This window comes from Bifidobacterium cebidarum, from assembly GCF_009193305.1.
Taxonomy (GTDB): Bacteria; Actinomycetota; Actinomycetes; order Actinomycetales; family Bifidobacteriaceae; genus Bifidobacterium; species Bifidobacterium cebidarum.
In genome coordinates this window covers 57672-98107 of record NZ_WBVS01000008.1, presented here as the reverse complement: position 1 = coordinate 98107, position 40436 = coordinate 57672, and the positions used below count along the sequence as shown (strand labels likewise).

General features: G+C 58.1%; 37 protein-coding genes (1 of these 37 only partly in view). 28 read left to right on the top strand and 9 right to left on the bottom strand.

The genetic code is table 11. The features are described 5' to 3' along the window. The 3 genes from F7D08_RS08095 to F7D08_RS08085 all read left to right on the top strand — a co-directional run. On the top strand, positions 1-680 hold a 680-nt coding region (locus tag F7D08_RS08095), incomplete at its 5' end, for a sugar nucleotidyltransferase (protein WP_152210130.1). Between the two features lie 279 nt (positions 681-959). Further along, complete coding sequence (locus F7D08_RS08090) at positions 960-1301, top strand: nucleotidyltransferase family protein (protein ID WP_226803442.1); 342 nt, start codon at positions 960-962, stop codon at positions 1299-1301. Beyond that, positions 1288-1689, top strand: coding sequence for an HI0074 family nucleotidyltransferase substrate-binding subunit (locus F7D08_RS08085; protein WP_152210129.1), 402 nt, complete (start codon positions 1288-1290; stop codon positions 1687-1689). The genes F7D08_RS08090 and F7D08_RS08085 overlap by 14 nt, the downstream gene beginning before the upstream one ends. On the opposite strand, the gene F7D08_RS08080 is transcribed toward F7D08_RS08085, so the two are convergent. Beyond that, positions 1655-1888, bottom strand: a complete 234-nt coding sequence (locus F7D08_RS08080; protein ID WP_152210128.1) for a HipA N-terminal domain-containing protein — start codon at positions 1886-1888, stop codon at positions 1655-1657. The genes F7D08_RS08085 and F7D08_RS08080 overlap by 35 nt on opposite strands. Next, positions 1881-2384, bottom strand: a complete 504-nt coding sequence (locus tag F7D08_RS08075) for a helix-turn-helix transcriptional regulator (protein WP_152210127.1) — start codon at positions 2382-2384, stop codon at positions 1881-1883. Before F7D08_RS08075 ends, F7D08_RS08080 begins: the two co-directional genes overlap by 8 nt. A 315-nt stretch (positions 2385-2699) precedes the next feature. On the opposite strand from F7D08_RS08075, the gene F7D08_RS08070 reads away from it, so the two are divergent. Then, positions 2700-3149: a hypothetical protein gene (locus F7D08_RS08070; protein ID WP_152210126.1), complete on the top strand. Its 450-nt coding sequence runs from the start codon at positions 2700-2702 to the stop codon at positions 3147-3149. A gap of 210 nt (positions 3150-3359) precedes the next feature. Further along, a complete protein-coding gene (locus F7D08_RS08065) occupies positions 3360-3557 on the top strand; it encodes a hypothetical protein (RefSeq protein WP_152210125.1) in 198 nt (65 codons plus the stop codon). A gap of 157 nt (positions 3558-3714) precedes the next feature. Here F7D08_RS08065 and F7D08_RS08060 read toward each other — a convergent pair whose 3' ends face one another. Next, positions 3715-5100 carry a hypothetical protein gene (locus F7D08_RS08060; protein WP_152210124.1) on the bottom strand — a complete coding sequence of 462 codons (1386 nt, stop codon included), beginning with the start codon at positions 5098-5100 and terminating at the stop codon, positions 3715-3717. Positions 5101-5444: 344 nt separating this feature from the next. On the opposite strand from F7D08_RS08060, the gene F7D08_RS08055 reads away from it, so the two are divergent. Beyond that, a complete protein-coding gene (locus F7D08_RS08055; RefSeq protein WP_152210123.1) occupies positions 5445-5903 on the top strand; it encodes a hypothetical protein in 459 nt (152 codons plus the stop codon). Positions 5904-5987: 84 nt separating this feature from the next. Here the strand turns inward: F7D08_RS08055 and F7D08_RS08050 are convergent, their stop codons facing one another. From F7D08_RS08050 to trxA, 3 genes are all read right to left on the bottom strand, one after another. After that, the gene (locus F7D08_RS08050) at positions 5988-7397 is read right to left on the bottom strand and encodes a polysaccharide biosynthesis tyrosine autokinase (protein WP_152210122.1); all 1410 of its coding nucleotides are present in this window, start codon (positions 7395-7397) and stop codon (positions 5988-5990) included. A 125-nt stretch (positions 7398-7522) separates the two neighbouring features. Then, the gene (locus F7D08_RS08045) at positions 7523-8542 is read right to left on the bottom strand and encodes a G5 domain-containing protein (RefSeq protein ID WP_152210121.1); all 1020 of its coding nucleotides are present in this window, start codon (positions 8540-8542) and stop codon (positions 7523-7525) included. Positions 8543-8786: 244 nt separating this feature from the next. Further along, the gene (gene trxA, locus F7D08_RS08040) at positions 8787-9158 is read right to left on the bottom strand and encodes a thioredoxin (protein ID WP_152210120.1); all 372 of its coding nucleotides are present in this window, start codon (positions 9156-9158) and stop codon (positions 8787-8789) included. A gap of 178 nt (positions 9159-9336) precedes the next feature. On the opposite strand from trxA, the gene F7D08_RS08035 reads away from it, so the two are divergent. The 12 genes from F7D08_RS08035 to F7D08_RS07975 all read left to right on the top strand — a co-directional run bounded on the left by F7D08_RS08035 (position 9337) and on the right by F7D08_RS07975 (position 25952). After that, complete coding sequence (locus F7D08_RS08035) at positions 9337-9969, top strand: NUDIX hydrolase family protein (RefSeq protein WP_152210119.1); 633 nt, start codon at positions 9337-9339, stop codon at positions 9967-9969. Positions 9970-10063: 94 nt separating this feature from the next. Further along, positions 10064-10912 carry an alpha/beta fold hydrolase gene (locus tag F7D08_RS08030; RefSeq protein WP_152210118.1) on the top strand — a complete coding sequence of 283 codons (849 nt, stop codon included), beginning with the start codon at positions 10064-10066 and terminating at the stop codon, positions 10910-10912. Between the two features lie 35 nt (positions 10913-10947). After that, positions 10948-12213 (top strand): NAD(+) diphosphatase, encoded by a 1266-nt coding sequence (nudC, locus tag F7D08_RS08025; RefSeq protein WP_152210117.1) that lies wholly within the window; start codon positions 10948-10950, stop codon positions 12211-12213. A 219-nt stretch (positions 12214-12432) separates the two neighbouring features. Beyond that, positions 12433-14124, top strand: a complete 1692-nt coding sequence (locus F7D08_RS08020) for a DUF4012 domain-containing protein (protein WP_226803439.1) — start codon at positions 12433-12435, stop codon at positions 14122-14124. A gap of 17 nt (positions 14125-14141) precedes the next feature. Beyond that, entirely contained in the window at positions 14142-14552 is a 411-nt protein-coding gene (gene gcvH / locus F7D08_RS08015) for a glycine cleavage system protein GcvH (RefSeq protein WP_152210115.1), read from the top strand. Between the two features lie 209 nt (positions 14553-14761). Continuing rightward, positions 14762-15934: an App1 family protein gene (locus F7D08_RS08010; protein ID WP_404979667.1), complete on the top strand. Its 1173-nt coding sequence runs from the start codon at positions 14762-14764 to the stop codon at positions 15932-15934. A 36-nt stretch (positions 15935-15970) separates the two neighbouring features. Next, the gene (locus tag F7D08_RS08005) at positions 15971-18481 is read left to right on the top strand and encodes a S9 family peptidase (protein ID WP_152210113.1); all 2511 of its coding nucleotides are present in this window, start codon (positions 15971-15973) and stop codon (positions 18479-18481) included. A gap of 128 nt (positions 18482-18609) precedes the next feature. Then, positions 18610-19641, top strand: a complete 1032-nt coding sequence (locus F7D08_RS08000) for a 3-isopropylmalate dehydrogenase (protein ID WP_152210112.1) — start codon at positions 18610-18612, stop codon at positions 19639-19641. A 260-nt stretch (positions 19642-19901) separates the two neighbouring features. After that, on the top strand, positions 19902-21128 hold the full coding sequence (locus tag F7D08_RS09845) for a lipoate--protein ligase family protein (protein WP_226803441.1): 1227 nt from the start codon (positions 19902-19904) through the stop codon (positions 21126-21128). A gap of 157 nt (positions 21129-21285) precedes the next feature. After that, positions 21286-22005 carry a Crp/Fnr family transcriptional regulator gene (locus F7D08_RS07985; protein ID WP_152210138.1) on the top strand — a complete coding sequence of 240 codons (720 nt, stop codon included), beginning with the start codon at positions 21286-21288 and terminating at the stop codon, positions 22003-22005. Between the two features lie 148 nt (positions 22006-22153). Then, a complete protein-coding gene (locus F7D08_RS07980; protein WP_152210111.1) occupies positions 22154-24424 on the top strand; it encodes a transglycosylase domain-containing protein in 2271 nt (756 codons plus the stop codon). Between the two features lie 214 nt (positions 24425-24638). Then, the gene (locus F7D08_RS07975; protein WP_193316251.1) at positions 24639-25952 is read left to right on the top strand and encodes an NADH:flavin oxidoreductase/NADH oxidase; all 1314 of its coding nucleotides are present in this window, start codon (positions 24639-24641) and stop codon (positions 25950-25952) included. A gap of 121 nt (positions 25953-26073) precedes the next feature. Here the strand turns inward: F7D08_RS07975 and F7D08_RS07970 are convergent, their stop codons facing one another. Continuing rightward, a complete protein-coding gene (locus F7D08_RS07970) occupies positions 26074-27225 on the bottom strand; it encodes a quinone-dependent dihydroorotate dehydrogenase (protein ID WP_152210110.1) in 1152 nt (383 codons plus the stop codon). Between the two features lie 30 nt (positions 27226-27255). On the opposite strand from F7D08_RS07970, the gene F7D08_RS07965 reads away from it, so the two are divergent. From F7D08_RS07965 to F7D08_RS07935, 7 genes are all read left to right on the top strand, one after another. Then, the gene (locus tag F7D08_RS07965) at positions 27256-27546 is read left to right on the top strand and encodes a hypothetical protein (protein WP_152210109.1); all 291 of its coding nucleotides are present in this window, start codon (positions 27256-27258) and stop codon (positions 27544-27546) included. Further along, positions 27543-28346 carry a DeoR/GlpR family DNA-binding transcription regulator gene (locus F7D08_RS07960; protein ID WP_033891309.1) on the top strand — a complete coding sequence of 268 codons (804 nt, stop codon included), beginning with the start codon at positions 27543-27545 and terminating at the stop codon, positions 28344-28346. The genes F7D08_RS07965 and F7D08_RS07960 overlap by 4 nt, the downstream gene beginning before the upstream one ends. Before the next feature lie 2 nt (positions 28347-28348). After that, positions 28349-29599, top strand: coding sequence for a galactose-1-phosphate uridylyltransferase (gene galT / locus F7D08_RS07955; protein ID WP_152210108.1), 1251 nt, complete (start codon positions 28349-28351; stop codon positions 29597-29599). 72 nt (positions 29600-29671) lie between these two features. Next, complete coding sequence (gene galK / locus F7D08_RS07950; RefSeq protein ID WP_152210107.1) at positions 29672-30922, top strand: galactokinase; 1251 nt, start codon at positions 29672-29674, stop codon at positions 30920-30922. Positions 30923-31030: 108 nt separating this feature from the next. Beyond that, positions 31031-32638, top strand: a complete 1608-nt coding sequence (locus tag F7D08_RS07945; RefSeq protein WP_404979666.1) for an MFS transporter — start codon at positions 31031-31033, stop codon at positions 32636-32638. 112 nt (positions 32639-32750) lie between these two features. Continuing rightward, positions 32751-33023 (top strand): ACT domain-containing protein, encoded by a 273-nt coding sequence (locus F7D08_RS07940; RefSeq protein WP_152210106.1) that lies wholly within the window; start codon positions 32751-32753, stop codon positions 33021-33023. 36 nt (positions 33024-33059) lie between these two features. After that, a complete protein-coding gene (locus F7D08_RS07935; protein ID WP_152210105.1) occupies positions 33060-34424 on the top strand; it encodes a PFL family protein in 1365 nt (454 codons plus the stop codon). 252 nt (positions 34425-34676) lie between these two features. On the opposite strand, the gene F7D08_RS07930 is transcribed toward F7D08_RS07935, so the two are convergent. Further along, positions 34677-35348, bottom strand: coding sequence for a tRNA (cytidine(34)-2'-O)-methyltransferase (locus tag F7D08_RS07930; protein ID WP_193316250.1), 672 nt, complete (start codon positions 35346-35348; stop codon positions 34677-34679). 20 nt (positions 35349-35368) lie between these two features. Here F7D08_RS07930 and F7D08_RS07925 point away from each other — a divergent pair, with 20 nt between their 5' ends. Then, positions 35369-36256 carry an HhH-GPD family protein gene (locus F7D08_RS07925; RefSeq protein ID WP_152210134.1) on the top strand — a complete coding sequence of 296 codons (888 nt, stop codon included), beginning with the start codon at positions 35369-35371 and terminating at the stop codon, positions 36254-36256. A 67-nt stretch (positions 36257-36323) separates the two neighbouring features. Beyond that, the gene (locus F7D08_RS07920; RefSeq protein WP_193316249.1) at positions 36324-37061 is read left to right on the top strand and encodes a hypothetical protein; all 738 of its coding nucleotides are present in this window, start codon (positions 36324-36326) and stop codon (positions 37059-37061) included. A gap of 153 nt (positions 37062-37214) precedes the next feature. Here F7D08_RS07920 and F7D08_RS07915 read toward each other — a convergent pair whose 3' ends face one another. Further along, complete coding sequence (locus tag F7D08_RS07915) at positions 37215-37955, bottom strand: hypothetical protein (protein ID WP_152210104.1); 741 nt, start codon at positions 37953-37955, stop codon at positions 37215-37217. 558 nt (positions 37956-38513) lie between these two features. On the opposite strand from F7D08_RS07915, the gene rpoB reads away from it, so the two are divergent. Continuing rightward, positions 38514-40436: the 5' portion of a DNA-directed RNA polymerase subunit beta gene (gene rpoB, locus F7D08_RS07910; protein WP_152210103.1), read on the top strand. The gene runs 1641 nt beyond the window's last position; only the first 1923 of its 3564 coding nucleotides appear in the window; its start codon is at positions 38514-38516; its stop codon lies off the right edge, out of view.

The window sequence follows — 40436 nt, the reverse complement described above, 5'->3', positions numbered from 1 at the left end:
TCAGTTATAAGGTGCAGCCCAGTCCGGACGGCCTGGCCCAGGCGTTCATCCTCGGCGAGGAGTTCATCGCCGGCGAGCCCTGCGCCCTCGTGCTCGGCGACAACATCTTCTACGGCAACGGCCTCGGAGCGGCTTTGCGTAAGGCCGTCGCCAAGGCGGAGAACGGCGAGGGTGCTTCCGTGTTCGGCTATTATGTCGATGATCCGGAGCGTTACGGCGTGGTGGAGTTCGACGAGAACAAGAAGGCCGTCTCCATCGAGGAGAAGCCCGCCCAGCCGAAGTCGCACTATGCGGTGACGGGGCTGTATTTCTATGATGAGCGTGTCACCGAGTTCGCCAAGCAGGTCAGGCCCTCCGCCCGTGGCGAGCTGGAGATTACCGACTTGAACAAGATGTACCTCGAGGACGGCTCCCTCAACGTGCGTACGCTTGGCCGTGGTTACGCCTGGCTGGACACCGGCACGATGGACTCCTTGTACGAAGCGGGTGAGTTCGTGCGCACCGTGCAACGCGCCCAGGGCCTGCCCATCGCCATCGTGGAGGAGATCGCATACGAGAACGGCTGGATCAGCAAGGACGAGCTCTTGGAGTCCGCCGAGCGTTACGGCAAGAGTCCCTACGGCAAGCACCTCAAAGACGTCGCCGACGGCAAAGTAGTGCTCATCCCCAACGAATATTGATTCTCAGTGGGTATGTGTATGAGGCCTATGTAAGGCGCGCATAAGACAGTGGGGCGGCGGAACTTCAACGGTTCCGCCGCCCCACTGTCTTATGGCCTTACGGACCTTACGCTGTATGTTCGGTAATGTTTATGGGGGGAGTGCCCAAGATCTTGTGCACTACCAATAATGTCGCCATGTTTAACTATGTCACGATTAAGGTAATCACGAAATGGTTAATCGGTTGCATTCGAGTTTGGACTGTCGATAGGTGCTCAATCATGCCGAATCGGTCGTATGATGGCGATAACGGCAAGTCATATCGCGAGTCATATGTGGTCTGGAGGCGTAATGAGGGTTCCCATTGAGGATGTATATGCCCAGATCCGTCTGTTCGCTGCGGAATTTAACGCGCGCAAGGTATTGCTGTTTGGCTCGCGCGCAAAAGGTACCAATCGGCCGAAAAGCGACATCGACCTTGCCGTGGCTGGGTGTTCCGATTTCGACGGATTGGAAAGGCATCTTCAGGATGATCTTTGGTCGTTGCTGAAAGTGGATGTGATTAACTTAGACGCACCCATTTCCGAATCCCTGAGAGAGCAGATCAAGAGCGAAGGCAAGATACTCTATGAAAAAGTATGAGAATTATGCATCCGCATTGCGTTCGTTACAGCAGGCGCCATCGCAGGACTTGAGTAACGAATTCATCCAAAGCGGCATTATCGATAAGTTCGAGCTGCAATTCGAACTGGGATGGAAGCTATTCAAAACACTGCTGGCTTATGAGGGGGATCCCGTTTCCGCTTCCGGGTCTCCTAGGGATGTGATTAAGACGGCATTCCAGTACTACGATTTCATGGATGAAACTCTGTGGCTCCGTATGCTGCGCGACCGCAATGATTCCGCGCATATCTACGACGAGGAGCGAGCCAGGCACCTTGTAGACACTGTAATTACTGACTATATTCCCGAGTTTGAGCGTGTGCAGCAAGGTCTCATCGCGCGCTACGATGCAAGATTAGACGAGTAAAGCACAGAATGCCATCAATGTAGGCTTCAACGGGCAAACCTTTCCATGGCTGTGCACGCCTGGGCATGGACAGCGAAAGCTGAGCGTTGCTTGGGCTTGTTAGGTCATAGGTAAAAGAGTGCTTGCCTGTGGCGTCTTCCTCGAGTACGCCGATGGGAATTCCTTCCAGGAGGACGGTAAGCGCTTTGACTTTAGTCATGGGTGGCTTCCTCGCTTTCCTTGCTGTCGGTGTTCAGGGCGTCATCGGGGAGTACTTTGGATTCACTAGATAACGAAAAATCGTTTAGCGAGCTAAGATATTTCGACGCCGATGCAAGTATTTGCGGTTGCAGTCCGGGCATGTTCGATTGCACGACCTTCTGAAGAGCGTCAAGTGCATCAGTTGATAATGCAAGACTGTGGGCTAATGATGGTGCTACTTCCTGATTTGCTGACGATTCATTTCCTGCGGAATCTTCCTCGGCTTTGGGAACGTCATAAGAGACTGTAAAAGTAACCTCGAGCACGCGACACATCAGGAGTATTCGGCTGAAGCTGGCGTTCATGATTTTGCCTTGCTCGAATTGATTGATCCAAGGGCGGGTGAGCCCGGTCAGCTCGGCGAGTTCAGCTTGAGTGAGACCTTTGACGATGCGCGCATCTCGCAGACTTGTTGATATCTGGCGCATAGAACGGATGCTGCTGGAGATACGCATAAATTCCTTTTGTTTGGATTATCTAACATTGTCTTCTTTGTTAGAAAATCATAACATAAGTATCGGTAAAAATGTTAGATAAAACTTACATTATGTGAAATGTTAGATAAAGCTAACATTTTTGCATACGAGGCAGTGCCGGATGCCGGTTGGTGGGTAGGTGGCAATGCGGTAATTAGGCGGCTTGACGTATATCTGTCGATATACGCTTGAGACTCATCGACCTATGATGCTGGGTGAACGGTGTAATGGGGGAGAAGTGCCCGTATGCCGCGGATGCCATATAAGCGGAAACCGTTGGAATAGTGCGGGGTGATGAGAGTGCGTAAGAAGAAGATTATTGCGGCAATAGCCGTGGCAGCTGGTGTATTCGGATTTGCGGGAGCGCTTCCAACAAGCGCATTCGCGGACACCACCATTGACATTGAAGGCCAGACCAACATCAGCGGCACGGTACCGGAAGATGTGAGCAACGCCCTGAACCATATTCATCAGACGAACGGTCAGATCAAGCAAGACCTTGACACTGCGAAGCAGCATGCGGAAGATCTGCATCAGCAGGCGCATGATGATGCGAATGACATCCGCCAGCACAACGAACAGGCTTGGCAGGATGCGCAGCAGACGCACGATGATATCAAGGGTGCTGTTGATCATGCGCATGATCGTTTGCAGGACACGCATGACACGTTGCATCAGGATGCTCAGAATACACAGAAGCATCTTGACCAGATTCATCAGAATATCAAGAACGACCATGATTAGCTCAAGCAAGACCATGAGGATTTTCTGTCTTCCCTGCAGAAGTGGAATAACGATATTCTGGGAGTACTCTCCGGCAATTCGAAGAACGACAATAGCTCCTCGAACAGTGGAAACAATAGCGATTCGGGCAATGGCTCCACGGACAAGAACGATGCGTCTCATGGCAAGACCGATCAGCCGAAGAGCGATGGTGCAACAGGCAACAACACGGTGAAGCAAACCGCCGCAAATGACGGCAATGACAGCAATGGCGGCGCCACGACCAACGCCACTGCACAGCCGACCGGTGTGCTCGCCTCCACTGGCGTGAGCACGGCTGTGCTATTGGCCGCGATTGCAGGCTTATGCGCGATGGCTTATGGAGTGAAGGTTTTTGCGCAGTATAAGCGTGAGACGCAAGGGAAGTAAGTAGTAAATAAGCGTCTAGATAGTAGTGTGCCGGTGCCATTGATATGTGAATGGCACCGGCACACTACTATTCTTGCTGAAGTTGCTCCCCCTCAGTCAGCTGTGCTGGCAGCTCCCCTCGGAGAGAGGAGCCAAGTTTTTTGCGATGCTCCATATTTCAGGACTCCGGATCTGTCTGAGGAGTTGTCTGAGGAGTTGTCTGAGGAGTTGTAGTGCTTTCTTGTTTGGTTTCCTCATCGCCGCTGGTGTCTGTAGTGGTGGAGTCAGGGATGGACGTTGTATCAGTTGTACTACGTCGCTGAGCATACTGCTGCTGCGCGGCCACGGCAGCGGAGTAGTTGGCCATGGAGGTGTTGACCTCCTGCGTGGCGGTATCCAGTGCGGTTACCGCATCCTGCATGGCTTGGGTGTCGCTGGCCTGCTGTTCAAGGACGGTGTTGGCGTTATTGATGGCGGCTTCCAGATCGATGCGCGTCTGGTTGTTCTCAACAAGACCCCAGCTGTTCGTCAACAGTGTCTGTGCCTCAGCGACCTTGTCCTGCAACGTCTGCTGCACATTGGCCACGTCCTTGGCGCTCTTGCTGGTATTGACGGCTTGCACGGCATCGGTAATGGTCTTGGTATCGCTCTTCGCGGTCTTGGTCTGATCCTTGGCGTTTTGCGTAAACTGCTGCAATTGCTGCGTGGACGCTGAAGACTCGCATTCGATGGTCTGCGCAGTCTTCACTGCGGCAATAGCTTTGGCTAGTGCATCCACAGTGGAAGCATCGGCAACTTGATCGGCGGTGATTGCCTGAGCGCCCTTCGCGTCAGTCAACGCCTTGGACAAGGCTTTCTGCGCGGTAGCGTAATCGCTGACCGCAGCAGTGCACTGAGTCAACGCGCTCTGATGCAGGCGTTGCGTTTCCTGATCATCCTGCTGCGCGCGCCACCATAAGCCGCCTGCAACGGCAGCGCCGGAAGCCACTATTGCGGCGACTACGGCAGTGGCGATGACCTTCGACTTATTTCCGCGCTTGGTCGTGGCATGTTCGGCGGTTGCTGATGGCTTTGGCGCTTCAACAGGTGTCGGTTTCTGCTCGATGGCGCTGAAATCGATGTCCAAATCATCGGTTCCGCGAGCGGAGGTGGTGTTGGGTGTCGATGGGACCGGAGCGAACAAGGGAGGAACTGCCTGCGGCTTGTCAGCGGCGTTGTCAGGCTTGCCGGGGACTTCGGCGACATTAGTCGCGTTGGCCGCTCCGCCATGGTTGTTTCCCGTCGCTGGGAAATTCGGCGCATCAATGGGCTGGGCGTTGTTTGCCGGTGTTGCGGTTCCGGTGGAGGGCCATTGAAGAATATCGTCAAAGCTTGGTGCCGTGAAAGAACCCGGTTCCTGCTTGAGCTTGGATGCTGCATCGTCGCCTGATGGAGTGGCAGTAATGGGCTTGGCGTTCTCATCAAAAGAAATAGGCGGGATATCCCAGAAGGTATCAACGATGTCCCTGGGCGCCGTATCCTTTGGGGTGTCGGCATTCAACTCAGGATGTTCCTCTGAACCCATGTCTCTTCTCGTTTCTTACGATGGCTTACTCACAATATTCCAGAATGTCAGTCTATTCAGCGATAAGCCCCGGACAAAGGATATGGGATAACATACTAGATTTCTTTACCAATGGCGAAAGATCGGTGGGGAATATGGGCACGATATTCCAGTTAAGACCAGAACGGCTTTGTCGATACGTTTTGGTGAGCGCTTAATACAGTGGAAAATCATTAATAAATTAGTAAAAATAGGTCAATAATTACGTTAGTAATTACATGAATTATAGGTTACAATAAAAGCGATATTTATTACGATGTTTTGCCTTCAATATGTCAAAACATTGCACGTTTATAGGAGGAATAATGGCGTCACTGATTCAGGGTTTTGAAGAGATTAATTTGACCAAGCCGGTTGGCAAAACGGTAATGACCATTACCGCATCGGCCGTGAAGTTCAATAAGGCTACCGCTGCCGAACTCGGGTACCCGGCCTATGTGAAAATCCTCATTAATGAGAAGACCAAGCAGGTTGCCGTGACTCCTACCACGGCCAAGGCTACGAATGCATTGAAGTTCAGCAAGTCCGAAGACAAGCAGACCTCTTCGGTCAGCATCAAGGATGCAGTGCTGGTAGCCGCACTGCTTGAGCACTTCACCTTGGCGGAAGCCCCGGAAGGCGAAATCGCCTATCAGTCGGTGAAGGGTGCGGTCTACCCGGAAGACAAGACGGTGATCTTCAATATTGAAGATGCTGTGGCCGGCACTATGAAGCGTCGTGGTCGTAAGAAGGCCGCCGAGGCTGAGACCGAAGCAGCTGAGTGATTATTCCGATTGCCTAGAGACAGCTTCAAATAGGAAACCCCGCGCATATTATTGCGCGGGGTTTCCTATTTGAATTTCTAATACTTACTTATGCTTCTTGCCCTTGCGGGAATTGCGCTTCTCGCCATTCTCGTAATAGTAATAGTAGTAATTCTTGGAATGAATCTTCTTCGGATCGGCGAAGTTGAAGATGTAGCCCAGCACCGGAACCTCAGCGGTCTTCAATGCGGTGGCCGTGCCTTCCAGCTCCTTCTTCTCCACAACACCCTTACCGGTGACCAGCACCAGACCGCCGGCCATGCGACCGAACACGATGGCGTCGCTGGCCACGGAGAGCGGAGCGGTATCGATGATCACGTAGTTGTACTGGGTCAGGGCCTGTTCAACCAGCTCGCGCATAATATCGGAGTTCAGCAGGATGCTGGCATTGGCCGGGCGCTTGCCGGCAGGCAGGATGTGCAGATTCGCCTTCCAATACTTCTGGATGACATCGGCCGGAGAAGCCTGGCGGGACAGCACATGAGACAGGCCCACATGGCCTTCGATGCCGAACTTGTGGGCCACGGAGGGGTGGCGAAGATCGGCATCGATGAGCAGCACGCTCTTGCCTTCTTCCGCCAGAGCCGCAGCCACGTTGGAGGAAACCGTGGTCTTACCTTCGGACGGGTCGGTGGAAGTGATGACCAGCAGTCGGCCGTGGCCTTCCGTGGCGGTGGTGGTGAGGAAGGAAAGATTCGTGCGGATACGGCGGAACTCTTCGGTCTCGCTGCCGGCAGGCTGAGCCACTACGACCGGACGGCTGTCATCCAACATGGCCGAGGACGGTACGGTGCCAAGGGAGGAAGCGTGCAGCGCCTCGCGCACATCCTCGGTGGTATCCACCTTGGTGTTGAGAATATCCTTGAGCAGGGCGACGCCCACGGCGACGATCACGCCGAGCACCAGGCCGGCGGCCAGATACAGCGGGATGTTCGGGGAGCTCTGGCTGGTCGGCACCTGAGCCTTCTGTACCACGGTGAGCTTGATCGGAGACTTGCCAGTGCTGTTGTACAAATCAGAGGAAATCTGCTTGGCCAAATTGCGGGAGACGCTGTTGGCGATGTCCGCCGCCTGCTGCGGGTCGCCGACCTCAGCGGAGATATCCACCATAAACGTGTTGGTCGGATTGGTGGCGGTGACCACTTGCGCAAGATCGGCGGTGGTCATATCCAGGCCGAGCTCGCTGATAACCGGCTGAAGCACGGATTCGGTCTTCACCAGTTCCGGATACGTCTTGATCTGGGTGTTCAGATAGTTGGTGCCGGAACTCATATCGTTGGTGCTCTGGGTTTCGCCGGACTGGCCGGTGTATGTGGCGAACACCTCAGCGGTGGCCGTGTACTTCGGCGGCATGATGAAGGTAACGGCTGCAACGGCGGCGAAAACCACTACGAAGGAGATGATCGCGGCCACGATATGCTTGCGAAGAATCTGCAGCAAATCAGCGATGGTCAATGTTCTTCCCTAACTCTTTGGAAAATCTCACAGATGGATTCAAATCTAGCACTGCCCGAGGAACTCTGCGTCGATAAGAAGACCCCGCATATCAGCGGGGTCTTAGAAGGTGAAACCTGCAGCTATCAGTAGCTCTTGTACTGCTGCCAATGGCTGTAGGCCGCGGCGATGGAGCCGTAACGGCTATTGCAGTAGCTGATGAACCATTTGAATTGGGTCTGGTAGTTGGTGGCCCAATCGGCGCCGGCGGAAGCCATCTTGCTTCCGGGCAGGGCCTGTGGCAAGCCGTATGCCCCGGACGGGTTGGCGGCAGTGGGGCTCCAGCCGGATTCATGGTTGATGATGAAGTTGGCTGCGGTGAAGTCGCTTTCGGAGTAGCCGTTGGAAAGCAGGTAATCGTGGGCCCAGGTCTGCATCTCGCCCACCGGCACGGTGGTGCCGAGGTTGGAGGAAGAGGAGCCGGACGAAGAAGACGAGCTGGAGGCGGTGGAACCGGTGCCCACCAGGATCACTTTATCCACAGGGGCTTTCTTGACCCAGGACGTGAATACGTTGGAGGAAACCACCTTGCCGCCTGCGCGAGTGACCAGGGAGGTGGTCTCCATCACACCGTTCTGGCCCTCGGTCTCCACCTTTTCGGTGCCCTTGGGCAGGTCCGAGGTTTCCTTGCGGACTTCGTTGAACGGAATATCCGTATCATTGGTCTCCACGTCGGCGCCGGCGCGTTCGATGGTGATCACCGTGGACTCGGTCACCTTGCTGGTGAGCGATGGGCTCACGGCGTCCGCCGGATCAAGGGTGATATTGCCGGTGTCCAACACGGCCTTCACGGTCTTCATCTCGCTCTTCTCGCCAAGCACCACGCGGGAATCGCCATTGATCTTCACGGTGACGTAAGTGGTGTTCTTATCGGCTGCATTGAGGGCGCCGCGGGTTTCGGAACGGGAGGCCGCCGAATCCGTGGCGGAAAACGCGGTGATATGGGTGGAGGGTTGGACGGTGTCCGACTGGTAGAAGTTGCGGGACAGGAACCCGGCACCGGCGATAAGACCACCAGCGGTGATTACTGCACCGATCTTGGCCCACTGACGTTTGCTTAGGCTCAGGGACTTCAGCGGGGAGGTCTTCTTCGCGTGTCTCGTCATTACGCTCCTTGGATTGATTTGCAGCTCATTGCACTGCGGATGCCGTTCTTACCTGTCACTTTATGAACCACATAAATCGTGCAGATTACATAACGTTGAGCTGCACACACTGCCCTACATCATAGGCGGAGCACTGGATGAAACGCAAAAGCCGACCCTGCGCTGAGCGGCAAGAGTCGGCATATGTAGTGGTTGCGCCAGTGCAAGTCCACTGAATATAGTGATGGGACTGTTCGGCCGGGTATCACTCAGCGGACTGGGCCGCAGCCTGGGCCTTGGCGGCGGCAAGGTCGAGCGCCTTGGCCTGGCCGATTAGATCATCCAGATCGGCAGCCTGCAAGGCGCCGGCCTGCTGGAAGATCACTTCGCCCTGCTTGGCGATCATCAGCGTAGGCACCGCCTGAATGCCGGCGGCCTGGGCGAGATCCTGATTCGCGTCGATATCAACCTTCACAAAGGCGATGTCCTTGTTTTCCGGCTTGTCGGAAGCCGCTTCGAAGATCGGGCCGAATGCGCGGCACGGTCCGCACCAGGTGGCCCAGAAGTCCACGAAGACGATCTCGTTGTCGGTGATGGTCTTCTCGAAATCCGCTGAAGTGATGGCCTTGGTCGCCATGTGTGCCTCCTTGTAATGAGCGATGGTACAAATGCTTATTTACCTGCCCACCAGCTTGTCAGCACCACCCAACATTTGCCGTGTTTTGCGCCCCAAGCCAAACATCCGTCCATAATGTTTGCCCATATTTCGCTGGAAGGTGAAGGAAACCCGGTCGCCGCGCGCGATAATGGGAGACATGCCAGTCATGAATGATGAAGTGCCCAGCGAGGGCGACTTTGACGCCAACCGCAACCGTGGCGAATTCGACAACATCACCCCCGAGGACTTCATCCACGGAGGTGGCTCAGGCCATGGCAATCCTCCGGGGTGGCTGGGGCCTGCGGACATCAACCGTGCCCGCCACCAAATGCCCATCGCCTATGTGGAGATCGTGCCGGTGCGCACCGACGACATGGGCCGTATCGCACAGGTCGGCTCGTTGTTGCGCGTCTCCGACGACGGCTCGATCGAACGCACGGTGATCACCGGCCGCGTGCTGTTCCATGAGACCCTACGCGAGGCGATTGCCCGCAATGTGGCCAAGGACCTGGGTGATATCGCGCTGCCGCTGCTGCCGGCATCGCTGCAGCCGTTCACCGTTGCCGAATTCTTCCCGACCCCGGGCCTGAGCGAATACTACGACCCGCGTCAGCATGCGATCGCACTGTGCTATGTGGTGGCCATCGCTGGCGACTGCAAGCCGCAGGATGAGACGCTCGACGTGGAATGGGTCGATCCGAAGAGCGACATGATGGATAAATTCGTCGACCAGATGGTCAATGGCCACGGACGCATCGTGCGCCAGGCGCTCGCCTGGGCCGGTGTGTGACCGATTTATGCCCGGGCGGGCGAGCCTGGGTCTGGTGCCGCCGGGTTCCGAGCGGCGTGCATAACGCCATAGATAAAGGGAAGTGTTACATCAAATGGCAATCGAATTAGCAAATCATATCTATCGTGACGGCGAAGGCGTGCCGGTGGTGCTGATGAACGCCTACCCGGTGGACCACCGCATGTGGGATGTCTGCGCCAAAGCGCTCGCTGACCTCTCGTACCTGAACGACGTGCCGCCGTTCCCGATTTGGGCGCCGGATATGGCCGGGTCCGGTGACTCCCCGGTACCAAGCGCCGCCGATTCCGGCCCGCAGCTGGCCAACGGCGCCTATACCGAGGCGCTCGACCGTCTGGCGGACGTCTACGTGGACTTGGTGAAGTCCGCCGGTTACCGCCAAGCCATTTGGGTCGGTCTTTCCATGGGCGGCTATGTGGCGATGGATATCCAGCGCCGCCATCCGGAAACCGTGGCCGGATTGGCCCTGTGCGACACGATGGCCGCATCCGACGCCACTGGCGGTGAGGGGCGTCTCGCCATGGCCGACGCCGCGGAACAGGCCAACTCGGTGGAGCCGGTGATGCATTTCGCCAAACCGTCCGAAGGGGATTCCACCGTGAAGAAAACCCCGGAATTCATCGCAACCATGACGCGCTGGATTGAAGAACAGGACCCGGCCGGCCTGGCATGGCGCCAGCGCATGACATACGGCCGCCCGGACATGGGCGCCGTGCCGGAAACGATCAGTGCGCCCACCGTCGTGGTCTCCGGCGAACTCGACCCCACCAGCAACCCCAGTGTGATGAAGCCGCTGGCCGCGCGCATCGCCGGCGCAGAATTCGTGGACATCCCCGATTGCGGGCACTTCAGCGCCGTGGAACATCCGGAAACCGTTGCTCGTGCGCTGCTTTCGCTTGTCCGCCGAGTGCAGGCGGCCCAGTGAAGCTTGATACAAAGGCTCGATACATAAGGACTTCAATGGCTGCAGATATTCATTTCTCCCCGCTCGCGCTTACGCGGGCATTGCCCTTCCTGCCGCTCGCACAAGGCGACATCGACTATCAGGTGGATCGTCGCAGCGAACCGGGCCTGATCGACGAACTGCTGCAAGATCCCAATACCAAGGTGATTCTCACCCGCGGCGGGCATATCGCCGTGCCGCGAGGCCAAGGCGATCTCGTGGACTATGAAAACGTTAAAATGAGACTCGCCACCTTGCCTGGCGGCTATGTCGCCGCCGAGCTCAAGCGTTACCCGCAGGCCGTGGCCATGTTTCTCGGCTCGTACGGCGGCGCCCGCGGCGAATCGGTGGTCGCGGTAGACATCTCCCGCGTCCCCGAAGTCGGCAGTGCCGCGGCCAATGCAGCCGGTGCGGCCCATGCCCAAGCACCCGCACCCTCCGTGGGATTTGCCGGTTGTGAAATGCCGCCTGCCGCCGCGGCCGGCAAGTCCGGCGCAATCACCGGCGTACTCGGCACCCAGGATTACGGCACGGTGGATGGTGCGCTTAGCGTACCGGATTCCGCAGGGCAGGGAGCGGACGATGCGTTTGACGAATCCGTCGATTCGCAGGGAGACAAGAAGCCCGAACCCAAGCCGACGTTGCTGCAGCAGGCAGTCACACGATTCGACTGGGTCGATCTGCGTGGGTTCGCGCCGCATGCCAATGCGCGCGAAGCCGGGCAGGCCACCAGCGCCATCACCTTGAGCATCTGGCATTCCCGCCAGCGGTTCTGCCCGACCTGCGGCGCTCCGGTGGCAACCGCGCTCGCCGGCTGGGCGCAGCGTTGCTCCAATGCGGCGGACGGCAATCGCATCCTGTTCCCGCGCGTCGAGCCTGCGGTGATCACCGCCATCGTCGATGGGCAGGACCGCTTGCTGTTACAGCACAATGCAGCCTGGAAGGACGAGCGACTGTATTCGGTGTCCGCGGGATTCGTGGAGGCAGGGGAGAACCTCGAACATGCCGCCCGCCGCGAAGCCATGGAGGAAACCGGCATCAAACTGGGTGAAGTGCGCTACCTCGGCTCGCAGCCATGGCCATTCCCCGCATCATTGATGATGGCGTTCAAAGCGCACGCCATCACCACGGATGTGCATGTGGACGGCGAGGAAACCGTGACCGCACGCTGGGTGACGCGCGACGAATACACCGCCGAGTTGATTTCCGGGCGCATGGTTGCCCCTGGGCGTGCCACCATCGCACGATACATGATTGAGGAGTGGCTTGGTCGCGAGCTGTAAAAGCATGGCCTTAATATGTTCCTCTTGTTAAGAAGTGCCGTCTAGGAGCCAGGGATCGGGAAACACTGGTTCATACTGGGCCTAGTATTTTTGTCACGTGCAATAGACGTCAATAGACTGATAAGCCGCAGCGGAATGTAAGGAGATAGGCGTATGCCTTCGCATGCTCGAGTGATTCAGAAAAAAAGCCATGTAGTACGGAATATCTGTTTGATAATTGTGGCACTGCTGCTTGTGGCGGCCGGTGCCGCCGGCATTTTCGGATTCCAGTTCTATCAGTCGGCTATGCGTGCGAAAACGCATCTCAACAATGTGATCAGCCAGGCCAAGGTCATCAGCAGTGGCTCGACCGACGACATGGTCAAATCGCTCAGCGATGTGAGCTATATCCAGCAGGAGACGGCAGCCGCCAAGCAGGAAGTCAGCGGTCCATTGTGGGGATTCGCCGAGAAACTGCCGCAGGTGAGCGGCGATGTGACGACCGTGCGCACCACCATTGATACGTTGGATGATTTCGCTCAGACCACATTGCCTGCGCTCAGCGAGACGGTGACCGGACTGTCCGATGCCAATCTATCCAGTGGCGATGGCCAGCTCAACATGGAGCCCATCATCGCGGCCGCCAGGCAGATGTCCGCCGTGAACGAATCGATGCAGAAGCAGGCGAAGACCATACAGTCGCTTCCGGAGCCGAAGATCCCCATGGTGAAGAACGCTCTCGACCAGGGGCGCGACAAGATGACCACAATGGCCCAGGCCACCGAAAGCCTTTCCGGTCTGCTGAATATGATGCCGAATTTCCTGGGCGCCAACGGTGCACGCAATTATGTGCTGTTGGCCCAGACCAATTCTGAGATCCGTGGCGCTGGAGGCCTGGTGGGCTCCGCCGGCTCGGTCAGCGCGGACAATGGGAAAATTACTGTAGGCACGTTCCATGCGGATGGGGAATATCCCACTAATGTTGCGGTGGCAGACGCCAATGAGCAGGGTGACGGCACGTTGTACAACGGCCTGTACTTAGGCCAATACGTGCACAACGTGAGCTCCACCCCGGACTTCCCGCGTGTGGCCACCATGGCGCAGAAGTTCTGGAAGGCGGCATCCTTCGGCGGCGATTCCGATGGTGTGATGTCGCTTGACCCGGTGGCCTTGCAGGCGCTGATTGGAGCCACCGGCGACGTGACCCTTTCCGATGGCAGGGTCTTGAACGGTAGCAATACCGCGGAATTCCTGCTGAGCACGGTGTATAAGGATCTTGCGGTCTCCGAGCAGGATAGGTATTTCAGCGAGACGGCGGCGCAGACGGTGGACCATTTGTTCAGCGATATGAACACGCAGAAGCTCATGACCGTGGCGAAAACCATGATGACCATGGCACAGCAGCGCCATCTCTACTTCTGGTCGTTCCATGACGAGGATCTGGCGGCATTGCGTAGCGCTGGGTTGACCGGTGAAATCACCAATGATGCCCAGAACCCGGTGACGGGCGTGTATCTCAATCAGATGCAGGCCTCGAAGATGGATTGGTACATCAAACGTAATTCCACGGTGAAGAAGACCGGAGACAACACGTACCACGTGTCATACACGCTCACCAATACGCTCAAGGCTTCGCAAGCGGCTTCCCTGCCCGAATATGTGACCGCGAATGCCAAGAATGGCGTGGCTCTGGACCGCGTGATGCTTTATACGCCAGCGGGCGGAGAAATATCCAACATCGCTTCGTCGAATGGTTCGAAGTTCACCGCGGTACAGGCACCTAATCATATGGCCTATATGGCGGATATCTCCATGGCGCCTGAAACCTCGGTCACCGTGGAATACGACGTCACCACCACCCAGGGGGCGGCGAACCTGAAACTGGACCAGACCCCGACCACGGGCGATCCGGCGATCACCTATCAGTACTGATTGTTAGGCTGTCCATTATGAATGAAAACGACGAAACCGAACAGCCGCTGAACCTCGACATTCCCGAGCACCTCGAATACTCCGACGAGCACGTGTGGGTGGATCGTTCGGATGACGATCTCGCCATTCTGGGTATCACCGAATTTGCCGCCGACCAGCTCGGCGAACTGGTGTTCGTGGACCTTCCCGAACCCGGCTCCCGCGTGGAGGCCGGCGACGAGATCGTGGAGCTCGAATCCTCCAAGGCCGTGCAGCCCATGATCAGCCCGGTGGCCGGCACGGTGAAGTATGTGAACCGCGATGTTGCGGACGATCCGTCCGTCATCAACGGTGATCCGTACGGCGAAGGCTGGATTCTGAAGGTCGAACTTGACGATGACGAACCTGACCTGCTCACCGCAGAGGAATACGCCAAAGTCATTCGCTGACGATTGCGTTGTCTGCTATGAGTCCGCTCTTAGCGGGCTCATAGCATGCATGGCCTATAGTGGGGTGCATGAGAAGCCCACGCGAGGATTTTGAGGCCGCAAGCAAGCATTTGGAGGCGTTGCATCTACTGCGCCACGCCAGCGGATCCGCTGGCCCTGGTGAGGCTGCTCCCGAATCTGCGGTTGCGGAAGGCGCGTCAACGGACGACATGCCAACCGTGCCGATTCCGGCGCGCAAGGCGGTCACCACATTCGATGCTGCTTCCAAACGTGAACGGCTTGAATTCAAGCCTCCGCTGGTTCGTTTCACGCGACGCGCGATCACCAATACCTTTGGCATATGGTCGCGTATCTCCGCGGCTATCGCGCGGCAGCTGGGCTGGTTCCCCCGCGTCGAACCGTACGTCGGCTACGGCACAGGCGACTACTCGCGCCTGATCTGCCGCACGGTCTATGCGCCTGAGCACGGGCAGCCTGGCGAACTCACCCGAGGCATTCGCGGCATGCTTACCATACCGGCACCGCGCACGCATGTGCAGGCGAGCATCGACGATACGCCGCTGAACACCGTGCAGGTGGGAGCTTCCGAAGTCTACGACAAAGTGGATCGCACGCGAGATCGGAGCGGGGAATACGCGATTTCCGATTCCTCCGGCTACCTTGACCTTGTGGCGGAGCATCGACTTGCCCCTGGCATCCATCGCGTCTCCTACAGTGTGGAGAATCGCAAGCCGGTGAGTGCGAATCTGTATACGATTCCCTCCAGCGCCAAGGTCGGCATCATCTCCGACGTGGACGACACCATCATGATCACCCAGGCTCCGGTGTTGTGGAAGGCCGCATACAACCTGCTGTTCCTGAATCCGAAGAAAAAAGCCTCCGTGCCGGGCATGAGCGTGCTGTTCGCCCGCATCTCCGACCTGTTCCCGGACGCCCCGTTCTTCTACCTTTCCACCTCGCCGTGGAATGTGGAAAGTTCGATTCGCAACTTCATCACCGACCATGGATTCCCCGAGGGGCCGCTGCTGTTGCGCGACCTCGACCCACGTCCGAAGACCTTCGTGCCTACCGGCCCGCAGCATAAACTGGAGTTCGCCGAACAGCTGATGGCCGACTTTCCGGACATGAAGTTCATTCTCGTGGGCGATGACGGCCAGAAGGACCCCACGACCTATGCCACCATCGTCAAACGGTATCCAGGCCGCGTGCTGGCCATCGCCATCCGCCAGCTGAGCCCTAAGGAAAGCCCCGGTCTGGCGTCGGTGGCGGGCCTTACCTCCACACAGCCCATGCCGGTCACCGAAGTTCCGGTGTTCACCGGCACCACAGGCGCGAATCTGCTCAAAACCATGCTGCCGTACCTGCGTGAGCACGCGAAGTAGCGGTAAGTCCCTTACCGGCGCGTACAATCGCGTGATATGACTGATACGACCGAGCAGAGCGTTGCAATGAAGCCGCCCGTGGCCAAGCGGGAACCGAAGCGCCGTGAATTCCACGGTGATGTGTTTATCGATAACTACGAATGGATGCGCAACAAGGAATCCGCCGAAGTGCAGGATTATGTTGCGGCACAGAACAAATATTGCGAAGCGCGCATGGCGCATTTGGCCGGGCTGCGCGGCACGCTGTTCGAAGAACTCAAGGCGCACGTGGAAGAGACGGACATGTCCGTGCCCACGCGCATCAATGATTACTGGTATTTCACCCGCACTCAGCAGGGAAAGCAGTACGGGGTGCAATGCCGCATGCCGGTGCGTGGCGCAGATGATTGGGACCCGCCCGTGGTCGACCCGCAGGGTGCCCCTGGTTCCATGATCGGCGAACAAGTGGTGTTCGACGCCAACGCGGAATCCGAAGGGCACGACTTTTTCCGCTTGGGTGGTTTGGACTTAAGCCATGATGGCCGCTGGATGCTCTACGGCGTGGATGTAACCGGTGACGAACGGTATGATTTCCGCATCCGAGATCTCGATGCCACGCTCGAGCAGGGGCGGCCTGTGGAACTGCCGGAACTGTTCAAAGGCATCGGCGGCGCATGCTTCACGCCGGACGGTCAGTGGGTGTTCTGGACTGAAGTCGATGACTCATGGCGTCCATGCGCTATCTGGCGTCACCATGTGGGCACGCCGGTCGAATCGGACGTCTGCGTGTATCGCGAGGCCGACGAGCGCTTCTGGGTGGGCGCGGGCATCAGCTTCGACGAGCGCAGCATCGTGATCGGCACCGGTTCGAAAACCACCACCGAGGTGCTGATGTTGCCGGTGTCCACGCCGGAAGGCGAGTTCCAGGCGTTCATCCCTCGCAAGGACGGCGTGGAATACGATGTGAGCTTCGCCTGTTTCGAAGGCGCGGGCGACCATGGCGAGGACGTGCCGTTGGCCGTGGTCTATCACAACGCCAACAATCCGAATTTCGAAATCGACGTGGTCGATATGCGCGCACACAAACCGCCATATCGCCTAGGCGAAGGCGTATGCGTGGCCGCAGGCTCACCATACGGCTGCGAACACGGTGAACCTGACCGTCCAATCACCGAGGCGTACTTCAATCCGGCCAATCCGACCATCCTGCAAGGCGCGCATGGCCTCGGCATCGAAGGCATCGCGTTGCATAAGCATTTCGTGGCGTTGAGCTACCGAGCCGATGGTCAGTCTCATGTGGCGTACACCACCAAGCAGGCCGCTGCCGCTGATTTTCTCGCCGGACGACCTTGGCGATTCATTGAATTGCTGCCGCCGCCGCTTGAGAATGATTGGGATATGGTCGCCGCCGATCGTGCGGACAGCACCGGCGACCATGGCGAACGACTGTGGACCGAGGACGGCGTAGAGGTTGACGCCGATGGTACATCGCCTGCGGTTCTGCAGAATCTTCCGCAAAGTCTTCCGCAAGATCACACCTCATCATTCGATGGCGCGAGCGATGACCATCTGCCGGGCGAGACCCGGCGCCTGTACAGCATCGGCACCGGCGGCAACCCCTCGTACGAGGCGCCGCGTATGCGCTACTCCTTCTCCAGCTACACGCGTCCAGGCGAGTTGCACGAGATAGACCCGGCGACCGGAGTCGATACGCTGCTCAAACGAGGCAAGGTGCTCGGTGATTTCGACCCGCGCGACTATATGGAGCGTCGCGTATGGATTACCGCGCGCGACGGCGAGCGGATTCCGGTGTCGCTGGTGTGGCGCCGCGACTTTCCGGCGCAGGATTCGCCGATGTTCATCACCGGGTATGGGGCGTATGAGATTGCCTCGGATCCCGGCTTCTCCGTGGCCCGTCTGAGCATGCTCGATCGCGGCGTGCTGTACGCGGTGCCGCATATTCGTGGCGGCGGCGAAATGGGGCGCGCCTGGTATGAGCAGGGGCGCAGGCTCAACAAGAAGCATTCGTTCGAGGACTTCGTGGATGCCACGCGCGCATTGCAGGCTGCGCATCTGGCCGATCCTCGGCGCACTGTGGCCAACGGCGGTTCCGCGGGCGGCCTGTTGATGGGCGCGGTGGCCAATATGGCGCCGGAGTGTTTCGCCGGCATCGAGGCGGACGTGCCGTTCGTGGACGCGCTGACTTCGATTCTGGATCCGGATCTGCCGCTGACCGTCACCGAATGGGATGAATGGGGCGACCCGCTGCACGATGCCGGCGTGTACGAGTACATGAAGTCGTACACGCCATATGAAAATGCGCCGGAAGCCTCGGATGATGCCGTCTGCTTCCCTCGCATCTTCATCACCACATCGATGAACGATACCCGCGTGCTCTACGTCGAACCGCTCAAATGGCTGGCCCGATTGCAGGCGGCCGGTGTGGATGCCGTGGCGAAGATCGAGGTGGAGGCCGGTCATGGCGGCCGGTCCGGGCGATACAAGCAGTGGGAGGAAGTCTCCTACGAGAACGCTTGGTGCCTGGCCGTCATGCACATCACGCGCTAAGCGTGACTTGCGCGATCGTGCGCGATTGCGCTCGATGGTGTGCAATATGGCATGCGGGGTCCATTGATGTGTCCACGTGCTGAGCGGAAGATAACCGGCACGTGGGCACGCGAGTAGGCTCCCATGGCATGGCAAAGACATACAAGATCGCCGTCATTCCCGGAGACGGCATTGGCAAGGAAGTCACCCCTTGGGCACAGAAGGCCTTGGAAAAAGCCGCCGAAGGCGTGGCTGACTTCGAATACGAGCATTTCGATCTCGGCGCTGAGCGCTATCTGCGCGATGGTGCCATTCTTCCCGAAGAGGAAGAGGAACGCATCAAGGCCAACGACGCCATTCTGCTCGGTGCCGTGGGCGACCCGCGCATCAAGGCCGGCATCCTCGAACGCGGCCTGCTGCTGAAGCTCCGTTTCGACCTCGACCAGTACGTGAACCTGCGCCCTTCCAAGCTTTACAAGGGTGTCACTTCGCCGCTGGCCAACCCTGGCGACATCGACTTCGTGGTAGTGCGTGAAGGCACTGAAGGTCTCTACTGCGGTGCAGGCGGTGCCGTGCGTCGCGGCACCCCGAACGAGGTGGCCACTGAGGTCTCCATTAACACCGCCTACGGTGTGGAGCGTGTGGTGCGTTACGCCTTCAAGCTCGCCATGAAGCGCAAGAAGCATGTGACGCTCGTACACAAGAAGAACGTGCTGGTCAACGCTGGCGACATGTGGCAGCGCATCGTGAACAAGGTCGCCGAGGAATACCCTGAGGTATCCCACGACTATCTGCACATCGACGCCACCACCATCTTCCTGGTTTCCGACCCGTCCCGTTTCGACGTGATTCTGACTGATAACCTCTTCGGCGACATCATCACTGATGAGGCCGGTGCCGTGGTCGGCGGTGTGGGATACTCCGCCTCCGGCTGCATCAACGCCTCCGACGAATATCCATCCATGTTTGAGCCGATTCATGGTTCCGCTCCGGACATCGCCGGCCAGAACAAGGCCAACCCGACCGCCGCCATCCTCTCCGCCGCCATGCTGCTTGAACATCTCGGCTTCGACGATGCGGCCAAGAGGATTCACAAGGCCGTCGAGGCGGATATCGAGGAGCTTGGCTCCACCGTTCGCTCCACCGACCAGGTTGGTCAGGATATTCTCAACCGTATGTGAGATATGCGGGGCATATCCACGCCTTGACTGTAGGTTTTTGGACATCGGCTGTAGGAATTCCAACGTCGGCTGTAGGCTTTTGAACACTGACTGTAGGTTTTTGAACGTTTTCCGTTGAAAAACCTACAGTTTTTGTGTAATTTCCGACAGTCAGTGTTGAATTTCCGACAGTTGATGTTCAAAAACCTACAGTCAAAGAGGGTATGGGCACGTGAACGCGATGGCGCCTTGCTATGGTGGGGGGCGTGAGCGGAGCGAGAATGAGACGAGGGGAATACAAGACGCCGGGCGGCAAGCTGGTCGCGGTAAACGTGACGCTTGATGTGGACGGGACGGTGCGGTCCTGTCGGCTTGACGGCGACTTCTTCGTGAACGCGCCGGATGACGAAACTGCGGAGCAGTATCTGCGCGCCATAACCAGGGCCTTGGTCGCTGATCAGCCGTTGCGGTCGGCAATCGATGCATATCCGGATTGCCGGCTGATTGGTACCGATGCCGCAGCGATAGCAACCGCTTATTCCCGGGCCGTTTGCGAGGGAGATGGCGGAGCCGGCGATACGGGCACCGAGTCAGGCCCCATATATAAGGGATCGATTGCCGATTCCGAGATGGTGGATGCCGAGCAGCTCCGTACGGCTGCGTCTGGCGGCAGCGCGCAAGGCGCCGCGGCGCAGGAGCGTGCCGGTGACTATGCCGAACGATGGGAGCGGCTCAAACGCAATCTGATCGTGCTCCATGATCATCCGCGCACGCCTGCCGAACAGATGCGGATTGATGAATCCTGGGCGCGCGAGGTGGCGGAAGGCAAGCGTCCGCCGACACTACGCATCTGGGAATGGGCCGGGCCGGCGGTGGTGATTGGCCGATTCCAGTCAGCGCCGGACGAAGTGAACCTTGATGTGGCACAGCGACTCGGATTCGATGTGGTGCGCCGATGCACCGGCGGCGGTGCCATGTTCATCGAGCCGGGCAATACAATTACCTATTCGCTCTATGCGACATTGGAATTCGTGCAAGGCGTCGGCATCGAGGAATCCTATAAACTCTGCGACTGGTGGCTGGTGGAAGCGCTTCGCGAACTCGGACTGGATGTGCGTTTCGCGGGGCTCAATGACATCGCCTCGCAATACGGCAAGATTGGGGGAGCGGCGCAGCGGCGCTTCCCTGTGAGCCGGACAGCGCATGGCAGGAGCGCGAATGACGCAGACGGTTATGACAGGGAAGAGAGCGATAGCCGAGGCGGTTGCGAGGCAAAAGGGCGCGGCGTGGAAGGCTACGGTGGCACGGCTTTGGGCTCGGTTCTGCATCATGCGACCATGGCGTACGACATCGACGCCGCCAAGATGGGGCAGGTACTCAATACCAGCCGTGAGAAGTTATCCGACAAAGCCGTGAAATCGGCGCAGAAACGCGTTGATCCGCTGAAAAGCCAGACAGGATTGAGCCGGGAATCAATCGTCGACCATATGTTGCAATGGCTGGCATAAGCAGCCAATGAAGAGACCGGCTGCGAGGAGATGCGAGCCATGGCGCAGGCAGCGAATACGACTTATTGTGAACGCGAACAAAATCCTGACGGAATGTGTGAGGCGCGTTACAATATGACGAGTGGCCGACGCCGGCTATGAGCATAAGGACGGTGCGATGAGTGTGGATACTCCAAACATGTTTTCCGATGAGGAGAACATTCTGCTGCAGACTGCGCTGTTCAAGCAGGTCTCACCAGCTGAGGCAGAGGAGCTGATTCCGCATCTCAAACGAGCCGTGTTCGATAAGGGCGACCATATTTTCTCCGAAGGCGACACCGATCAACGCATGTATCTGCTTGAGCGGGGGCGCGTCAAACTGATTCGTACTTCCGCGGATGATCGCGTGCAGCTGCTTTCCATCCATGCTCCCGGTGAAGTGCTTGGCGAGATTCCGGTGTTTGATCCGCATGGCGGGCCACGCACCGCCTCGGCCGTGGCCATGGGCAACGGCACCCGAGTGGTGTGGCTGGAGCACGATGCGCTGTTCTCCTGGCTGGACGAGCACCCGCGTGTGGCCATCGACATGCTGCAGGTGATGGCCAATCGTCAGCGTGCCAACAATGAGCGCATCTCCGATTTGGTGTTCATGGATGTGCCCGCCCGTCTTGCCAAAACGCTGCTGAACTTGGGATCTCGCTTCGGCGAGCCGGTGGAGCAGGGGCTCAAGGTGCCGCATGACCTGACGCAGGAGGAACTGGCCCAGCTGGTGGGTTCCAGCCGTGAGACCGTGAACAAGGCGCTGATGGACTTCTCGAACCGTGGATGGATTGCACGCGATGGCCGCTCGATCGTCATCTTCCAGCCAGGTATGCTGATCCGGCGTTCGCGGCGATAGCCGGCGGTCGATGGCTGCCGGCTGACGATGCGCATTCGGGCCATGCGCATTCGGCCATTGTCCAGCAAACTTTACGCTAGTGCGATTCTTGTGATGATTGGCTGTGGTAACGGACTCGTCACTGGATTGGTACGCCGGGCCATTTAGAATGGGGCCCATGCCCAAAAAGAAGTCCTTGACAGTTCGTCGTGTGCTTGTTCTCCTACTGGCCTACATCATGCTCGCCGTATCAGGCGGCGTAGTGGCCAGCGTATTGTTCGTGCCCGGTGTGATCGGCGCGAACCAGGCCGCCAAGGCCGTTATCCCCTCGCTGAAGGTGGAGAACGTGGACTTCGACGTGACTAATTTGCCGCAGAAGTCGACTATGTATGCGAACGATGGCACCACCGTTATCGCCACGTTCTATAACCAGAACCGTATCGTGGTTCCGCTGAAGAAGATTTCCAAAGCCATGCAGCAGGCCGTGGTGGCGCGAGAGGATCGCCGCTTCTGGAGCCATGCCGGTGTGGATGTGCAGGGCGTGATGCGTGCGTTCGTGCAGACCTACTTGGTGCACGGCTCACAGCAGGGTGGTTCGTCCCTGACCCAGCAGTACGTCAAGAATGTGCTGCTGATGCAGGCGATCGAAGATGACGATTCCATCGCCCAGTACCATGCCACCGAAGATACCGTGGCCCGTAAGATTCGTGAGATGCTCATCGCCGTGCAGATGGAGAAGAAGTACTCCAAGGCCGAGATTCTGCAGGGATACCTCAACATCGCCCAGTTCGGCACCAACCTCTATGGTGTGGAAACCGCGGCACAGCGCTACTTCAGCGTCTCCGCCTCTGAGCTGACGCCGATTCAGGCCGCTACGATCGCCGCCATCACCAAGAATCCGAACAAGTATGATCCGCTGATCGAGGCCAATCAGGAGGAAAGCCAGAAGCAGCGCAACATTGTGTTGGATCTGATGGCTCAAGAAAAATATATTTCCCAGGACGAAGCCAAAAAGGCCAAGGCCACTCCGCTGAAAGATACCTTGAAGGTGCAGGCCGTGAACGTGGGCTGCCAGGATACCGGTGATTACGCGTTCTTCTGCGATTATGTGGTGCATCGCATCCAGAACTCCGAAGAGTTCGGCAAGACCCAGGCCGATCGCTACAAGCTTCTGCAGGAAGGCGGCTTGAAGATTGTGACCACACTCGACCTGGATGCGAACTCCATGCTGATGGAAACCGCGCGTGGCACGATTCCGCCGGACGATTCCAGTGGCATGGAAATCGCCATGGCGGCAGTCAAACCAGGCACTGGCGAAGTGCTGGGCTTCGGTTTGAACCGTTATTATGATGCTACGCCTGCGGCCGCCAATGATGAGACCAAGACCAGTCAGAATTATGCCGTTGATCTTGCGGATGGCGGCGGCTCCGGCTGGACTATCGGATCTTCGTGGAAGCCGATCAATCTGATTGCCTGGATGGAGGCAGGTCATTCCATCAACGACAATCTGCAGACGACGACGAGCTATCCGACCACCGATTTTGCGTGCGACCGTTACACGGGCGGCGCTGATTCATGGAAGGTCCAGAACGCGTTCGGCGGCACGACGAACCCTGAAAGCCCGTTCCTCGGCCTGGTTCGATCCCACAACACCACGCAGGCTTCCATGGGCTCCATCATGAAGCTGTGCAAGGTGGCGGATACGGCTACCGAGCTCGGTTATCATGATGCGAAAACCGGCGAGACGATTGATAAGACCTCATCGTTCACCCCGTCCATGATGATTGGTTCCGTCAACGTCTCCCCGCTGACCATGGCATCCATCTTCGCCGTGTACGCCTCCAATGGCGTGCAGTGCAACCCGATTGCCATTTCCAAGGTGACCGATGGCGATGGCCATGATCTGAAGGTGCCTTCCGCCAACTGCCATCAGGCTGTTGATAAGGACATCATCCAGACGCTTGCATACACCTTGAACCAAGGTGTGACAAGAGCCGATGGTGCAGGTGGGTCATTCAAGCTGAACAATGGACGAAAGTCCTTCGGTAAGACTGGTACGAGCGAGGATTTGGCCGTGTCTGCCGGCACGTTCATTCCGAACCAGATCGCGACGTTCGCAGTGGTCGGTGATGCTCAGAACCCATACACGCATCGCATTGCGAATATCCGTATCAACGGTGTGTACAACAGCTACTGGGATGGTTCCACCATCGCCGCACCGGCAGCCCGTAATTTCTTGAATGCGTACGCGGACAAGAAACAGTTGCCGATCGACAATGACTATGGTCAGCCTGCGTCGAAGTATACGGCCAGCGGCACCACATTGGGCATTGGCGGACGCGCTTATAGTACGCAGAAGTCCACCACCAATAATTCCAACAATTCCACGAACAACAACCAAAGTGGAAACAGCACGAACCAGAATCAGAGCGGTCAGTGACACCGAGGAGCGCAATCATGAGCGACCATCATCGATTGTGAATCCTTGACTACATAGTTAGCGGGCGTTGCCTTAATGAGGCGGCGCCCGTTTTACAATTGAGCAGGATACATAACAAAATACTGCGGCCGGCCTCTGCGGGTCATGCGTATCCGTTGCAGGGTGCATGCGCAGCATCGGTCGGCCATGGGAAGGGGATCATTGGAGGGGATTCATGGGCGGCGATGAGCTGAAGCATGAGAATTTTGATTTCAGGGGCTTCGATGTGCCTGAGCTGAAGGCGGTGACGTTGGCCGCATCAGGTCCGGAGACAGTGGAATCCGAGTTGGCTGCCGGTGGTAAGAAGTCCAGCGGCAAAAACGGCAAGAGCGGCGGAAAGAAAGCCGATAAGGCCGATAAGGCCGAGAAGAAAGGCAAGAGCGTGGCTAAGGAAGCGAAAAAGAATCGTATTGGACTGTTCACCCCGATGGGACTGCGCGATGTGACGGTGCGTAATCGCATCTGGCTGCCGCCGATGTGCACGTATTCCGCGCTCGCCCGTGATGGCAAGCCCACGCCATTCCATTACCAGCATTACGTTTCCCGCGCCTTCGGTGGATTCGGCATGATCATCGCCGAAGCGACCGCCGTAGCGCCGGAAGGTCGTATTTCGCCATGCGATGTCGGCTTGTGGGAGGATGGCCAGATCGACGCATGGCGTTGGATTGTGGATGGCATTCGCAATGCCGGTGCTGTGCCTGCCGTGCAGCTCAACCATGCTGGGCGCAAGGCTTCCACCGGTTGCTTCGCTGTGGGTTATGAAGGCCAAAGCGTGCCCGAAGAGGCCGGCGGCTGGTCTACGGTCGCGCCTTCTCCGATTGCTTTCGGTGGACTGAACGCCCCTCGCGAACTTTCCGTGGATGAGATCCATGGCATCGTAGGCGCGTTTGCCGCAGCTGCCGGCCGTGCCGTTGCAGCCGGTTTCCAGGCCATCGAGATCCATGCGGCTCATGGCTACCTGATTTCCGAATTCCTGGATCCGCTGTGCAACGAGCGTACGGATGAATATGGCGGCGATTTGGAAGGCCGCGCCCGTTTCCTGTTGGAAGTAGTGGATGCCGTACGTGCCACCGTGCCGGAAGGCATGCCGGTGCTGGTGCGCATTTCCGCCACTGATTGGGCTGCCGGCGGTTGGGATCTGGATCAGACCATCGTGGTTTCCAAGATGCTGAAGGAGCATGGCGTCGATTTGATGGATGTTTCCACCGGCGGCATTATGGCTGGCGTCTCCATCCCGGTGAAGGCGAACTATCAGGTGCCATTCGCCGAGCAGGTGCGTTTGAAGGCCGAGATTCCGACCACTGCAGTGGGCCTGATCACCAAGCCGAAGCAGGCCAACAAGATTGTGGCCCGTGGTGAGGCTGATGCTGTGGAGATTGGTCGCGCCGCGTTGCGCGATCCCTACTGGCCGTTGCGCGCGGCCAACAAGCTTGGCGTGCCCGCCACGGAAGCGCCGTATCAGCCGCAGTACATTCGCGGCGCATACTGATTACGGATTCAGCCAGCTTGTTCTGATTGGTGTGTTCTGCGCCGGATTCTCCTGAGGGGAACCGGCGCAGAACTGCATCGAGCGGTGTTGAATTCCTGTATCGCCGTGATCGCTGCAACGATTACCGCGCGTCAACGCCGACGGCGTCGGAGACGTGCTCGAATCCATCGCGGCGCAGCAGCTGTGCGAGACCGCGCTTCAATACGGTGATCTGCTGCGGGCCGCGATACATCAGCGAACTGATGAACATGATGAGGCTTGCGCCGGAGCGGATGCGCTCGTAGGCCTGCTCGGGGGTGAAGATGCCGCCGATGCCGGCAATGGTGAATCGGTCGCCATATTCCTGATAGACCTTGCGTACCAATGCGTTGCTGGCGGTGGTGCATGGGCCGCCGGAAAGGCCTCCCTCCCAGTCACGTGGAATCTCGAGGCCGGTGCGGTCCTTCTGCAGATTCGCCAAGGAGAGTCCCTGCACATTGTGCTCGGCCAGCACGTCGAGCAGCTCCTTATATTCCGCCCACGGCTTGTTGAGCGGCATCTTGACCAGCGTGGGCTGCGGACGGTCGATCTTATCCAGTGCGGTGAAGAGCCGGTCCAGCGCCTCGGGGGAGGCGGTGAACGGTTCGCCCACATGGGTGTTCGGGCAGGAGATATTCACCTCCACCATCGCCGTGCGGCCGGCGGCGCGACGCATGGAGATGCAGTAATCCTCAATGCCCTCGTCCAGATCGCCGCACAGCTCATCATTGGTGCGGGCGATGGAAACGGAAATCTGCATCTGCCTGGTATTGGTCCAGGCCTTTTCGGCGCGTTCGATCACCTTATCCGAACCGATGTTGGCGAGACCCACGTGCACCATCATCGAATCGTATTCAGGCAGGCGGTGGAACCAGGGCTTCGGATTGCCGGGGCAGGGTCGGGCGGTGGTGGAGCCCACAGTTTCGAAGCCGAAACCGGCATTGTCGAGCACCACGGGCATGTCGCAGTTCTTGTCGAGGCCTGCGGACAGACCGAACGGGTTGGAGAAGTCGATGCCCATGACATTGGTCTCCAGAATGGGATCGGTGTAATCAAGCATCGTGCGCTCGGCGAGCAGCAGCGGAGGAATGTTGCGGACCACATGGCAGAATTCGATCATCTGGTCATGGGCTTCGTCGGGGCGATGGTTGAATACGAAATTCGGCTTGATGATGTGCTTGTATCCGAAGGTGAACAAGTCGGTGGTCGCCTTGTTGACGGCATCATGCCAGAAATTATCGATAACGTAAGTCATAGTGCCTATTCTCTCACTGATGAGCGGTTGATGACTACCGTTTGCTATGAGGTTTCCTGTGACTTCTGTTGTGGTAATGGCTTGCCGTCGGTGTTTCACAGGATGTTTCACGGTGATGTGGTGCGGTTTGCCGGTGGTTTGGAATGGGTGGTATTGCGATGGCTGACTTGGAAAATGTTCGATTTTGAGCGATTGGGACGCGGTGGATGTGGCGAAAGCAAGGAAATCAGCCATTCGAACGGAAGCGAACGCAAACATTGGCTGAAAAACGCTCAACACGGTTTTGTTTGTGAGCTTTTGTGTGCGATAATGTTCGTATGATTTCGTCACAACGTCAGCACCTTATCTTGAGCAGGTTGCGCACCCGTGGTGCAGTGCGCATTACCGCGCTATCCAAGGAGCTGGGAGTTTCGGCGATGACCATCCGCCGTGACATCGCCGAGCTGGCCGATAAGGGCCTGCTCAAGCGCGTCCATGGCGGTGCCGTAACCACCAGCACTCTGTTGAGCGAGCCACTGTTTTCCGTGAAGTCCCAGATGGACATTGGTCTGAAGGACGCCATCGCCCAGGAGGCCGTGAAATACGTGGCACCCGGAGACGTGATCGCCATCGGCGGCGGCACCACGGCCTACGTATTCGCCCAGCATCTGCTTGAATCACAGCAGTCCAGTGGCATCACCATTCTCACCAACTCGATTCCCGTTGCCGAACTGGTCCAGGCCCTGGAATCCAAGGATGTGGAAGTGATCGTCACCGGCGGCGTGATCACGCGTTCGAACTCTCTCGTCGGGCCGATCGCCGACAAAGTCGTCGCATCGCTGCGCGTGAACACCGTATTCTTGGGCACCCATTCGGTGTCGATTCCTCGCGGCTTCCTGATGCCGAATTCGCTGGAAGCCGCAACCGATATGGCGATGATGGACATCGCCGATCGCACCATAGTTTTGACCGATCACACCAAGTGGAGTTGCACGTCGCTGTCCTTGTTCGCGCGCTTCGACCAAGTGGATACGGTCATCACCGACGACGGTCTCGACCCCGACTCCGCCGCCAAAACGAAGGATTTGGTCAAGGAACTCGTGCTGGCTCACCAGAGCGAGACCAATGAGGAAAGTGAGTGAAGATGGCAGAGTTTGCCAACTACGAACCGGGTGAATACGCGAAGGAGCACATCCGCATTACGCCGACCAAGCTGGCCGATGGACGTGACTTCTTCTACCTGGATGATGATCCGGAGTATGTCTCCGGCAAGAAGACCCGCGAGCTCAAGGATCCGCGCCCGCTGGATTACCGTTTTGCCCCGCATCTGGACGCCGACGGCAACGAAGTGCCGTACGCCGCTCCGCAGATGCGCCGTGACCCGCTGACTGGCGACTGGATTCCGATGGCGACCGCCCGTATGAACCGCCCGATCACCGCGGGCCCCGGCGCCACCGCCAAGGGCAACCCGCTGGCCGCCCGTAAGCCCGGCGACCCGTACCAGGACGGCGAGGTTCCGGACACCGACTACAACGTGGTGGTGTTCGAAAACCGCTTCCCCTCGATGGTGCGTGTGCCCGGTGAGGACGATTCCGTGAAGTTCGTGGACGGCAACCCGTTGTGGGAGCAGAAGCCCGCCGCCGGCCGCTGCGAAGTGATCTGCTTCGACCCGAACGAGGACGGCCTGCCGGCCGATCTGCCGGTCTCCCGCCTGCGCACTGTCGTCGAAGCCTGGGCTTTCCGCACCGCTGAAATCTCCAAGATGGAAGGCATCGAGCAGATCTTCCCGTTCGAGAACCACGGTGCCGAGATCGGCGTTTCCCTGGCGCACCCTCATGGTCAGGTCTACTGCTACCCGTTCATCGCTCCGAAGATGGAGAAGGAGCTCAAGCACACCGAGGCCTACCACGAGAAGACCGGCGGCAACCTGCTCAAGGACATCATGAACGCCGAGCTCGAAGCCGGCGAACGCATCGTGATGCGCAACCACAGCTGGGTGGCCTACGTGCCGGCCGCCGCTCGCTGGCCCCTTGAGGTGCACGTTGCCCCGGTGCGCGACGTGCTGACCCTCGACCAGCTCAACGATCAGGAACGCTGGGATCTGGCCTCCATGTACTCCCATCTGCTCAAGCGCGGCAACGCGTTCTTCGACAAGGGCGATGGCAAGGGCATGGATCTGCCGTACATCTCCGCATGGCATCAGGCCCCGATTCACGATCCGCGCCGTGAGAACTACCGCCTGAACTTGCAGTTCTTCTCCTTCCGCCGTGCAGCCAACAAGATCAAGTACCTGGCAGGCTCGGAATCCGGCATGGCCGCATGGATTTCCGACACCACGCCGGAACTCATCGCCAAGCGCTTCCACGAGCTCGGCGACGTGGACATCTCCGACTGATCACACTTATTGGGGCTCCTCTCAGTAAGGGGAGCCCCAATGCATGAACACGTATAGAAAGAAATAACACCAATGACTGCTGTTGAATTCATTAAGCCGATCTCCCATGAGGACGGCGTGGAACAGGCCAAGGCCCTGTTCTCCAAGACCTACGGCGTGGAGCCGGAAGGCGTGTGGGCCGCTCCGGGCCGCGTGAACCTGATCGGCGAACACACCGACTACAATGCCGGCCTGTGCCTGCCGATCGCTCTGCCGCACCGCACGTTCATCGCCCTGTTCCCGCGCGAAGACACCAAGGTGCGCGTGGTCTCCGACGTGGCTCCGGACAAGGTCGCCGAAGCCGATCTTGAAGGGCTCAAGGCCCGTGGCGTGGACGGTTGGTCCGCCTATCCGACCGGTGTGGCCTGGGCGCTGCGCGAAGCTGGTTTCAGCAAGGTGCAGGGCTTTGACGCCGCCTTCGTCTCCTGCGTGCCGCTGGGCTCCGGCCTGAGCTCCTCCGCCGCCATGACCTGCTCCACCGCCCTGGCTCTGGACGACGTGTATGGCCTTGGTTACGGCGATTCCGACGCCGGCCGTGTGACCCTGATCAACGCCGCCATCAAGTCCGAAAACGAGATGGCCGGAGCCTCCACCGGCGGCCTCGACCAGAACGCCTCGATGCGATGCACCGCCGGCCACGCGCTGCTGCTCGACTGCCGCCCTGAGCTGACCCCGCTGGAGAACGTCTCCCAGCAGGAGTTCGATCTCGACAAGTACGGCCTTGAACTGCTCGTGGTGGACACCCAGGCTCCTCACCAGCTCAACGACGGCCAGTACGCCCAGCGCCGCGCCACCTGCGAGGAGGCCGCCAAGATCCTCGGCGTGGCCAACCTGCGCGTCGCCGCCGACGGCATCGCCAAGGCCGACGACCCGTTCCAGGCTCTGAAGGAAACGCTCGACGCCCTGCCGGACGAGACCATGAAGAAGCGCGTGCGCCACGTGGTCACTGAAATCGAACGTGTGCGCTCCTTCGTGCATGCCTTCGCCAAGGGCGACATCGAGGCCGCAGGTCGCCTGTTCAACGCCTCCCACGATTCGCTGGCTGCCGACTATGAGGTCACGGTGCCTGAACTCGACGTGGCCGTGGACGTGGCTCGTCACAACGGCGCATACGGCGCCCGCATGACCGGCGGCGGCTTCGGCGGGTCCATCATCGCTCTGGTGGACAAGGGCCGCAGCCAAGAGGTCGCCCAGGCCATCGCCGACGAATTCAAAAAGCGTGGCTTCCATGCGCCACGCGCCCTTGCTGCCGTGGCGGCGCCGAGCGCTTCGCGCGAGGCCTGACGTTTCACGACACGCGCGGCCGTACTTACGAAAAAACGAAAATCGTACTACGGTGACCTCTTGTTTTGAATAATCGCATGCCATCTGGCGTATTTCACGCCTCATGGCATGCGATTTTTTGTTGCCGATTGTGACCCGGACGTTAGGGGTTGTCGGCGCTCGCCAGGTGAGCGCCGCGCGGCGGCAACGAGGAGAGTAAGACAGAAGAGGATTCCGTTGTCCGAAAAACAGACAACCATTCGCAATACCCAACTCAACGATTCAGCATTCGTGCCAGGCAAGCCCCAGCATTTCAACCACCCGCACAAAGTCATGCTCGGCCTGTACATCAGCGTGTTCCTGGGCATGCTTTCGGAAACATCCATGAACATCACCCTGCCCGACCTGATGAACGATTTCGGCATCTCATCCGGCGCCGCGCAATGGATGGTTGTCGGCTACATGCTCGCCATCGGTGTGGTGCTGCCGTGCGTGGGCCTCATGCTCAAATGGATCAAGGCCAAGACCTTGGTGCTGTTCGCGCTGGCCTGCTTCCTGAGCGGTGCTGTGATTTGCACCGTCGCACCAAACTTCCCCATACTGCTGGCGGGCCGCATCATGCAGGGCATCAGCACCGGCATCGTGCTGCCCACCATGTATGCGGCCATCATGCGAGTGTTCCCGCTGCATAAGATCGGCGCAGCCAACGGCGTTGCCGGCTTGGTCATCATGTTCGCTCCGGTGATTGGCCCGACCATCGCAGGTGCGCTTATCGGAGCGTTCTCATGGCGTGCGATTTTCGCACTGTTCGCAGCTGTTGCCCTCGTGGCCATCGTGTGCACTGCGCTGTTCTTCGTCACGCCCATCGAACGCACCCGCCCGAATGTTGACGCATTGTCCATCGTCGCTTCGGCCATCGGCTTCGGCTGCCTGGTTGCCGGTGTGAGCCTGATCAGCGACATGGGCTTCAGCCCGGCAGTCATTGGTCTGCTTGCCGTCGGTGTGCTGGTGCTGGCGTTCTACGCCTATCGCCAGCTGCATATCGCCGATCCGTTGCTCAACCTGCGCGCTCTTGGCGTTGCGGCGTTCCGAACGCCGGCCATCATGATTAGCTGCTCCTTCTCCTGCACGCTGGCGTTCATGTATCTGGTGCCGCAGGAACTGCAGCGCGGCATGGGGCTGAGCTCCACCGTCGCCGGTCTGCTCATGCTGCCAGGCGGCGTGATCAACGCACTGTGCACGCTTGCCGCGGGACGCATGTTCGACCGTCATGGCGCGAAGAAGCTGGTCTGGATCGGCTCGGCGCTCACCATCATTGGTGGCGCGCTGTTCTTCGCCATCGGTGTTTCGACGCCGGTCGCCTTGTTCCTTGCCGCGCACATCATCGTGATGGTTGGCATTCCGTTTATTCAGCAGTCTTCGCAGTCCGCGGCATTGAAGTCGTTGCCTGGCCATATGGCCGCTGACGGTAGCACGATCATGAACACCATGCAGCAGGTGTGCGGTGCCATCGCCACCGCTGTGGCCACCTGTTTGCTTGGTCTTGGACAGGCAAATTACGCGGCGGATGGCGGCATGAATCCCGCACAGGGCTTCGTGGACGGATCGCGTTACGGATACCTGTTCGGCATGGCGTTGGTCGTAGCGGTACTGGTGCTCTCCTTCCTGCTCAGGGAAAGCAAGGAAGAGCCTCAGCTCGTGCCGGTGCATGTGGATATCGAGAAACTGGCCGCTTGAGATAAACGATAAGGCGTAACGGGTGTTCCTCTATACTGGGGAGCACCCGTTTTTCATATGTTCGAATATGTTCGCAAGTTCATTTCCGACCAGTTTTCAATCAGGGAGCGCCATGAACAAGGCCATCATCACCGTTGTCGGCCAGGATACCGTCGGCATCATCGCACGAGTCTGCACCTACCTTTCCAATCACAACGTCAACGTGCTCGATATTTCGCAGACCATCATCGATGGTTTCTTCAACATGATGATGATTGTGGACTATTCCAAGTCGGACAAGGAATTCAGCGCCATGGTCGGCAACCTTGAGGATCTCGGCGACGACATCGGTGTGCGTATCCGCTGCCAGCGTGAAGAAATCTTCACCAAGATGCATCGAATCTGAGACAGGCCTCGAAAGAAAAGGACTTAAGGAAACACCATGCTGAATATCATGGAGGTCCACGAGACCAATCAGATGATCGAGCAGGAAAAGCTCGACGTGCGCACCATCACCATGGGCATTTCCCTGCTTGATTGCGCGGCGGACACCGTTGAGCGAACCTGCGGCAACATCTACCGTAAAATCACCACCTATGCCAAGGACCTGGTCTCCACCGGCCAGGCCATTGAAAGCGACTATGGCATTCCGATCGTCAACAAGCGCATCACTGTGACGCCGATTTCGTTGGTTGGCGCCAGCTGCTGCAAGACGTCGGAGGATTTCGTTCAGATCGCGCATGCATTGGATAAGGCGGCCAAGGAAGTCGGCGTCGATCTGATCGGCGGTTACTCCGCGCTCGTCTCCAAGGCGATGACCCCGGCCGAGGAGCTGCTCATCAAGTCCCTGCCGCAGGCCTTGTCTGAGACGGATATCGTGTGCTCGTCGGTGAATGTGGGGTCTACGAAGACTGGCATCGATATGAACGCCGTGGAATTGCTCGGCCATATCATCAAGGACATCGCCGAACGCACCGCGGACAACGATTCCTACGGCTGCGTGAAATTCGTGGCCTTCTGCAATGTTCCGGACGACAACCCGTTCATGGCTGGCGGCTTCCATGGCGTGACCGAAGGCGATGCCGTGATTAACGTGGGCGTCTCCGGTCCCGGCGTGGTCTCGCGTGCGCTGGACGCTGCCAAGGGCAGGGATTTCGAATTCCTGTGCGAAACCATTAAGCGCACCGCGTTCAAGATTACGCGCGTAGGCCAGCTGGTGGCTCAGGAGGCGTCTCGCAGACTTGGTGTGCCGTTCGGCATTATCGACCTCTCGTTGGCTCCGACTCCGGCTGTGGGCGATTCCGTGGGTGAAGTACTTGAGAAGATCGGCCTTGAACAGGTTGGCGCACCGGGCACCACGGCGGCTTTGGCAATGCTCAACGACCAGGTGAAGAAAGGCGGCATCATGGCCTCTTCGTATGTTGGAGGCTTATCTGGTGCATTCATTCCGGTTTCCGAAGACAAGAACATGATTGATGCTGCGTCTTCCGGATGCCTGACTATCGAGAAGCTCGAAGCCATGACATGTGTGTGCTCCGTGGGCCTCGACATGATCGCCATTCCGGGCGATACCTCCGCCGCCACTATCTCCGGCCTGATCGCGGATGAGGCGGCCATCGGCATGGTGAATCAGAAGACCACGGCCGTTCGCGTGATTCCGGTGGTCGGCAAGGGTGTGGGCGAGATGGCCAACTTCGGCGGCCTGATGGGCTATGCGCCGATTATGCCTGTGAATCAGACCTCGTGCGAGGCGTTTGTGACCCGTGGCGGCCGCATCCCGGCTCCGATTCACAGTTTTAAGAACTGATGCGTGCGAATATTGGTGCTATCTCGCTTGGCAGGGGTACATTTGCGGTTTTTGAAAATGCTATCTGCTTTGCAAGGGGTTCCTCTATAGGAAAAGCCCGAGTACAAGGGCTGAAATTCCAACGCTAATACTCAGGATTTCTGGGTTTGGATACCCCTTGCAAAGCAGATAGACCTTTGGGGAACGTGAAATGTACCCCTTGCAAGGCAAATGCGGTAGTTCTATCGCATGCGGTGGAGCTGACAGAGTGGATTAGCGTCCGCCGGCGAAATTGAGCTGGCGCCAAGCCTCATAGATGGCGATGGACGCGCAGTTGGTGAGGTTCAAGGAGCGCAGGCTCGGGCGCATGGGCAGGCGGACCTGTTCAGCCACATGCGGACCGGCCATGATATCCATCGGGTCGGGAATGTCACCGGGCTCGGGGCCGAAGAGCAGAATGTCGGTCGGACGATACTCGATGTCCGTATACAACTTGGTGGCGTTTGCGGTGAACGCGATGATGCGTGAATTCGGCATCGATTCCACCAGATTGTCGAAATTCGGGTGCAACACCACATGTGCCATGTCGTGATAGTCCAACCCAGCGCGGCGCAACTTGGTATCACGCAGGTTGAAGCCCAACGGTTCCACCAAGTGCAGGATAGTGCCGGTCACCGCACACAGGCGGATCGCGGAACCGGTATTGCCGGGGATACGAGGAGAGTAGTAGCACAGGTGCGGGGTCACGGTTTCGGCCTCGGCCGCCTTTTCGGCGGACAACATGGCATCTACCACAGAGATCGGGTTGCCGTGCGCGTCGGTCACCAACTCGTCCGGACCATAATTCGACTTGCGGTAACCGTATTCGAACATCTTCTCGACCTTGGCTTCCGGATTACTAGTGCTTTCAGGGTTCTGTGGGTTCATTGCTGCCTCGTTCGTCATAAATGCTAAGAATAAGAATGATGAACGACAGTGATATTGCTCTGCGCCTCGGTGCATGGTGGGATGCGAACGCACGTGATCTGCCATGGCGATTCGGCCGCGCCACACCATGGGGTGTATTGGTTTCCGAAGTGATGAGCCAACAGACCCAGATGAGTCGCGTAGTGCCATACTGGCAGGCATGGATGGAACGTTGGCCGGATGCTCGCTCGCTCGCCGCAGCGCCCAAGGCTGAGGTGATTACCGCATGGGGGCGTTTGGGGTATCCGCGCCGGGCATTGCGATTGCAGGAATGTGCCCGCGCAGTTGCCGAACAGTATGCCGATGAATTGCCACGTGCCTATGACGAGCTTGTCGCGCTGCCCGGCATCGGCGATTACACGGCCTCTGCCGTGCTGAGCTTCGCATTCGGGCAGCGCATCGCCGTGATCGATACCAATATTCGCAGGGTATTGAGTCGTGTGTTCTTGGGAGTTGAGTCGCATGGTGGAGCGGCCAGTGCCGCCGAGCGGGCGCTCGCAAACCGGGTGCTGCCTGAGCGTGCACGGCGGTCGGTGACTTGGAATCAATCGGTGATGGAATTAGGCGCGGTGTTGTGCACGGCGAAATCACCATTGTGCGAGAACTGTCCGATTGCTGAGGATTGTGCGTTTTTGAAGGCGGGGAGACCTGGGTTGGGGGAGAAGAGGACTCGCCCACGTCAGCGATTCCAAGGCACCGATCGCCAAGTGCGCGGACTGGTGTTGGCGGCTTTGCGTGGTCTGCCGGCTGATGCTTCACTCTCTCGTACGGAGGCGGAGAAACTATGGAAAGATTCAGCGCAGTTGAGCGCTTGCATCGCAAGCTTGGATGACGATGGTTTGATTGAAATCATGCAGGATGGTGCATTGCGCTTGCCTCAAGGCTGACGTTCTGGTGAAAATGACTGGCTTCCGTCGTGTGTGCAGGGCAACACGACCGTAGACTGGAAACGTTATGGCAATGCAGAGGAATAATTCGGGTGTAAGCGGCGTGAGGTCGAGGTCGAGTAGAACTGGGTCCGGCGCTGGTAGGTCGGCTACTCCTCGTACGCCATATAAACCTAATGCGCCAAAAAAGCGCAAGCGCAAGATCAGTAAGAAACAGCAGGCCATCTATCGCCGTCGCCGCATCGTAGTCGGCGTTGTGCTGGCATTGGTACTCGCGCTGATTGTGTTTTGTATATATAGCATCGGCCGCGGGGTCGGTGCCATTAACACGCTGATTCACCATGATGAGGTGTATGCCATTTCCCGCGAGGCTACGCCCACGCCGAAAAGTACGTCCAATGTGAAAAAATGCTCCGCCAATGATCTGACATTGGAGCTGAGCTCGAAATCGCAATCGGTAGCAGTGGGCGGCACGATGGAGTTCACCGCGACCATTGTGCATGATGGTTCGAATAGTTGTCTGGTGGACGGATCGGATTCAGGTCGTGTGCTTACGATTACCTCTGGATCGGAGACCATCTACAAATCCGATTTGTGCGCGCCTGATTCCCGCTGGCTGCTGATGGCCAAAGGAGATAAGGACGCGCAGCAGCTCAAGTGGAATACGGATTATAACGCCACTCTGACCGAATGCACTGATGAGGCCGGTTGGTCCAAGGTGAACGCCGGCACGTATACGGCGCAGATTGCCTTGAAGGATGCGCCGAAGGTGAAGAGCGATCCGGTGACGTTTACCGTGGAATAAGAGCAGTTTCTTGGTCGCAGGATGACGGGCAGTGGCTTCCGTGGAGATAGGTGTCAAGTTTTCCTATCTCAGGTTCTTGTACGGTGATACTAGCTGTTGCGTTAGTACCGTTACAGGGAAATAGAATGAGATGTAACGCGTCGACGTGTGCGATTACATCTTGTCAAAGCGTGTGTATGCTTGCCATACGTCCCAGACAAGGAATACTGATGCGTTACCTAGTTGTCCGACGGGTTGGATGATGTTGCGTCTAGCCCATTGACGTATTGTCGCCGCCTTGACATCGATGCCCCAAGGCTTCAACACTCGATGCAATTGCGTAGGTGTTCCTTTGACACCACTCAATCTCAGACGGAGCATATCGAGTTCGTGTATATCTTTAATGCGGTGTGTGCTGTAGCAGCGTGGACATTCCAACCAGCCGCCGGCCAATTCCTCCTCGTCAGCGCGTAGCTCATAATTGCATATGGGACACCAGCCGACCATGCGTGTGCTTTCAGGCGGATTCAGCAAGCGTGCCAGTCGTTCCACCAACGTACGAGCATCACCTGATAGTTTTTCCATTATGGAAGCGGACATTGTGTCTAAGCGCGGCAGATTCTTAATAATGCTTTTGAGCAGAGTCGGCGTGCTCAAGTTGCGGTAGGGATGCAGTCCTAGGAGACGAACGCCCATTCGAGCAAATCTATTGATGTCTTGCAGAAGTTGGAATGCGTCTATATCCAGCGGTATAGGCATAGAAGCTGTATTGAGATTGCTGCGTCTATCGCTCACCTGAATGCCTATAGTGGCTTGCCGGTTGGCGATTAGGTCCAAGATGGACCAGTTGTCCACTAAAGAGCACAGATCTTTTTGGAGTTGGTAGGTGCCTGTTTTGGCGTTGACCGAGGTCATATTCCCTCCATTTCAAAAGTTAAATGAGATGGTGTGCCATTTAGGTTCTTTTTATCTTGTATAGGGAGAGATCTTGTGTAGGGGGCTTCCGCCAAATTAGTTAAATCGAAACTATGAGACCGATATGGCTCTATATTACTGCGAATCATCCCCGCTGGCGCAGGCAGATTGTTTTATATTATGCGAAAACGTGAAGGATAATCAGGCGGAAGAGGACATCGATATATCTCCTTCCCACAACTTCAATCGTCTAAGCGCAAGCGATTGTAGCGGGAAGACCTTGTTTCCGCTTGTATGCAATTGCTCCATACGAATATGTTCCGGTTGCCTATGGCCCGCTGATATGAGGCAATGCAGTCTGTCTGGTTTGCTGAGTAGGGAAGCGGTGCTGATGTATGATAGGAATGTCGCTGCATATCGCTATTCTTTGTAATTTGCATGAGGTGTGTCATATTGCGGGCATGCCGTCGACAACGAAGCGTCCGCATAGGCATATGGTGGCCATGCGCGCGCTCCCAGGGGAATACCACAATTTTAGCGAGCGATAAGGAACGTCCATTGGCTAATACAGCTACGACGAACACCACTACCATCATCGCACGCGCCGACCAGCATGACATTGACCTGCACAAGGCGTCGGATCGCGTGAACTTCGGCTCCATCAAAGAGCCTATCGATGTGCCCTATCTGCTGGGCGTGCAGACCGACAGCTTCGACTGGCTGATCGGCAACGAGCGCTGGAAGAAGCGCGTCGAGGAAGACGAGGCCAACGGCACCAACACCGTGGCCCACACTTCCGGTCTCGATGAGGTCTTCAATGAGATCTCCCCGATCGAGAACTTCGCCCAGACCATGTCCCTGACCTTCTCCGATCCGTACTTCGAGGAGCCGCGTCATACGGTCCAGGAGTGCAAGGAAAAGGATTACACCTACTCCGCACCGCTGTACGTGAACGCTGAGTTCGAGAACGGCGACACCGGCGAAATCAAGTCCCAGACCGTGTTCATGGGCGACTTCCCACTGCAGACCCCGCACGGTACCTTCATCATCGGCGGTACCGAGCGAGTCATCGTCTCCCAGCTCGTGCGTTCCCCGGGCGTTTACTTCGATCGTCAGCAGGACCGCACCTCCGACAAGGAAGTCTTCGGCGCCAAGATCATCCCGTCTCGCGGCGCATGGCTCGAGTTCGAGATCGATAAGAAGGACCAGCCGCAGGTGCGCGTGGACCGCAAGCGTAAGCAGTCCGCCATCGTGTTCCTGATGGCCATCGGCATGACCAAGCCCGAGATTGCCCAGGCCTTCAAGGACTGCCCGCTGGTGCTCGACGCCCTGCAGCGCGAGACCCTGGAAACCCAGGACGAGGCTCTGGTCGACCTGTACCGCAAGATCCGCCCGGCCGACACCCCGACTCCGGAAGCCGGCAAGAACCTGCTGGACTCCTTCTACTTCAACACCAAGCGCTACGATCTGGCCCGCGTCGGCCGCTACAAGATTAACCGCAAGCTCGGTCTTGAGGCTGACTTCAACGATCGCTCCCTGCACCAGGAAGACATCATCGCCACCATCAAGTACCTGGTGGCCCTGCATGATGGCGCCAAGACCTTCGCTGGCACCCGCAACGGCGAGAACATCGACCTGCGCGTGGACGTGGACGATATCGATCACTTCGGCAACCGCCGTATCCGCCAGGTCGGCGAGCTGATCCAGAACCAGCTGCGCACCGGCCTGAGCCGTATGGAGCGTGTGGTGCGCGAGCGTATGACCACTCAGGACGCCGAGGCCATCACCCCGCAGTCCCTAATCAACATCCGCCCGGTGAACGCCACCATCAAGGAGTTCTTCGGCACCTCCCAGCTCTCCCAGTTCATGGATCAGAACAACCCGCTCTCCGGTGTGACGAACAAGCGTCGTCTCTCCGCTCTGGGCCCCGGTGGTCTGTCCCGTGACCGCGCCTCCATGGAAGTGCGAGACGTGCACCCGTCCCACTTCGGCCGTATGTGCCCGATCGAGTCTCCTGAAGGCCCGAACATCGGTCTGATCGGCTCCCTGGCAACCTTCGGCCGTGTGAACCCGTTCGGTTTCATCGAGACCCCGTACCGTAAGGTCGTCAACGGCCACGTCACCGACGAAGTCGAATACATGACCGCAGACCGCGATCTCGACCACGTCATCGCCCAGGCCAACCAGGAACTCGACGAGAACGGCAACTTCGTGCAGAAGTCCGCACTCGCCCGAGTCGGCGAAGAAGAGGCAGTCGATGTGCCGGTGAGCTCCGTGGATTACATGGATGTCTCACCTCGCCAGATGGTCTCCCTCGGTGCCTCCCTGATTCCGTTCCTGGAGCACGATGAGGGCCACCGTGCATTGATGGGTACCAACATGCAGCGTCAGGCCGTGCCGCTGATCGAATCCGAGCGCCCGCTGGTGGGCACCGGTTCCGAATGGCGTGCCGCCAACGACTCCGGCGACGTGATCAAGGCT

Bases quoted from the DNA above. Each gene is read 5' to 3' on its own strand.
- F7D08_RS08090 (WP_226803442.1), top strand. From the start codon at position 960: ATGGCGATAACGGCAAGTCATATCGCGAGTCATATGTGGTCTGGAGGC.
- F7D08_RS08085 (WP_152210129.1), top strand. From the start codon at position 1,288: ATGAAAAAGTATGAGAATTATGCATCCGCATTGCGTTCGTTACAGCAG.
- F7D08_RS08080 (WP_152210128.1), bottom strand. From the start codon at position 1,888: ATGACTAAAGTCAAAGCGCTTACCGTCCTCCTGGAAGGAATTCCCATC.
- F7D08_RS08075 (WP_152210127.1), bottom strand. From the start codon at position 2,384: ATGCGTATCTCCAGCAGCATCCGTTCTATGCGCCAGATATCAACAAGT.
- F7D08_RS08070 (WP_152210126.1), top strand. From the start codon at position 2,700: ATGAGAGTGCGTAAGAAGAAGATTATTGCGGCAATAGCCGTGGCAGCT.
- F7D08_RS08060 (WP_152210124.1), bottom strand. From the start codon at position 5,100: ATGGGTTCAGAGGAACATCCTGAGTTGAATGCCGACACCCCAAAGGAT.
- F7D08_RS08055 (WP_152210123.1), top strand. From the start codon at position 5,445: ATGGCGTCACTGATTCAGGGTTTTGAAGAGATTAATTTGACCAAGCCG.
- F7D08_RS08045 (WP_152210121.1), bottom strand. From the start codon at position 8,542: ATGACGAGACACGCGAAGAAGACCTCCCCGCTGAAGTCCCTGAGCCTA.
- trxA (WP_152210120.1), bottom strand. From the start codon at position 9,158: ATGGCGACCAAGGCCATCACTTCAGCGGATTTCGAGAAGACCATCACC.
- F7D08_RS08035 (WP_152210119.1), top strand. From the start codon at position 9,337: ATGCCAGTCATGAATGATGAAGTGCCCAGCGAGGGCGACTTTGACGCC.
- F7D08_RS08030 (WP_152210118.1), top strand. From the start codon at position 10,064: ATGGCAATCGAATTAGCAAATCATATCTATCGTGACGGCGAAGGCGTG.
- nudC (WP_152210117.1), top strand. From the start codon at position 10,948: ATGGCTGCAGATATTCATTTCTCCCCGCTCGCGCTTACGCGGGCATTG.
- gcvH (WP_152210115.1), top strand. From the start codon at position 14,142: ATGAATGAAAACGACGAAACCGAACAGCCGCTGAACCTCGACATTCCC.
- F7D08_RS08010 (WP_404979667.1), top strand. From the start codon at position 14,762: ATGCCAACCGTGCCGATTCCGGCGCGCAAGGCGGTCACCACATTCGAT.
- F7D08_RS08005 (WP_152210113.1), top strand. From the start codon at position 15,971: ATGACTGATACGACCGAGCAGAGCGTTGCAATGAAGCCGCCCGTGGCC.
- F7D08_RS08000 (WP_152210112.1), top strand. From the start codon at position 18,610: ATGGCAAAGACATACAAGATCGCCGTCATTCCCGGAGACGGCATTGGC.
- F7D08_RS09845 (WP_226803441.1), top strand. From the start codon at position 19,902: ATGAGACGAGGGGAATACAAGACGCCGGGCGGCAAGCTGGTCGCGGTA.
- F7D08_RS07985 (WP_152210138.1), top strand. From the start codon at position 21,286: ATGAGTGTGGATACTCCAAACATGTTTTCCGATGAGGAGAACATTCTG.
- F7D08_RS07980 (WP_152210111.1), top strand. From the start codon at position 22,154: ATGGGGCCCATGCCCAAAAAGAAGTCCTTGACAGTTCGTCGTGTGCTT.
- F7D08_RS07975 (WP_193316251.1), top strand. From the start codon at position 24,639: ATGGGCGGCGATGAGCTGAAGCATGAGAATTTTGATTTCAGGGGCTTC.
- F7D08_RS07970 (WP_152210110.1), bottom strand. From the start codon at position 27,225: ATGACTTACGTTATCGATAATTTCTGGCATGATGCCGTCAACAAGGCG.
- F7D08_RS07965 (WP_152210109.1), top strand. From the start codon at position 27,256: ATGACTACCGTTTGCTATGAGGTTTCCTGTGACTTCTGTTGTGGTAAT.
- F7D08_RS07960 (WP_033891309.1), top strand. From the start codon at position 27,543: ATGATTTCGTCACAACGTCAGCACCTTATCTTGAGCAGGTTGCGCACC.
- galT (WP_152210108.1), top strand. From the start codon at position 28,349: ATGGCAGAGTTTGCCAACTACGAACCGGGTGAATACGCGAAGGAGCAC.
- galK (WP_152210107.1), top strand. From the start codon at position 29,672: ATGACTGCTGTTGAATTCATTAAGCCGATCTCCCATGAGGACGGCGTG.
- F7D08_RS07945 (WP_404979666.1), top strand. From the start codon at position 31,031: ATGCGATTTTTTGTTGCCGATTGTGACCCGGACGTTAGGGGTTGTCGG.
- F7D08_RS07940 (WP_152210106.1), top strand. From the start codon at position 32,751: ATGAACAAGGCCATCATCACCGTTGTCGGCCAGGATACCGTCGGCATC.
- F7D08_RS07935 (WP_152210105.1), top strand. From the start codon at position 33,060: ATGCTGAATATCATGGAGGTCCACGAGACCAATCAGATGATCGAGCAG.
- F7D08_RS07930 (WP_193316250.1), bottom strand. From the start codon at position 35,348: ATGACGAACGAGGCAGCAATGAACCCACAGAACCCTGAAAGCACTAGT.
- F7D08_RS07925 (WP_152210134.1), top strand. From the start codon at position 35,369: ATGAACGACAGTGATATTGCTCTGCGCCTCGGTGCATGGTGGGATGCG.
- F7D08_RS07920 (WP_193316249.1), top strand. From the start codon at position 36,324: ATGGCAATGCAGAGGAATAATTCGGGTGTAAGCGGCGTGAGGTCGAGG.
- F7D08_RS07915 (WP_152210104.1), bottom strand. From the start codon at position 37,955: ATGACCTCGGTCAACGCCAAAACAGGCACCTACCAACTCCAAAAAGAT.